Genomic DNA, 57,440 nt, shown 5'->3' on the forward strand with positions numbered 1-57,440 from the left:
CGGATTTATACAGTGGGCTGTTGGCGCGCAAGGCTAGCGCAATTCGGTGTTTTTGCCATAGATTGGGCAACAGGCGAGCCAATATATTGCCAGCCCATAGTTGCGTTTCCTGTTTGTCAGCAAGAAACAACCCGCGCATGCCTGATGTGCCCGAGGAAAGCCCAACAGTAACATCGACAACTTTCGAAGCGGCGAAGTTGCGTGACTGTTCTGCGTCGAGTGCTTGTTGCATTAGCTGTTCAGCATCTAAGCCTTTAGTATTCAACTCCGAGAGGTTCTCCATCATGGTTTGCTTATTCATGATAGGGAAATCACTAAGTGCTGCACCTTGAAGTGAGCGGTAATACGGTGAATGACAGCATACCCAATCCAGGTGCTGCGTTAAATGTTGTTGCTGCCACGCTTCGACTTGTTCCCTTGAACCGAAAGGGCGGTAGCGGGTTCGCCAGAATTCTGAGATAAGCGTTATCACTTCATCCACCCTTCTTTGATTAGCTGCTGGATAGTTTCCTGACAATGTGAAGGCACGAAGCGAACAAAGTGGTGGGTTTGTTGGTAGCAACTTCTCAACTCGGAGAGGGTGTTTTTATAGGCCTTTGTGTCATCGCAAAGCATGTTCGCCAGCCAATGCTGATCAATATTTTCACTCAAGCTCTCGATTAACCAGCATGCATCGGCGAGTAAGAATAGCCAACCTTGGTCTCTTTTAACCAGCAAGCCCACTTGGCCAGCTGCATGGCCTGGCAAGCTAACCATATAAATAAATCCATCGTCGAACATGTCTTTACAGAGCAAATTAACACCTTGGCACTGAGGAAGAATTTGGCTGATTGGTACAGAAAAATCACTATGAATGAATAGGTTAGATTCAAGTTGTGGAGGAAGTAGAGCTTTTAGGTATCCTTTTCTTACGCCTCCAATTCGACCACTTTTAGTAATTGCATCCACCCCTTTTTGTTGGCAATGCAATTGAGAGTGGGAAAACTCAGACACGGCAGCAATGTGATCAGCATGGAAGTGGGAGAGTACTAAGTGTTCAATATCATGAGGTTTGAGACTTTCTTTTGCTAACTGCGCAACAATTCCGTGTTCTTTTTTATAGCGACAAGGTGTTGTCCAAGCATAAAAACGTTCAGGGAAGGGGCGAGTCGCGCTAAAAAAATGCTCGTGATATCCCGTGTCAAACAGGATGTTGCCTTGTGTTGGGTGCTGAATTAACGCAACGGCTGCCGGAAATGCTCTAGGCTTGATACCAGAACCTGGTTTGACAACAAAGCCTGGGTGTACGCAGTGTCCAGCCTCAAAGATTTTTATTTTTAGACCAGTTTGCATACTGCTGTATTCCTTCTTGAATTGAAAAAAGCGGTTGGTAATTCAGTGTTTGTTTAGCCTTGCTGATATCCAGAGTTTGATGATAGTTAAACAATCCTGCGCTGTATGAGGTGAGCCTTGGTTCTGGCTGATGTGGTAAGTGCCTTCGTATTTGCTCACTGAGCTTTAATAATGGTGATACCACACCGTATGGTAATGATTGTAACGTTACTTTTAGGTTTAACCCCTCACATAAAGCTTGCAGAACAGTCTCAATTGGCATTGGTTCGTTGTTGGAAATGTTGAACACATCACCATGCTGAAGTCGGTCTGCCTGAGTGCAAGCGAGCATCGCTGCATGGGCAACGTTGTCGACATAGGTCAGATCAACCACAGGATTTCTACCCGATGGCAGAAGCAGAGTGTTGTTTTTTATCGCCTTAAGCACTCTTGGGATAATCGCGCGATCATTGGGTCCAAAAATGCCACGCGGTCTTAAAATGATCGCTTTACTTCGACCTTTTACGGCTTCAATTTCTGATAGATATTTTGTGTGTGCGTAATCATTACACCAGTATGAAGCTATGGCGTCGGTTTCTCGAATATTCCAACGGTCTTGATGGTCAAAGTAGACGCTGGTGGACGAAATATGGATAAAACGCGAGATTTGATGCGTATTAGCCGCATTGACGAGGTTTTTGGTGGCATCTACATTGGCTTGATAAAACGCCTGCCACTTTCCCCATGGGCTTGAGAAAGCGGCACAATGGATGATTGCATCCATACCTTGGCATACCGCATGAACTGCTGAGTGGTCTCTTAAATCGACTATATGGGGGATAACATCGAATTGCTCGGCGAGTTGTTTAGCGATGACTGTATTTCGTGCTGTAAAGTGCAGTTCATGCTGCTGGTGAAACATTCTCAGAATTGCACTACCCAACATCCCGCTGCCACCAGTGACCAATATCTTCATAGTTTTAGCACTCCCATCCCTAGTGACAACCCTGCGGCGGTGCCAGCTAATAACACATGTTTTCCTGCGGCTTCCGGCTGATTACGCAGCCAGTGTAAGTTAATTGGGAGTGAGGCGGCGACTTGGTTTCCCAAAGTCGAAAAGTGATTAACGGTTTTCTCTGTTGGTAGCCCGGTGAGTGAAGGCAGTTTTTTTAATCCATGCGCGCTGGCTTGATGAGGAAGAAAATAATCAATATCGCTGAATGTTACCGGAGAGGCGTCAAACCCTTTTTTTAGAAACGCTGGTAAGGCTTTACGCACATGTTTAAAGAGTGCTTTGCCCTCCATCTCAAACTGGCAACTTTTTAAATAGGCTTGATGCTCGGAGGTATGCGGATTGATATGACTACCTCCGCCCTTAATTTGACAAAATGAATACCCGGTATGATGCGTTTCAAAGTGACTGGTGAGCAATCCATCATCGTTGCGTTCTTCGAGCAAAAATGCGGCGGCACCGTCTGCGAATAGCGTTGCAACTTCTGGTTTGAGCGTAAAATTTCGATTCAGTGTGATGCCAGTGGCGAGTTCGCTGGTGACAATAAGAATCCGACGGTATCGTTTTGCTAAGAATAGACTCTGAGCAAGATCAAGCGCAGAGAGAAAGGATAAACAGGTGCTGTTCAAATCAAAGCTTTCTAGCCATGTTGGAGCGTCTAACGCGGCGAGAACCGCTGAGGCGTCGTAGGGTAGAGACTGGTGGTGTGTGCCGCTAGCGTAGATAAGAAGATCAACGGAGCTTAAGGTATGTGTGTTTCCTAAACACTGCTCTATTGCCTGCACTGCCATGTAAATAGCGGTCTCTTTTGTATTGGCTACATGACGATATTCAACGTCGAATTTATTTCGGCAGGTCCCTGGCGCTAATTTTAGGAAGCGATCCATCTCTCGAGCAGACCATTGATTCGTTGGCAGGTAGCTTCCACTGGAAACGATGTTAAAGCCCATTATTCTCTATACACTTATTAAAAACGTCGTTCAAAATAAACCACGTTGCATATTGAAGCTATGGCGAGCAAGATGAAAAATAAACAGAACAAAACAAATGGGAGTAAGAGCACGCTTTGGGTGCAATGCTGAGAATGAATTTTCAGGAATGAGCCAGGCTTTTATTTGCTGGCTCAATTTGAATAGAGTGAGGGTTACTTCTTAAATTTCGCCAAAATACGATCCAAATGGTTTGCAAATTCGCGTCGATCGGTTTGAGAAAGCGCGGCGGGCCCACCTGTCTGAATTCCGCTTGAACGCATGGTTTCCATAAAGTCGCGGATATTTAGGCGAGCTTTGATGGTGTCTTTTGTATAGAGCTCGCCACGAGAACTGAGGGCTTGAGCGCCTTTAGAGATAACCTCATCTGCAAGCGGAATATCTGACGTGATCACCAAATCGTTGGCTTCCACACGCTTGACGATTTCGTTGTCTGCGATGTCAAATCCCGCAGGGACTTGCAGCGAGTGGATGTTGTCTCTTTTCGGCACAGGGACAACGTGGTTAGCGACAAACGTACATTCAATCCCCGTACGCTCGGCGGCACGCACAATGGTTTCGCGAATAACTTTCGGACACGCGTCTGCATCTACCCATAACTTCATGATGATTTCTCACTGAGTTTCGCTTCTAACTCTTTAATACGAATGGCTAGCATTTTTACGGTGCGCTCTAGGGCTTCAAGACGATCATTATCGGTGTGGTGTTGTGCTGCGATTTCAACCTTGGGTACGCGTTGAGCACTCTTCCAACTTTTTATTGCGGTGATTAATGCTGGCATTGGAACTGGCGTTTTCAAGCGTGCTTTCACTAACGCTACGGTTGGCTCTTTTCCTTGTTGTTGCAACTGTTCCATTGCCGCTTCTAATTCTTTAGTAACGTCTTGAGTTAACATTTTTAATCCTTAACAACGATATATCTATCATCATACGTTGAGTGCGCTAATTTGGCGAATGGCATTTTGGAGAGTGTAGTGTGAGAGATCTCTTACATAGGTTGTGAGAGAAAACGATTTCGTAAGCGGAAAAAGAGAAGCTGAAGAGCTTAAGTTTCTGATAAATAATGATTTAACAACTTATTAACCAATGTGAGAGCCAAATATTTATCTTAGATAGATTGTCTATTTTTGGAAAAGGCGTAAATTGAGAGTTGTCAGCAGGAAGCAGACATGGAACAGGAAAGCACCAAGGATTTGGTTATCGTCAGGAAGACGATTTGGTTGGTCAGGATGATTAATCAAGCATGGAGCGTAGGACATTGTAAGGATACGATCATCAATAGGATGTTGATGACTAAGGATAGACAATGGACCCCTCTAGGATTGAGGTTACGGACAGCATCAGGAAGATGCAAGGGACACCGCTCAAGGAACAAGTGACGTGTGCTAACGAGGAATGTTAGCAGTCAGGATGATAAGGACACCGCTAGGACGGCGACGTAAGGAATAAGCTGACGGAATCAGCCACTATTATGGATGATGCATGGAGCACTTTTAGTAGCCGGACTGCTGCGAGTAAGACCATGACCCCGATACTTATGTGTCGGGGTCTTTCTTATATAAAAACGATATCCAGTGCTCTCATTGAATTAAGCATCTCGATGTTACTTGGGGATATCAATATCACAAAATATATAAATTCCTAATAACACTTAATAAAAAACAACTCAGATCAATATCCTTTCCAACCAGTTGGTTTAACTTTCGGCTTCTCTACAAGGTGTTATGCCCGCAATCATTGAGCATGTTCAGCTCATCGAGTTTGTGATCTGCGGATAGATTAAGTTTGTTGTAATCAAGGAACAGATGTGGCCATAGTAACCAGAAGAATGCTTCTTCTACCCTACAATGAGTCGTTGCAACTAGAATTCGTCATGCTGAATTGCTGTGCGAAAAACCGTGCTGAATTAAATGGTCCGTATACAGTTGCGTCTGCCAAACAGATGTTTGAGAAAATACTGGATGATGAGAACATTTATAGTATGGCAGTGCTAGAGAGCACCAGTCGTGACTATATGGGGCACGTGTTCATTGCTAATCTCGATTCCGAACCTGAATTAGGGTTTATTTTTGATAAATCATATTGGGGTAAAGGGTTAGCAACAGAAGCACTAAAAGCATTTTTCCCCAAAGCGTGCCGTGAATTGGGCTTGAATAAGGTGAAAGCTAACGTGAATAGCAATCATCAAGCTTCTATGGCAGTACTGAAAAAGCTAGGATTTGTTGAAACAAAAGAAAGTAAGGATATATATGGTCCTTACTTTGAAATGGAATTTACAAGCGATGCGGTGGTAGGTGAAAGTTCTGCGGCCTGAAACCGACCATGGTTAACTCTCCTTGGTAGCAATCGTCACCAAGAGATGAAAACTCAAATTGATACACCGTATGCCAACGCCAGACTCCGTCTGGCGTTTTTAGTTTATGGGCACCAAAGGCGATGCTGATTAATTGGAGATCCAATTGCTCACATTTACGCGTGATGGCCGCTTTTGCGAGTTCGGCTTGGCGACGCTGTTGCCAAAACAGGTAACAGAAAAAGCAGAGCCCTAAAATTGCTAAAAGATCACCAATCATTCCTGAACCTTTCTTAGCTTTTTGTTGTTTGTTGTAAGCTTACTAGCGCATTTGCTAGTTCCTCTGATGGGTTTGAATGCAGTAAAGGCAATAACACTATTCTTAACTCTGGCAGCATCACTAAATCGGCAAATAACTGATTAAATAGGGCTTGATTACCGGTTTGAGCTAAACGCAGCAAAAACTGTTCTGCTACCTTTTCATTGGCGAGTAAGTGCCAAGCGCGACCCGCCACACCAATCAATACCTCCTGATGGCTTAAACGAGGGCTATGCAATATCGCATCTAATACTGGAGAGGCGACTTCTGTTGGTGCACCAGCAAGGGCTCGGATAAGTGCTGAAAGTAGGAAGAGATCAGGTTCGCTACTTGCGATTTCTTGCTGTGCCTTTTCCGCGATACGTTCTGCTAAACGCTCTTGAAGCTCTACGTGCTCAAGCGCACCTAATAGGGCATAAAGTGGCTCATTTGGTAGGTGGTTCAACGCTTTGCGTATCATTACCCCGTTTTGCTCTTTGTCCAGGCGAGCGGCTATGTCTGTGATACCTTGCAGACCTACAGTTTGCCAATTATCCCAGCCTAAACCTCCAGATAAGTAATGCTGGGTATGCTCGTAATATTGGCTGGTAGGAAGATTGAGGTTTGCGCGGACCTGGCTATGAAACACGGCCATTTTATCTTCGGAAGGTTTGAAAGTGTATGGGTTGTTAGACAGCTTTTGCTGTTGCTCTTCAGTGATATCATCATTGAGGCGTGTTCCCATAGCCTCTACTACGTATTTAATGAAATTGCCGATATCCGCTTGCTTTAACAAACCGCGCTCGTCCAATTCAAACTTTAGAAACCAAATCCAAGGTTGCTTTTGTTCATTCCAGTACGCGATGGCAAGGTGTGCTTTACGTTGCATTGGAAATGGGTAAGGTGCTTGACCTTTTTCTACATCGGTAAACTCTTTCTTAGCGATGGTTTTGATACGGCGACCAAGATCGAAGATTTGATAATCACAGTGGCTGTTGTTCAACAGTTGAGTGAGGGTTTGAATGTTTTCCATTAAATACGACGTCCTAACGTTCTTTTCACAAGAAATGGTATCATTCTCGGCTAATTCAAGGTTCGAGATAGAATTAATGGTAACAAATACTCAATTGGTCGACTTACTTCACCAACTTGAAGCGCAGCTTAGAGAGCATAAATTGTGGCAATACACTATGCCTTCAGAGCAAGCCTTACAAAGTACGGAGCCATTTGCGATTGATACATTGCACCCTCATGAGTGGTTGCAGTGGATCTTTATAGCCAGAATGCACGCACTAGTGAAAAATAACCAACCATTGCCAAGAGGGTTTTCTCTCGAGCCCTATTTTTCAGAAGCGTGGAAGCAGGAACCGCAGTTCGCCGAGCTGCTTGTTACAATCCGAACCATTGACGAACTGTGTAAGTAAACGAATGCTAGAACAAGAACTAACGCGATCTTCAGAACCAGTTGAGCTGGAGATCGTTTATCAGGATGAATATTTTGTAGCGGTCAACAAGCCTGCAGGCATGTTAGTGCATCGCAGTTGGTTAGATAAACACGAAACTCAGTTTGTCATGCAAACTTTGCGTGACCAAATTGGTCAGCATGTGTTCCCATTGCATCGTCTGGATCGCCCAACATCTGGTGTGCTCGTGTTTGCGTTGTCGAGTGAAGTCGCATCACAAGTCATGCCGATGTTTGCTGAACATAAAATGGAAAAGACATACCACGCAATAGTACGCGGTTGGATTGAGGAAGAGGGCGTCTTGGATTACGCACTCAAAGTGGAGTTAGACAAGATTGCTGATAAGTTCGCTTCACAAGAAAAAGAAGCGCAAGAAGCGGTGACGGAATATAAGCCGTTGGCTAAAGTGGAGGTTCCCTATTCGACGGGTAAATTTCCTACAACGCGTTATTGCTTAGTTGAGATGAAACCTAAAACGGGGCGTAAGCACCAACTTCGTCGTCATATGGCACATCTACGCCATCCGATCGTGGGTGATACAACGCACGGGGATGGAAAGCACAACAAGCTGTATCGCACAGAGTTTGATTCTCATCGTTTGCTACTGCATGCTTCAGAGTTACGGTTTGTCCATCCATTTACCGATCAAGAGATTGTCATGACGGCCAATCTTGATGAAACTTGGCAGCAATTGTTTACTCGATTTGAGTGGGATGAACCGATAATCGGCGCAGTTAGATCTAGATAATGATTGGGTACAAATAAAAAGGGTTAGCATCAATGCTAACCCTTTTTAATATTTAAGACTTAACGTTTTACTTTAGTTTTTCAAGATCCGCTTCGATCTCTGCGATCTTGCTCGAAACGACTTTTTCTAAATGACGAAGGTCTGAAAGAATTTTCTCTTTTACATCAACCTCAGGTTGTTTCGTTGGCTTAGTGATTTTATTCAGTTCATCAATGACTAATGTGAGGTTACGGTTGATTTCCGTTACTTCTTTATATTTGTGACTGCCACTGTCCACAAGAACATTTTTGATTTGGCGCGGGTATTTGAATTTAACGCTTTTAGCGAACAGTTCGCCTTTTTGCTTGTGGAAATAGATCTTGAGTACGTCTTTGTGTGCTTCTTGGCGTAGGGAATAACGTTCAATCTGCTTAGGGTCGTGAATACCCAAACCAGTGAGGTGGGGATACATAGGCTACCTCTATTACATCGAATTGATATTGATATAACTGTAGCAGCCTATGTATGAGCTAGATAGCTGATATTTAGCCAAAATGCTTAACTTGTGGGCAAGATCGCTCTCGCCCTGAACCGAAAAGATTGGCAGGTTTGATCTAAGCTGCGACCTCATCAGATAACTTTTCGATCAATCTCTCTCTTAGCTCATCCTGTTGTTCTTCACTTAATCTTCCCCCTGCATCACTGGTTAAAATAAACAAGTCTTCTGCTCGCTCACCAATGGTGGTGATTTTGGCACCATGAAGGTTGATATTTAAATCAGCAAACGTACGGCCTACTTTGGCCAACAGCCCTGGTGTGTCTAGCGCGACAAACTCCATTAAAGTGTGTTTTTTACCTTTGGTTGGTAAGAAGTCGACTTTGGTTTTCACATTAAAGTGCTGAAGTTTGTTCGGAGTACGGCGCGTTTTAATCTTGGTTGGTCGGCCCGCCTCCAGTACATGGGTGAGGTGTTTAATCACCGCCGCGTGACGAGACTCATCGATCGCTTCGCCATGTTGATCGAGTACCATAAAGGTATCAATCACGTGCCCATCTTTGCTGGTCATGATTTGCGCGTCGTGTACATTAAAATTACGCCTATCTAACTCCGCCACGACCGTCGCAAATAAAGCAGGCTGGTCTTTCGTATATACAAACACCTCAGTGCCGCCACGAGTGGCTTTTTTACTGATCAACACCAAAGGCTTAGTCGGATCTTCCATGCGAAGTAAGTGTTCGCAGTGCCACGCGATTTGCGTATGGGTATGACGAAGGAAGTAGTCAGCTTTGAAGCGTTGCCACAATACTTCAATTTCGCGCGCGGCAAACCCCTCTTTGCGCAGCATTGCGGAGGCCATTTGTTGATTGTGGCGAATTCGCTCACGCACATCGACAGGGTTCTCTAGCCCTCTGCGTAAAGCACGTTGTGTGGAGTAATACAGCTCTGCAAGTAAAGTTCGTTTCCAAGCATTCCAAAGTTCTGGGTTGGTTGCACAAATATCTGCAACTGTCAGGCATACAAGATAATCGAGAGATTCTTCGTCTCTGACTTTTTTGGCAAACTCGGTAATGACATCGGGATCATAAATGTCTCGGCGCTGTGCGGTGACAGACATTAATAGATGATGTCTTACCAACCAAGCGACAAGTTTCGCTTCGGGCTTCGATAAGCCATGCTCAATACAGAAGTCGTACGCTTCTCCTCCACCGATAATCGAGTGATCGCCGCCACGACCTTTCCCGATATCATGGAAAATAGCGGCAATAATCAGCAGCTCTTTCTTTTGCATCCGTGGGTAGACGTCACAGCAAATAGGGTGCTTCGCATGATTTTCTGGGTCACTAAAAGTGTTGATGTGTTTAAGTAAGCGAATACTGTGCTCATCAACCGTGTAGGCGTGGAATAAGTCAAACTGCATTTGACCAACAATCTGACTCCATTGCGGTAAATAGGCCGCCATAACCCCTAATCGGTGCATGAGGCTGAATGCTTTGTGCAGAGCATTAGGGTGACGACATAACGCCATGAACTTTTCACGTGCAGCAGGAATAGTGTGCAAAAACTTGTTGAGCCGACGGCGAGCGGTGCGCAGTTGACGCAGCGTTGGTGGGCTCACCCCTTCAATAGTTGAGTCGTTAGCAATATGTAAGAACATATCCAGAATAGTTTCTGGGCGAGCTTGGAACAATGCGGGTTTCCGCGCTTCAATTAAAGAACCGCGACGTTGAAAGTCCGTATCGAGAATCTCGGCACTTTCTGTCGCCCCACCATTAATGATCGCTTGGTCAAAGAGTTTGAGTAGCATTTTATTGAGCTCTGCCACACGACGAAGCGTGCGGTAGAACTCTTTCATCATCATTTCTACGCCTCGGTTGCCTTCTCCGACGTAGCCTAGATTTTCCGCAACTTGTGCTTGATGAGCAAAGGTCAAGCGGTTGTCATAGCGGCGAAGCTCCATGTGCAGAGCGAAACGTACTCGCCAAAGGAAGTCCTGACATTCAACCAGTTCTCGGTATTCTGCGTCAGTTAAAAATCCGTATCGGCTCATTTCCAGCAATGAAGTCGCACCAAAGTGACGTCGAGCGACCCAGCTTAATGTATGAATATCGCGTAGCCCGCCAGGGGTTGATTTAATGTCCGGTTCTAAGTTGTAGGTCGTGTCGTGGTAACGCGCATGGCGTTCGCGCTGCTCTTGAATTTTAGCGCGGTAAAACGTCTCACTTGGCCAGAAGGAGTCTGATAACACGACTTTCTTCAGTGCCTGAAAGGTGTCCTCGCTTCCACACAGCAGTCGCGCTTCTTGCAGGTTTGTCGCGACCGTTAGATCGGTTTTACCAATTTCAGCACATTCAGTAACGGTGCGAACAGCGTGTCCGACCTCGAGTTTTAAATCCCACAACAGCGTAATGAATTCGCTGATTTTTGCTTCTAACGCGGTTGGCAGTTTATTGTTCGACAGAATCAAAATATCGATATCGGAGAGCGGATGCAGCTCGCCTCGTCCGTAGCCACCAACGGCAACTAGGGAAATGTTGTAAATATCCTTGAAACCAAAATGTTGCCACAAACGATTGAGAAGCAGATCCATATATTCAGCTCTGGCTAAAACCAAGCTTGTTACCGGATGATGATTGAGAAACTCTTGGTTTTGATTAGAGCTAAACTTCTCTAATTCTTGTTTGAGTTCACCGATATTGATTTGTTCATCGGAAAAGGTAAGAGGGGACTGAAGTGTCATATTTGCCATCCGTGCAAGCTAATCTAATAACAATCTAACAAATTTGCGGCAGATAAAAAATATCCCCGCCGAAGCAGGGATATAGTAAACAACGAGTGGTCGTCAGCTTTACGCGTTTTTCATTAGGCGAGGAATCGTATCGTCGCTACGAAGCGTCAGTACTTCACAACCTTCTTTTGTTACAACAATGGTATGTTCCCATTGCGCAGAGTTCTTGCCGTCGCCCGTGTAAACAGTCCAGTCATCTTGTGCATCAACAGAGCAACCAAATTTACCTGCGTTAATCATCGGCTCAATAGTAAAGCACATGCCTTCTTTTAATACGCGGCGGTCTTTGTTCTTGTAATGAACCACTTGTGGTTCTTCATGGAACTCATCGCCGATACCGTGACCACAGAAGTCTTTCACTATAGAAAACTTGTTGCGAGGATTGTTCTTGTTATTCTCTTTGATGTACTTCTCGATAGCTGTACCGATGTCGCCAACTGTTGAACCTGGCTTAACGGTACGCATACCAACATACAGTGCTTCTTGAGCTACCATGCATAGACGTTTGTTTGCAGGCGAAACATCACCGACTAGGAACATCTTAGAAGTGTCACCATGGTAACCCTGAGGACGCACGCTCAGATCGGCATTCTCATCATTTGGAACGATTACGGTAATATCAACGTTTAAGATGTCACCATCTTTTAGTACCGCTGGCTTCATTTGGCCGTTGCTACCGATTTCGTCTTTTTCCGCTGGAATACCGTGGCATACGATATGGTTGATTGAAGTACAGATCGACTTAGGGAAACCATGGTAATCAAGCGGAGCAGAGTATGCGCCTTTTTCTAGAGCGTACTCATGACAGATTTTGTTTAACTCTTCTGTCGTCACACCAACTTTGATGTGTGGTTCGATCATTTCTAGAATCTCTGCGGCTAGCTTGCCCGCAATGCGCATGCGTTCTATTTCTTCAGCAGTTTTAATCTTGATTGACATTGGCTTTCTCTACTTATTCCTAAGCACGTAAACGTGCGAATGGCCGCATTCTATCAGACATCGGGGCGTTAACCCAAGTTAGATAGGAATATGCATCATTCTTAATTCGATCATATGTTTAAAGTTTTGCTTATAAAATAAGAGAAAGTGGCACGGTGAAGAAATAATTTTTACTAGCCACAGTGAGCTAAAATATGGTATAAAGCGCGCCGGAATAGAGGACTGTTCTCTTCGCTTAGCAAAGTTAAGCGGCGAAGCAAGCTTCATCCGAATAACCTTTTATCTTTAAATCACACACATTCCGTCACATATTCCGGGGTGCTGAGCAGAAGCTTGGTCGGAGTTATGGGGAATGTGGAGGCCTAACCCCATAGAGGATTTTAAAATGGCAACTGTATCAATGCGCGATATGCTAAAAGCTGGTGTTCACTTCGGTCACCAGACTCGTTACTGGAACCCAAAAATGAAGCCATTCATCTTTGGCGCTCGTAACAAAGTTCATATCATCAACCTAGAAAAAACTGTACCAATGTTCAACGACGCTCTAGCTGAACTAGCTAAAGTTGGCGAGAAGAAAGGTAAGGTTCTATTCGTAGGTACTAAGCGCGCTGCATCTGAAGCTGTTAAAGAAGCTGCAATCGCAAGCAACCAGTTTTACGTAAACAACCGCTGGTTAGGCGGTATGCTTACAAACTACAAAACAGTTCGTCAGTCTATCAAGCGTCTAAAAGAACTAGAGACTCAATCTCAAGACGGTACTTTTGACAAACTAACTAAGAAAGAAGCTCTAATGCGTACTCGCGAAATGGAGAAGCTAGAGAAATCTCTTGGTGGTATCAAAGACATGGGCGGCCTACCAGACGCTCTATTCGTAATCGACGCTGATCACGAACACATTGCAATTAAAGAAGCTAACAACCTAGGTATTCCAGTATACGCTGTGGTAGATACTAACTCTAACCCAGACGGCGTTGACTACGTAATCCCAGGTAACGACGACGCGATCCGCGCTGTACAGCTATACCTGAACGCTGCTGCTTCAGCAGTATCTGAAGGTCGTAACAAAGACGTAGCTGCAGTTGCTGAAAAAGACGGTTTCGTAGAAGCTGAATAATAGCGGCTCTGTGTCACACTTGGTCTATGTGAAACCTTTGTGTAGCATAAACTAAGTTATAGTTAGCAATGGGGGCCGACAATGTTAGGCCCCTGTTTTTTACCTTATTTCGAATCAAACGAGGAAGACAGAATGGCAACTGTAACTGCTGCTCTAGTTAAAGAACTTCGCGAGCGTACTGGCGCTGGCATGATGGAATGTAAGAAAGCGCTTGTAGAAGCAAACGCTGACATCGAACTAGCAATTGAAAACATGCGTAAATCTGGCGCAGCGAAAGCAGCTAAGAAAGCTGGTAACGTTGCAGCTGAAGGCGCAATCATCATCAAAGAAGAAAACGGCGTTGCTGTTCTTCTTGAAGTTAACTGCCAAACTGACTTCGTTGCTAAAGACGGTAACTTCACTGCATTCGCAGAAGAAGTTGCAGCTGCAGCTCTAGCTTCAAAAGCTTCTGTTGAAGAACTACAAGCACAATTCGAAGACGCACGTGTAGCTCTAGTAGCTAAAATCGGTGAAAACATCACTATCCGTCGCGTAGAATACGTTCAAGGCACTGCAATCGCTTCTTACCGTCACGGTGAGAAAATCGGTGTTGTTGTTGCTGGTGAAGGCGACGCAGAAACTCTTAAGCACGTTGCAATGCACGTTGCTGCTTCTAAGCCAGAGTTCGTTAACCCAGAAGACGTACCAGCTGACGTAGTAGAAAAAGAGAAAGCGGTTCAAGTTGAAATCGCAATGAACGAAGGCAAGCCTGCTGAAATCGCTGAGAAGATGGTTGTTGGCCGCATGAAGAAATTCACTGGCGAGATCTCTCTAACAGGTCAAGCTTTCATCATGGAGCCTAAGAAAACTGTAGGCGAAATGCTGAAAGAAAAAGGCGCTTCAGTTTCTACGTTCGTTCGCCTAGAAGTAGGTGAAGGTATCGAGAAGAAAGAAGAAATGAGCTTCGCTGAAGAAGTTGCAGCAGCTCAAAAAGGTTAATCCTTAGAGACTGTATAAAGATTAGACCGTAGCCAAGGCTGCGGTCTTTTTATGAGCAGTGAACGATTAGCCGTGATGAATAGCCATAACTGAAGTTGTGTCTATTCATGACTGTTAATCAACAACTCTCTTTGGAAGGTAAACTCCATGACTACGAACCCTAAACCAGCGTATCAACGTATTCTATTAAAACTGAGTGGTGAAGCTCTTCAAGGTGAAGACGGTTTTGGTATTGATCCTGCGGTCCTTGATCGTATGGCACAAGAAGTTAAAGAACTGGTTGAACTGGGTGTTCAGGTTGGTGTAGTTATCGGTGGCGGTAACTTGTTCCGTGGTGCAGGCCTAGCTGAAGCTGGTATGAACCGCGTAGTTGGTGACCACATGGGTATGCTTGCTACAGTAATGAATGGCCTAGCGATGCGTGATGCTCTTCACCGTGCATACGTAAATGCGCGCGTTATGTCTGCAATCCCTCTAAAAGGCGTATGTGACGACTATAATTGGGCTGATGCGATCCGTGAGCTTCGCCAAGGCCGAGTTGTCATCTTCTCTGCTGGTACTGGTAACCCGTTCTTTACAACGGATTCTGCTGCTTGTTTACGTGGTATCGAAATTGAAGCGGATGTTGTACTAAAAGCGACGAAAGTTGATGGTGTATTTACTGCTGACCCTGTAGCAAACCCAGACGCAGAGCTGTATGATAAGCTATCTTATGCAGAAGTTCTGGATAAAGAGCTGAAAGTTATGGACTTGGCGGCGTTTACGCTAGCTCGTGACCACAAAATGCCAATCCGCGTATTTAATATGAACAAGCCAGGCGCACTACGTCGCGTGGTTATGGGCGAAGCAGAAGGCACGCTCATCAACGAATAAGCTTGGCTTAAGGTGCCACTCCAAAGTGTTAGGGTGGTGCTTGCTTTGCTCAACCGTTTTAGGCTTTCTTCAGGAAAGATGACATTTTTAAGGTGAAACTGTGATTAACGAAATCAAAAAAGACGCGCAAGAGCGCATGGATAAAAGCGTTGAAGCGCTTAAGAACAACCTTTCTAAAATTCGTACAGGTCGTGCACACCCAAGCCTACTATCTGGTATTTCTGTAGAATACTACGGTGCAGCAACACCTCTAAACCAAGTAGCAAACGTTATTGCTGAAGATGCACGTACACTTGCAATCACGGTTTTTGATAAAGAGCTGACGCCGAAAGTAGAAAAAGCGATCATGACGTCTGACCTTGGTCTAAACCCTATGTCAGCTGGCACTATCATCCGCGTTCCACTTCCACCGCTAACGGAAGAACGTCGTAAAGACCTAGTTAAGATCGTCCGTGGTGAAGCTGAAGGTGGTCGTGTTGCTGTTCGTAACATCCGTCGTGACGCAAACAACGATCTTAAAGCGCTTCTAAAAGATAAAGAAATCTCTGAAGATGAAGACCGTAAAGCACAAGACGAAATTCAAAAGCTAACTGACGTTGCAGTTAAGAAGATCGATGAAGTTCTTGCTGCAAAAGAAAAAGAGTTGATGGAAGTTTAATACTCCCACACACATCACTGTTGGAAAACGCTGTGCTCACAGCTCAGCGTTTTTTTATGTTAGTCTATCCAACTGATGGAACTCAATTAACTCCCTATGCAAAATTCTCAAGCCTTCTCTGATTCCCTTCCTAAGCATATTGCCATCATTATGGACGGTAATGGCCGTTGGGCTAAGTCCAAAGGAAAACCTCGCGTATTTGGTCATAAAAAAGGCGTTAGTGCCGTTCGTAAGACCGTGGCTGCTGCTTCAAAACTAGGCATTAGAGCCATGACGCTGTTTGCTTTTAGTAGTGAAAACTGGCGTCGTCCGGAGGAAGAAGTGGGTCTTTTGATGGAACTGTTTATCACGGTCCTGTCTAGTGAAGTAAAAAAACTACACAAAAATAACTTACGGTTGCGCGTGATCGGTGATACCAGTCGATTTAGTGAGCGTCTACAAAAGAAAATTGTAGAAGCAGAAAACCTAACGGCAGATAACACGGGTATGGTGATCAACATTGCAGCCAACTATGGCGGTAAATGGGACATCACAGAAGCTGCTAAAACGTTAGCGCTAAAAGCACGTAACGGTGAAATTCGTGTAGAGGATATCAATGAGCAGCTAATCACTGAGCATTTGACCATGGCAGACCTACCGGAAGTGGATCTTTTAATTCGCACCAGTGGAGAGTGCCGCATCAGCAACTTTATGTTGTGGCAAATGGCTTATGCAGAAATGTACTTTACAACAGAGTACTGGCCAGAATTCGATGAAGACAGTTTGGTAGAAGCTGTAACTTGGTTTATCAACCGAGAACGTCGTTTTGGCTGTACAGGTGAACAAATAAAGGCATTGATGGCAGCTCAATAAGGACTAGTTAGTTTGAAACAGAGAATAATAACAGCACTAATTTTAGCTCCCCTGGTTATTTTAGGCATTTTTAAATTACCGCTAATGGGCTTTATTGCCGCTTTAACTGCAATAACGCTATTAGGTTTTTGGGAGTGGACTCAGTTTACAGGAAGCAACTCTCGCATTGCTGCCCTTGTGCCGGCAATCATTATTACCGGACTTAGTTTTCTATACATCTCGCCTGATGCATATAGCCTCAATCACTTAACGACACCTCATTATGTCGTCTTGGGTATTGGTTTTGTTTGGTGGATTATTGCTAGCTTAATGGCGATTACTTACCCCAAAACGACGAAATCTTGGCAAAGTAATTTTGTTTTACGTCATGTATTTGGTTTTCTGACATTAATCCCATTCCTTTGGAGTGTGATTATTCTCAGAGCGTATGACATCACTGTAGATCCATACCACGGCGCAAAGCTTGTGTTGTACGTTTGTTTCTTGGTATGGGCTGCAGATAGCGGCGCCTACTTTGCAGGCAAAAGCTTAGGCAAACGTAAGATGGCTCCTCATGTAAGCCCCAATAAAACCATTGAAGGGCTAATTGGTGGCATTATCACGGCATTAATCGTAGCGTGGGCATTTGCTGATTGGTTCGATATCCAGTTCACTAGCCCTGTCCATATGGTGCTGATTACGCTGGTTACTGTCGTTATTTCAGTGCTTGGTGATCTGGTTGAAAGTATGTTCAAACGTGTCTCAGGCATTAAAGACAGCAGTAACATTATCCCAGGGCACGGTGGTGTGCTAGATCGTATCGACAGCCTAACCGCAGCATTCCCAGTTTTTGCTCTTCTTTACTACGTATTCTAATTTATCAGGAGCGGCGTCGTCGCTCCTGAGCTTTCTAACGGTCTTACAACATGCAAAAGTTAACGATTCTTGGTGCTACTGGATCAATTGGTGCAAGCACGCTTAAAGTGGTCGAACAAAACCCAGATCTGTTTTCTGTCGTTGCCTTAGCGGCAAGCACTAACGTTGAAAAGATGATCGGTCTATGTCGTCAGTGGCAACCTAAATATGCGGTCATGGCAGATAAAGCTGCGGCGTCTCAACTTCAAGCTGAGCTACACTCGGTTTCGCCAGGTACCGAAGTGCTAGGTGGTACTGATGCGCTATGTCATATAGCTTCGCTGGACGAGGTCGACAGTGTAATGGCTGCTATTGTAGGAGCCGCTGGCTTATTGCCTACCATGGCTGCCGTGAAAGCAGGTAAGCGAGTCTTGTTGGCAAATAAAGAAGCACTTGTAATGTCAGGCCAGCTATTTATTGATGCTGTAGAAGAATTTAGCGCAGAGCTACTTCCCGTCGACAGTGAACACAACGCCATTTTCCAATGTTTACCACAGCAAGTACAAACCAATCTAGGTCGTTGCAATTTACAAGAACATGGCATTTCTCATATTTTGTTGACTGGATCTGGTGGTCCTTTCCGTTACACTGACATCGCAGAACTGGAGCAGGTGACACCCGCTCAGGCGATCGCTCATCCAAACTGGTCGATGGGGCCAAAAATTTCTGTTGATTCTGCCACGATGATGAATAAAGGCCTTGAGTATATCGAAGCTAAGTGGCTATTTAATGCTGCTCGCGAACAACTGAAGGTGGTTATTCATCCTCAATCTGTGATTCATTCTATGGTTCAGTATCGTGATGGTTCGGTCTTGGCACAAATGGGAGAAGCGGATATGGCGACGCCAATTGCGCTCACCATGTCATACCCGTCAAGAGTAGAAGCTGGGGTTAAGCCGCTAGACTTCACGAAAGTTGGTGAGCTGACGTTTTTGCAGCCTGACTTTGCTCGTTACCCATGTTTAAAACTCGCAATTGATGCTTGTTATGAAGGTCAACACGCAACAACGGCATTGAATGCAGCTAATGAAGTCGCTGTTGATGCATTTTTAAATAACAGACTAGGTTTTACCGATATTGCTCGCATCAATGAGTCTGTGTTGAATAAAATCAACGCAAGCTGCAAAGCTGAGAATGCGAATAGCTTGGAAAGCTTGCTCGAGCTAGATAGAATGGCACGAACTATTGCCCTAGAAACCATACGCGAGCGTAGCTGATGACTGGTATATTGTGGAATCTCATTTCTTTTATCGTCGCACTGGGCATTCTTGTTGCTGTGCACGAATTTGGGCACTTTTGGGTTGCTCGCCGTTGCGGCGTTAAAGTTGAAAAGTTTTCAATCGGTTTCGGCAAGTCTATTTGGAGTAAAGTAGGCAAAGACGGAACGGAGTACAGCATCTCAATGATCCCTCTCGGCGGCTATGTGAAAATGGTTGATAGCCGTGTCGATGAGGTGCCAGAACATGAGAAGCACCTAGCGTTTGATAAGAAGCCGTTATGGAAGCGAACCTCTATTGTTGCGGCTGGCCCCATCTTTAATTTTCTTTTCGCAATTTTTGCCTATTGGCTGGTATTTCTAATTGGTATCCCGGCTGTTAAGCCTGTAATTGGTGAAGTTACGCCCAATTCGATTGTTGCGGAAGCTGGAATTGAATCTGGAATGGAACTTAAATCGATATCTGGTATCAAAACTCCGGATTGGGAATCAGTAAATATGGGATTGATTTCTCATATTGGCGATGATTTGATGACGGTAACACTAACGTCAGCGAATGAAGTTGGTTCAGAAGTAACGAAAACGCTCGATTTACGTGAGTGGAAGTTCGACCCAGAAACTCAGTCAGCGATGCAATCGTTAGGTTTTACTCCGTATACACCGGAGGTGTATCGAGTTATCGAGCAGGTCTCGCAAGGTGGAGCGGCGGAAAAAGCCGGTGTGCTTCCAGGTGATGAGGTTGTCGCAATTGGTCAACAACGCGTAACCGAATGGAAGCAAGTGGTTGAAGCGGTTCGTTCTAATCCTGATACACCGCTTGAATTGACGGTGTTACGTCAGGGTTATGAGCAAACATTGACGCTGACGCCCGGTAGCCGTGAGCTAGCTAACAAAGAAGTCGTTGGTTTTGCAGGTATTGCACCTAAAGTCGCAGAATGGCCAGAAAGTTATCGCTTCGATCTTCAGTTTGGTGTATTCGAGTCAATAGGTAAAGCAGTAGACAAAACTGGCCAAGTCATTGGTTTGACAATCAGCATGCTTAAGAAGCTGATTGTTGGAGACGTTGGTCTGAATAATCTGAGTGGACCAATATCAATAGCCAAAGGCGCAGGCGCGACAGCAGATTATGGTTTGGTCTACTTTTTAGGTTTTCTCGCTCTAATTAGTGTTAACCTAGGTATTATTAACCTCGTTCCTTTACCAATGTTGGATGGCGGTCATTTGTTGTTTTTTGCAATTGAAGCAGTCATTCGACGTCCTGTTCCTGAGAAAGTGCAGGAAATGGGCTTTAGAATTGGTGGTGCGATCATCTTCTCGCTCATGGCGTTAGCGCTATTTAATGATTTTACTCGTCTGTGATAGTTCAGAGACAAAAGCAGTAGCAAGGAATAATTAGAACAAGTATGGCGATTAAGCGAATTCTATTTGCAAGTTTACTGGCGACCAGTGTATCTGCAAATGGAGCAGAGAACTTCGTAGTTCAAGATATTGAAATCGATGGATTGCAGCGTGTAGCACTGGGTGCTGCATTGTTGAAAATGCCTGTACGTGTCGGTGATACCATTGGCCAAGGCGATGTTGCAGAAATTATCCGCGCCCTGTATGCATCTGGTAACTTTGAAGATGTGAAAGTGTTGCGTGACGGTGGTGTTCTGATGGTTCAAGTCAAAGAACGTCCTACCATTGCAAGCATCTCTTTTTCAGGTAACAAAGCAATCAAGGACGAGCAGCTACAAGAAAACCTGAACGCGTCTGGCGTTCGTGAAGGTGAAGCGCTTGACCGCACCACGCTAAGCAACATTGAAAAAGGCTTAGAAGACTTTTACTACAGCGTAGGTAAATACAACGCAACAGTAAAAGCGGTGGTTACTCCACTACCACGTAATCGTTCTGACCTTAAGTTTGTCTTTACTGAAGGTGTGTCGGCAAAAATTCAGCAAATCAACTTTATCGGTAATGAAGTGTTCAGTGATGAAGAGCTGCTTTCTCGCTTTAACTTAAATGTTGATGTGCCGTGGTGGAATTTCCTTTCTGATGAAAAGTATCAAAAGCAAGTCCTTGCAGGTGATATTGAAGCACTCAAATCATTCTACCTGGATCGTGGTTACTTAAAATTTAACGTTGATTCGACACAAGTTGCAATCTCTCCTGACAAGAAAGGGGTATACATTACTCTTGGTCTAGAAGAGGGCGAGGTTTACACCGTTAAGGACGTGAAGTTCCGTGGTGATTTGATTGGCGAGGAAGCGACGTTCGAAAGACTTGTGCCATTTGAAGACAATGAGACATACAACGGCTCGTTGGTTACTTCAATGGAAGAAGGGATTAAGCGTGTGCTTGGTGAGTCCGGTTATGCTTATCCTCAAGTGAATACCATTCCTGAGTTTGACGACGAGAATCAAGAAGTTTCTTTGGTCGTTAACGTAGATCCGGGTAACCGAATTTATGTTCGTGACATTCGCTTCACGGGTAATAACTCAACCAAAGATGAAGTCCTTCGTCGTGAAATGCGTCAGATGGAAGGCAGTTGGTTGAACTCGAAATCGATTGAAACGGGTAAAACTCGTCTAAATCGGTTGGGCTACTTTGAAAATGTTGAAGTACAGACGGTTCGAGTTCCTGGTAGTGATGATCAAGTTGACCTAGTTTACTCTGTCAAAGAAGCAAACTCTGGTAGCGTTAACTTCGGTGTTGGCTACGGCACAGAATCGGGTGTGAGCTTCCAGGTTGGCCTGCAACAAGATAACTTTATTGGTAGTGGTAACCGTGTTGGTATCAACGCGATGATGAATGACTACCAGAAAAACATCAGTCTTGATTACCGTGATCCGTACTGGAACTTAGACGGTGTAAGCTTGGGTGGTAAGGTTTTCTATAACGAATTTGAAGCGAAAGAAGCCAATATCGTTGACTATACCAACGAAAGCTATGGCGCGAGCTTAACGTGGGGCTTCCCATTCGATGAGTTGAACCGTTTTGAATTCGGTGTCGGTTATACGCACAACAAGATCGGTAACTTATCGCCTTACTTGCAGGTAGAGCAGTTCTTACGAGCACAAGCAGACAACATTGATTCTAGTGGAGCGTTGAACACAAACGACTTCGACTTCAATATCTCTTGGACACGTAATAACTTAAACCGTGGTTACTTCCCAACGGCAGGTAACCATCAGCGTGCATTCTATAAAATGACCGTACCTGGCTCTGACGTTCAATACTTCAAAATGCAGTACGATGTTCGCCAGTATGTGCCATTGACTAAAAAGCACGAGTTTACCCTCTTGTTCCGTGGCCGCTTAGGTTACGGTAATGGTTACGGTCAAACGGATGGTAACGATAACTTGTTCCCATTCTACGAAAACTACTACGCAGGTGGCTTTACATCGCTTCGTGGCTTTGGCTCAAACTCTGTTGGTCCTAAAGCGGTTTACCGTGATACATCTGGTTCAAACAATGGCGCAGATACAGCAACAGATGACTCTGTTGGTGGTAACGCCGTAGCGCTAGCAAGTGTTGAGTTGATTGTCCCAACACCATTTGCATCAGAAGAAGTACAAAACCAAATTCGTACCAGTATCTTCTTTGATATGGCAAGTGTTTGGGATACGGAGTTTGACTACCGCGATTCAGGTGCGGAATATGGTGACCGTTACTACTACGATTACTCAGATCCAACCAACTACCGCTCTTCTTACGGTGCGGCGTTGCAGTGGATGTCTCCAATGGGGCCACTAGTATTCTCACTAGCGAAACCAATTAAGAAATTTGATGGCGATGATGAAGAGTTCTTCACATTCACTATCGGTAGAACTTTCTAAAGAGGAAAATATTTTGAATAAAATGATCAAAGCGGCTGGGATTGGCCTTCTTGTACTGAGCTCTTCAATGTTTGCAAATGCGGCAGAAGCTGCACAGAAAATTGCTTACGTAAATACAGCTCAAGTTTTTCAAGCTCTTCCTCAACGTGAAGTTGTACTACAAAAAATGCAGAAAGACTTCAAAAGCAAAGCTGATGAACTAAAGTCAATCCAAGCACAAGCTAAAACAAAGATTGAGAAGCTACAACGTGACGGCGAGCTTTTGGGTCAAGACGAAGTTGAAAAGCTACGTATCGATATCGCGAAGCTCGACAGCGAGTACAAAGTGAAAGCACAAGCACTTGAAAAAGCAAGTGCGCGTCGTGAAGCTGAAGAAAAAGCGAAGCTTTTCAAAACGATTCAAGATGCAGTTAAGAAAGTCGCAGACAAAAATGGTTACGATCTTGTGATTGATATCTCTGCTTTGCAGTACGGCAAGCCAGAATACAATATCTCTGAAGACGTAATTAAAGCTCTAAAATAAGAAGTTATGAAGACATTAACATTAGCCGAATTGGCGACAATTACCGGGGGTGAGCTGTTTGGTGACGAGTCTCTCGTTGTAAGCCGTGTTGCTCCAATGGATAAAGCACAAGAAGGTGACGTAACCTTCTTGTCTAACCCAAAATACGCAAAACACCTTTCTGAGTGCCAAGCTACCGTTGTTATGGTAAAGGCTGAGCATAAAGATCAATGCGTTGGAAATGCGCTAGTGGTTTCAGACCCTTATGTCGCATTTGCTCGTGTGGTCCAAGCGATGGATACCACACCAACACCGGCAGACGATATTGCACCAAGTGCTGTGATTGCCGCTGACGTTAAGATGGGTGAGAACGTTACAATCGGCGCTAACGCTGTGATTGAAACGGGCGTGGAACTCGGCGACAACGTAAGTGTTGGTGCTGGTTGTTTTATCGGTAAGAACGCCAAGCTAGGGAATAACACCAAGCTTTGGGCTAATGTCACTATCTACCATGAAGTGTCATTGGGTGATGACTGTCTCGTTCAATCGGGTACCGTCATTGGCTCTGATGGCTTCGGTTACGCGAATGACAAAGGCGAGTGGATTAAAATTCCTCAGCTTGGTTCAGTGCGTATCGGTAACCGCGTTGAGATTGGTGCTTGTACTACGATTGACCGCGGTGCACTCGAAGATACTATCATTGAAGACAATGTCATTCTGGATAACCAACTTCAAATCGCGCACAACGTGCAGATCGGATATGGTACCGTGATGCCTGGTGGTACTATTGTCGCGGGCAGTACAAAAATTGGTAAGTACTGCCAGATTGGCGGCGCGTCTGTTCTGAATGGCCATATCACTATCGCAGATGGTGTGGCGATTACAGGTATGGGCATGGTAATGCGCAGTATCGAAGAAAAAGGCCTTTACTCATCAGGTATTCCACTACAAACGAACAGAGAGTGGCGTAAAACTGCAACTCGAGTTCACCGTATTGATGAGATGAATAAGCGCCTGAAAGCGGTTGAAAAACAGCTGGAACAGAAAGAAGAAATTTAGAACAAGTTATCTTTCGCTCTGTATTTAACGTGAAAGCTAACAGGCTCTAGTTCCATATTCTGTACGAAGACTCGCGAAATGCGGGTCTTTTTCTTCTATAATGACGCGCTCTAAGTAGATTTAACTCCAAGATGGTGCGTATTTTGCTAGTATATTGCAAAGCGATTCGGCTTTACGACCTGTTGCCACGTTTGCCATCTTGGCGGCAAAAAATTGATATAGGAAGACGACTTTGACTACTGAAAAGAAAACGATGAACATCTCTGAAATTCAAGAGCTACTACCTCATCGCTACCCATTCTTATTGATCGACCGAGTGATAGACTTCCAAGAAGAGAAGTACCTTCACGCGATTAAAAACGTGTCGGTTAACGAACCTCAGTTCACAGGTCACTTTCCTCAACTACCAGTATTCCCAGGTGTTTTGATTTTAGAAGCAATGGCTCAGGCAACAGGCTTACTTGCATTTAAATCATTTGGTGCACCAACAGAAAATGAACTGTACTACTTTGCAAGCGTAGACGGCGCGAAATTCCGTAAACCAGTGGTTCCGGGCGACCAATTGGTTATTGAGGTAGAATTTCTGAAAGAACGTCGCGGCATTGCTGCATTTAGCGGTGTAGCAAAAGTTGACGGCGAAGTGGTATGTTCTGCAGAACTGAAGTGTGCTCGTCGAGAGTTTTAATATGATTCATGAAACCGCTAAAATCCACCCGGCAGCGGTGGTAGAAGAGGGCGCCAAAATTGGTGCTAACGTAACAGTAGGTCCTTTTACGTACATCACCTCTACGGTTGAAATTGGTGAAGGCACAGAAGTGATGTCTCACGTTGTGATCAAAGGTCACACAACTATTGGCAAAGATAACCGTATTTTCCCACATGCTGTCATTGGTGAAGAAAACCAAGACAAAAAATACGGTGGTGAAGACACAACTGTGGTTATCGGTGACCGTAACGTCATTCGTGAAGCGGTCCAAGTTCACCGCGGCACAGTGCAAGACAAAGCAACCACGATCATTGGTGATGACAACTTATTGTGTGTGAATGCACACGTTGCGCATGATGTTGTTATTGGTAACCACACTCATATCGGTAATAACTCGATTCTTGGTGGTCACGTTACTGTTGATGACTATGCCGGTGTGATGGCACTGTCTGCGATTCATCCGTTTTGTACAGTGGGCGCTTACGCATACATTGGCGGCTGTTCAGCTGTGGTGCAAGATGTCCCAGCTTATGTACTCGCGCAAGGTAACCACGCTACTCCATTCGGCTTGAACCTTGTTGGCTTGAAGCGTAATGGCTTTGAGAAACCAGAGATTCGTGCGCTACAAAAAGCGTATAAAGAAATCTACCGTTCAGGTAAGACGCTAGAAGAAGTGAAGCCTATTCTGGCTGAAATGGCTCAAGAGTGGCCGGCTGTGAAGCGTTTCTCAGATATTCTGGAAACGACGGAACGTGGCATTATTCGTTAATTGGCGAATGAACCAATAAATAAAAAGATCGTGACCAAATTTGAGGTTACGATCTTTTTGTGTTTTATGGATAAGGCAAACCGTTATCCATAGCGCACAGGAAAAATAGCGAAGTAGATATGGAAAGACCATTACGTATTGGCATCATTGCCGGAGAATTGTCTGGCGATACGCTAGGTGAAGGCTTTATCAAAGCAGTAAAGCAACAATATCCAGACGCAGAGTTCGTAGGCATTGGTGGTCCGAAAATGATAGCCCAAGGTTGCGAGTCTCTGTTTGATATGGAAGAGCTTGCGGTGATGGGATTAGTCGAGGTTTTAGGCCGCTTACCGAGACTTCTTAAAGTGAAAGCTGAGCTCGTTCAGTATTTTACTCAGAATCCGCCTGATGTTTTCATCGGGATCGATGCTCCTGACTTCAACTTACGCCTGGAGCTTGACCTCAAGCAAGCGGGCATTAAAACCGTTCATTACGTGAGTCCGTCTGTTTGGGCTTGGCGTCAGAAGCGCATCTTTAAAATAGAAGCGGCAACGAACTTGGTGCTAGCATTTCTTCCGTTTGAGAAAGCGTTCTACGACAAATTTAATGTACCTTGCGAGTTCATTGGTCATACCTTGGCTGATGCCATCCCACTAGAATCAGAACAAGCGCCTGCACGTGAGTTGCTTGGTTTAGAACAAGATAAAAAGTGGCTTGCTGTCCTGCCAGGCAGTCGTGGTAGCGAGTTAAAAATGCTCTCAGAGCCATTTATTGAAACCTGCAAGTTACTCCATAAAAAATTTCCAGAACTGGGGTTTGTTGTCGCGCTTGTTAATCAAAAACGCCGTGAGCAGTTTGAACAAGCATGGAAAGAGCTAGCGCCAGAGTTGGACTTCAAGTTAGTTGATGACACCGCACGCAACGTCATCACCGCATCCGATGCCGTGATGTTGGCCTCCGGTACCGTAGCGTTGGAGTGTATGCTTCTCAAGCGTCCAATGGTGGTGGGTTATCGTGTGAATGCATTTACTGCTTTCTTAGCTAAACGTCTATTGAAAACGAAGTATGTGTCATTGCCGAATATCTTGGCGGATGATGAGCTCGTCAAAGAATATCTACAAGATGAGTGCACACCAGACAATTTGTTTACTGAGGTTTCTCGCTTATTGGAAAGCGACAATAAACCGATGTTAGATAAGTTTACGGAAATGCATCATTGGATCCGTAAAGATGCGGATCAACAAGCCGCAAACGCGGTTCTAAAACTGATTGAAAAATAGAGATTTATCATGGCTGTTAAACCAAAAGCGACCAAAACCAAAGTTGAACTCCCTCCGTTTGAATATCCGCAAGGTTACCAGCTTGTGGCCGGAGTCGACGAGGTAGGACGTGGCCCTTTGGTGGGAGACGTCGTCACCGCTGCGGTTATCCTTGATCCTCACAATCCTATTGAAGGGTTGAACGATTCGAAAAAATTGACCGAAAAGAAACGCATGGCGTTGCTTCCTGAAATCAAAGAAAAAGCATTGGCGTGGGCGGTCGGGCGTTGTTCTCCTGAAGAAATCGATCAACTGAATATTTTGCAGGCGACTATGGTTGCGATGCAGCGTGCAGTGGCGGGGTTACAGGTTCAACCTGATTTGGTGTTGATTGATGGTAACCGTTGTCCGGAGCTGCCAATGGATGCTCAAGCTGTAGTAAAAGGCGATCTACGTGTTGCCGAAATCAGTGCGGCGTCAATTATTGCCAAAGTCGTGCGTGACCAAGAGATGGAAGAGTTGGATAAACTTCATCCACAATTTGGCTTCGCGAAGCACAAAGGTTACCCAACTAAAGCGCACTTTGAAGCGATTGAGCAACACGGAGTGATCAGTGAACACCGCAAGAGTTTCAAGCCAGTAAAAAAAGCGTTAGGCATAGAATAATCAAACGATCTAATTGGTGTTATAAACCCAACCTCTTTAGGTTAGAATCCCCAACAAAATAGAGTTACACGGTACCTGTTAATGTCAGATCCCAAATTCATCCACCTGCGTGTTCATAGTGACTTCTCGATGGTGGATGGCCTCAACAAAGTTCCGCCAATCGTAAAGAAAGTTGCTGAGCTCGGTATGCCCGCAATGGCGTTGACCGACTTTACCAACCTATGTGGTTTGGTGAAGTTTTACGGTACGGCGCATGGCAGTGGTGTTAAACCGATCATTGGTGCTGACTTTAAAATGCAGTCGGACGAGTTTGGTGAAGAGCTGACACAAGTGACTTTGCTTGCGGCGGATAATGTAGGTTATAAGAACCTGACGTTATTGATATCAAAAGCGTACTTACGTGGACATGTTCAACACCACCCTGTGATTGATAAAGCCTGGTTGGCTGAAATGTCTGAAGGCTTGATTGTATTATCCGGCGGTAAAAGCGGGGAAATTGGTCGCGGCCTTTTGAAAGGCAACCGTCAAATAGTGCAGGGGTGTGTTGATTTTTATAAACAGCATTTTCCAGATCGCTTTTATCTTGAGCTACTTCGTACCGGTCGTCCAGATGAAGAAACTTATCTTCACTTTGCGGTTGAATTGGCAGAGCAGCAAGACTTGCCAGTAGTGGCGACCAATGAAGTTGTATTCCTGAGTCCAGACCTATTTGATGCTCATGAAATACGCGTAGCGATTCACGATGGTTACACATTAGAAGATCCGCGTAGGCCAAAAAACTACAGTCCGCAGCAATATCTTCGTACAGAAGAAGAAATGTGTGAGCTGTTTGCTGATATTCCTGAAGCGTTAGAAAACAGTGTCGAGATAGCGAAGCGTTGTAACGTGACTGTGCGCTTAGGTGAGTACTTCCTACCAGCTTTCCCAACCGAAGGGATGAAAGAGACTGAGTTCCTAGTCATGAAATCCCGAGAGGGGTTGGAAGAGCGTTTAGAGTTCCTATTTCCAGATGAGGAAGAGAGAAAACGTCGCCGCCCTGAATATGATGAACGTCTTCAGATAGAGCTAGATGTTATCAACCAAATGGGATTTCCTGGTTACTTCTTGATCGTAATGGAGTTCATCCAGTGGTCAAAAGATAATGGAATTCCTGTCGGTCCTGGACGTGGTTCCGGTGCTGGTTCTTTGGTGGCTTACGCACTAAAAATCACCGATCTGGATCCACTAGAATACGACTTGCTGTTCGAACGTTTCTTGAACCCAGAACGTGTTTCGATGCCCGATTTCGACGTCGATTTCTGTATGGATAAACGTGACCAGGTTATTGACCACGTTGCGGAAATGTACGGTCGTGACGCGGTGTCTCAGATCATCACGTTTGGTACCATGGCGGCAAAAGCGGTAATCCGTGACGTTGGCCGCGTATTGGGCCACCCATTTGGTTTTGTTGATCGTATTTCAAAGCTGATCCCGCCCGATCCAGGTATGACGCTAGATAAAGCGTTTAAAGCTGAACCTGCACTACCTGAATTGTATGAGGCCGATGAGGAAGTTAAAGAACTCATCGACATGTGTCATATTTTGGAAGGCTGTACGCGAAACGCCGGTAAACACGCTGGTGGTGTTGTAATTTCACCTACAACAATTACCGATTTTGCGCCAATTTATGCAGACGCTGAAGGTCACTTTCCGGTTACTCAATTTGATAAAAACGATGTTGAGACCGCTGGCCTAGTTAAGTTTGACTTCTTAGGTTTACGTACCTTAACCATTATTGACTGGGCGTTAGGGCTGATTAACCCACGCCTAGAGCGAGAAGGTAAAGAACCGGTTCAAATTGAATCCATACCGTTAGAAGACCCCGCCTCTTTCCGTTTGTTGCAAAACTCTGAAACGACAGCAGTATTCCAGCTTGAATCTCGAGGCATGAAAGAGCTGATCAAACGACTTCAGCCAGACTGTTTCGAAGACATCATCGCATTGGTAGCACTCTTCCGTCCGGGTCCTTTGCAATCGGGCATGGTAGATAACTTTATCGACCGTAAACATGGTCGAGAAGCGATCTCTTATCCAGATGAAAAGTGGCAACACGAGTCGCTAAAAGAGACGCTAGATCCAACCTACGGCATCATCCTGTACCAAGAGCAGGTAATGCAGATTGCGCAGATCTTAGCAGGTTACACGCTAGGTGGTGCGGACATGCTTCGTCGTGCAATGGGTAAGAAAAAGCCAGAAGAGATGGCAAAACAACGTGCTATCTTTGAAGAAGGTGCGATAAAGAACGGTATCGATGGCGAGTTGGCGATGAAAATCTTCGACTTGGTAGAGAAGTTCGCCGGTTATGGTTTTAACAAATCGCACTCTGCTGCTTATGCATTGGTTTCTTATCAGACTCTTTGGCTGAAAACACATTACCCTGCCGAATTTATGGCTGCGGTAATGACAGCCGATATGGATAACACGGAAAAAGTCGTTGGCTTGGTCGATGAGTGTTTCCGTATGAAGCTCACCGTGCTGCCACCAGACATCAACTCTGGCTTATATCGCTTTAATGTTGATGAAAATGGCGCAATTGTTTACGGTATTGGTGCGATAAAAGGGGTAGGTGAGGGTCCTATCGATGCGATTCTTGAGGCGAGAAATAAAGGTGGTCACTTTAAAGACCTATTTGATTTCTGTGCTCGAGTTGATCTAAAACGCGTCAATAAACGAGTGATAGAGAAGCTGATTTACGCGGGCGCGTTGGATCGACTAGGCCCACACCGCGCGGCGATGATGGCGTCACTCAATGATGCGGTAAAAGCAGCAAGTCAACATCACCAAGCTGAAGCGTTTGGTCAAACGGATATGTTTGGTGTGCTAACGGATGCACCTGAAGAAGTAGAGCATAAGTATACGCAGGTTCCGCCTTGGCCAGAAAAAGTGTGGTTAGAGGGCGAGCGTGATACCCTAGGTCTATATTTGACAGGGCACCCAATTAACGCCTACGTAAAGGAACTAAACAAATACACCAGTTGTCGACTAAAAGACGCAACGCCCACTCGCCGCGACCAATCTGTCACGGTGGCAGGTCTGGTTATTGCCGCTCGTGTAATGACGACTAAGCGTGGTACACGAATTGGCATTATGACACTGGATGACCGAAGTGGTCGCATGGAAGTGATGTTGTTCTCAGATGCACTGGATCGATACGCTGAACTTCTCGAAAAAGACAGAATTTTGGTCGTTTCTGGACAGGTCAGCTTTGATGACTTCAACGGTGGCCTTAAAATGTCGGCGCGTGAAGTTATGGATCTCGGCAGTGCGCGCGAGAAATACGCTCGTGGTTTGTCGGTATCGATAGATGCAAATCAGATCAACGATCAGTTTTTTGAGCAGTTCAGCCGTATTTTAGAACCGCACAAAGCCGGAACCGTACCCGTCAATGTATACTACCAGCGTGCCGACGCCAGAGCGCGGTTAACATTGGGCACCGAGTGGCGAGTTACGCCAAGTGATACATTACTCGACGATTTAAAACAGTTGCTTGGCAAAAGCCAGGTAGAACTCGAATTTAACTAAAAATTCAGCGCAATATGTTAGACGCTGAGTAAACAAGGATTCATAGATGAGCCTAAACTTTCTTGAATTTGAAAAGCCAATTGCAGAACTAGAAGCGAAAATTGAAGCATTACGTGATGTCTCTCGTCACGGTGGTGATTCTGCGATTGACCTGGATAAAGAAATCGAACAGCTTGAGAAGAAAAGCTTAGAGCTGAAGAAAAAAACCTTCAGTGACCTAGGTGCATGGGAAACAGCTCAACTGGCTCGTCACCCACTACGTCCTTACACGCTGGATTACATCCAACACGCTTTTGAGGAGTTTGATGAATTAGCGGGTGACCGCGCGTTTGCAGACGACAAAGCGATTGTGGGTGGCATGGCTCGCCTTGAAGGCCGCCCTGTGATGATCATTGGTCACCAAAAAGGTCGTGAGACCAAAGAAAAGGTGAAACGTAACTTTGGTATGCCGAAACCAGAAGGCTACCGTAAGGCTCTACGCTTGATGGAAATGGCAGAGCGTTTCAACATGCCGATCATCACATTTATTGACACGGCTGGCGCATACCCAGGTGTGGGCGCAGAAGAACGTGGTCAATCTGAAGCTATCGCGAAAAACCTAAAAGTGATGTCTGGTCTTAAAGTACCAGTAATCTGTAACGTTGTCGGTGAAGGCGGTTCTGGTGGTGCATTAGCAATCGGTGTAGGCGACTACGTGAACATGCTTCAGTACTCTACGTACTCAGTAATTTCTCCTGAGGGTTGTGCTTCAATCTTATGGCGTGATTCAGACAAAGCGCCACAAGCGGCAGAGGCAATGGGCCTAACTGCTCCGCGTCTTAAAGAGCTTGAACTGATCGACGAAATCATTGAAGAGCCACTAGGCGGCGCTCATCGCGATCATGTTCAAATGGCAGCGAATATGAAAGCGACACTACTTCGTCAGCTAGAAGATCTAGAACAATTGGATGAAGAGACGCTACGTGAGCGTCGTTACCAGCGTCTAATGAGCTACGGTTACTGTTAATTTCGGTGATTGCTATTAAGCGTTAGCTGATATCTCAAGTGATAACAGTTAAAATAGAAAGGGTTGGATGAGAGTCCAGCCCTTTTTTTGTACCTATCGGATCGCTTATGGAATCGCTTTACCCGCATTTTGCTCAAGTTCTCGGCCGCTACTATCAATTAGGCACTAAGGTTGTCTTGGCGTTTAGCGGAGGAGTGGATTCACGTCTTTTACTCGAATTACTCAGTCGCTACCAACAAGCGCACTCTGTAGAGTGTCACGCTGTGTATGTGCACCATGGTTTAAGCTCGAATGCCGATAATTGGGCCGATAAATGCTTACTTTGGGCACAACAAGTGGGGATATCGTGCTCGATCGAGCGAGTGAGCTTAGACATCAGCAATGGTGAAAGTATTGAACTTCTTGCTCGTGAAGCTCGCTACCAAGCCTTAACTAAGTACATTCAAGAAGGTGATATACTGTTGACTGGTCAACATGCCGACGATCAAATAGAGACTTTTCTCCTTGCGCTTAAGCGCGGCAGCGGGCCTAAAGGGTTATCTTCGATGGCGGAGAGTATGCCGTTTTCTTGCGGATCTCTAGTTCGACCATTGCTTACTATCAAGCGGAAGACCATCGAAGAAGCCGCTACTAAATTAGGCTTGGAGTGGGTGGAAGACGAAAGCAATCAAGATACCCGTTATGATCGTAACTTTCTTCGTCATTGTGTTATTCCTGAATTGTCTGGTCGCTGGCCGAGTATCCATCAAGCGGTTCAGCGCAGTGCAAGTTTATGTGCTCAACAAGAAGCGCTATTGGATGAACTATTGAGCGCGGTGTTTGAACGCGCTTTACAAACGGATCTAAGTTTGAGTATTGAAGAACTGGCTAAGCACAGTGGATTAGCGCGTGCGCGCTTGATTCGTATGTGGCTGTCTAAGCTTAATACTAGTATGCCGACTCAGGTACAACTCAATCTCATCTGGAATGAAGTGGCATTAGCTCAGCAAGATGCCAACCCCAAACTACAACTTAAACAAGGTGAAGTGCGCCGTTTTCGAAATTGTCTCTATTGGGTAACGGAAACGGCTGACGTCACTGAGTGGCAAAGTACGATTCAAGTTGATGCGACTTTGTCGCTGCCAGAGCGGCTAGGGGAGCTGACCTTAACGACGAGTTCTAGCAACGCAACGATTGCGCTACCGAGTCAGCCAGAATTGCTTCGCGTGACCTTTAATCCGGAAGGCTTATCAGCGCATCCAACCACGCGTAATCACAGTCGAAAACTGAAGAAGTTGTTCCAAGAATACAATGTGCCAAGCTGGCTGCGTCGTCAAATTCCGATTTTGATGTATCAAGACCGAGTCGTTGCTGTGGCAGATCTGTTCGTTGATCAGGCATTTAATGGTCAAGATTGTGAACTTATTTGGCGCAGGTAATGAAAATTCATGCCACAATGTCGATTATAAAATATAAAAATCCTTAAATAATAATTGATTAGGTGAAGCAATGAAGAAAACAATCATGGGTGCAATGGTGGCGTTAACCATGTTCAGTGGGCAAGCTCTAGCTGCGGGAGATGTCGCAGCAGGTCAAGCAAAGTCGGGAGTATGCGCGGCGTGTCATGGCGCTGATGGTATTGCTGTCATTCCGGGTTACCCAAATCTGAAAGGGCAAAATGAGCAATATATTATCAGTTCAATTAAAGCTTATAAAAATAAAGAGCGAACAGGTGGGCTTGCTGCTGTGATGCAAGCTCAAGCTTCATTGTTGTCTGATGAAGACATCGCTAACCTAGCGGCTTACTACGCAAGTTTGAAGTAAACGCGAGTCTGAAGTAAAGCTTGGACGATTGGGCATTGAGCAGTCCTCATTGGGTTTTATCAACTCACGATATTCGCTATGTTAATTTGCTCAGCCTGGATTTTCGCTGGTGGATCAGAGACAAACATTGAATGTTGCGAAACGCTAAACGATAATAAGCGCAATCGATTGAAGCTTAAGGGATGAACATGAAAAAAATTGAAGCGATTATCAAGCCATTTAAACTGGATGATGTTCGAGAAGCGCTAGCTGAAGTTGGCATTACAGGGATGACCGTCTCTGAAGTGAAAGGCTTTGGTCGCCAAAAAGGTCACACCGAGCTTTACCGTGGTGCAGAGTACATGGTGGACTTTCTACCTAAAGTGAAGCTCGAAATCGTTGTAACGGAAGATGTGGCTGATAAATGCGTAGAGACAATCATTGAAACCGCGCAAACTGGTAAGATTGGTGATGGTAAAATATTCGTCACTGATATTGAGCGTGTGGTTCGTATTCGTACTGGTGAAGAAGACGAAGACGCGATCTAAGGTTTCTTGTCACCTGTTTCGTATTTATTATGCTAAAAGGGAGCCAAGTGGCTCCTTTTTTGTTGTTTGCTTATTAGTGAAATCATTTAACCCGAGATTGGTTGTTCTAGATTTCGGGTGCCTACATTCAGGTTTGTCGTATGTTTAAGCGTTTTTTTCTGGCGTTAGCTTTTCTCGTAATAGCGGTATTGGTTGGCTTCCAGGTTATTTTCACCGTACCAGATCAGCCGCAAATTATTACTCAAACAGGTACCGAGCTGACACAAGATATCAGGTGCATCGAATTTAGCGATTCAAAAGCTCTGGATCAGGGCGGTGAAATCAATGTGCTTGTCTGGAATATCTACAAACAGAACCGGGCTAACTGGCAACGTGCACTCGATGAGTTTTCTGCTGATAAGCAGTTACTGTTATTGCAAGAAGCCAGCATGACACCATCATTTAAGCAGTGGTTGGTGGATGGTCGCTGGGTTAGTAATCAAGTGAGTGCTTTTAAGGCGCTGGGTAGCGGTGCCGGTGTAATTAGTATTGCTCAAGGGCAACCAGAAAAAGCCTGCGCTTACACCTCTAAAGAGCCGTGGCTTCGCTTACCTAAGTCTGCATTATATAGCCAGTATCACTTGAGTAATGGCGAGAAACTCGCAGTGGTGAATGTACATGCGATTAACTTCACCGTAGGTACAAAAGAGTATGTATCGCAGTTAACGGCGCTTGAAATGCTTTTAAAGCATCATGTGGGGCCAATTCTATTTGCTGGAGACTTCAATAGCTGGAGTGAATCTCGCGTTAATGCGATGAGGCAGGCCTTAAAGGCTGCGGACTTACAAGAGGTGACGTTCTTGCCGGATCATCGAGTCCAATTTATAACAGGGTTACCACTGGACCATGTGTTTTACCGAGGTCTGACGCTTAAGTACGCAAAAGCGCCGCAGAGCGACGCTTCCGATCATAACCCATTGTTATTGTCATTTACGTTAAATAACTAGCTTAGGTTACCACAATATAAAGTGCCCAAATAACGTAGAAGAATACCCATGGCAGGCTTGCTATCACCAAAGCTTGGCCACGTTCAAACTCCGTCCACGTCAGTACAACGCCGTAGCCGAGCACAATGTACCAAGGCAGAAGCAAAGGTAACGAGCTAGCGAAATGAGACCATTCGTTAGTAAGAGGCAGCTTTAATAGACCATTGAGGCTATTTAAATCGGCAGCGTAAGTCATTACCTGACCATGCTTGAGTAGCAAGCTCGCGTAGCTTGCTACATCGCCCAATACTGCTGGGAATAAGATAGCACACGATGCGGCAAACCATTTCCAGTAACCGTATTGTTGTTTGCTTGCCTTTGTTGCAAGAAAGAACCAAAGCGCGAGCAATAGTAAGGTGGCAAAGCGGTTGAATACATCATTGATGATCGCGCTTGCCATTAGCGTGTTTGGTTCTAATAGCTCAATCTGCTTCGGGTCGATTTGCTGAAATTGCGCAGCAAGTTGGTCACTGAGCCACGTGAAATCGACATTCGAAAAGTAAGCACCCCAGAATAAAAACGGACTAAGCATCAGGAAGATGAACGGTTGCCATCCCCATCCACCGCGTTGATAAAGCGCAAGAAAACAAGATGTTGGAGAACGAAAAATGTCCAACAGCATCACAAGTGGATTGCTTGATGGGTTCATACACTTACCTTCGTTACGTCAACGTACAACTTAAGCTTTTGACCTGGTTGTAAGTATTTTTTCTTGTGTAGCGAGTTCCATTTCACGATGTCGTTCGTTTTTACTTTGAACTTGCTTGCAATGCCGCTAATGGTGTCGCCAGAGCGAACGTTGTAGAAAACGGTACGGATCACAGAACCTTTGTCTGAGTCCTTCCAAATCACTAGCTTTTGACCCACACGCAATGGATCTTTAGGGCCCATACCATTCCATTTAGCTAACGATTTATACGACACTTTATTGTTACGTGCGATTGACCACAAACTTTCTCCAGACTGAACGACATGGGTGAGCTTGAGTTGACCACGAGCACGAGATTGAGTCTTGTTTAATCGGTTTTGTGCCGTTAATACATATTTTGCATCGTCTTTTGTTGATGTCGGAATCAATAGGTATTGACCAATACGAATGTTGTTATTCGATAGGCCGTTGGCACGTCGAATGACTTTCGTGGTTGTGCCGTATTTATTAGCTAGCACGCTTAAAGAGTCACCAGATTTCACCTTGTAGCGAGCGACCTTCATCCCTTTACCGCGATTTTTCTCCACCTTGGTGAGAAAAGTCTCTTTTTTCTCTACGGGAATCAAAAGTTGGTGCGGCCCCTCAGGCGCTGTCGACCACTGGTTGTATGCTGGGTTGTAACTCTGCAACTCTTTTACGCTAATGCCGGCATAATCTGCGGCAATAGCCAGATCTAACTGCTCTTCTGGATCAACAAGCGTTAGAACAGGCTTGTTTGGAATTGCAGGAATATTAAGTCCGTACTTGTCTTGGTTTGCGATAACGTCAGCCAAGGCCAATAGCTTAGGAACGTAACTGCTGGTCTCTTTTGGTAAGTCTAATGAGAAGAAATCGATAGGTTTACCGAGCTTTTTATTCTTACGAATTGCGCTAGAAACTCGGCCTCCACCGCTGTTATAAGCGGCGATTGCATGTTCCCAGTTACCATCAAAACGCTCGTTTAGTTGTACTAGGTAGTCCAGCGCTGCATCCGTTGCTGCTGCCACATCTCTGCGACCGTCATACCAGTAGTTTTGCTCTAATCCCATCATTTTTCCGGTGCCTGGGACAAATTGCCACAACCCAGCCGCGCTACCATGTGAGTAGGCAAAGGCATCGAATGAACTTTCCACTACAGGAAGTAATGCAAGCTCCATTGGGAGTCCGCGCTCTTCGATACGTTTTGTGATCATGTATAGAAAAGGAGTCGCACGCTTAGATACCGTGTAAAGGTGATTTGGGTGCTTTAAATACCACGTACGGTAGTAGTCCACTTTCTTGTGGTTTGGGATATCCATGTCCAGCTGCATGGCGATACGTTGCCACACATCTTCTTGTTCTTGGGGGGAGAGAACTTTAGGCGCGTCGTTAGCGGATTTTTTTGCTAGTGACGATTTATTGCCCGGTTGAGCTTTTACTGCATTTTGCTTTGCAGTCTGCTCAGATTTATTGGTTTCTGGTGTAGAAGACGTTGAATCTGACTGAGTCAATTGACAGCCAGATAATAACAACGCAAACGCCCAAGTATACTTCAAACGCATGGATTCAGCCTATTTAGGGCCTGTTTATCTTCACCTGCCTGTCGCGCAACGTAATGTGCGTGGCAGTCGCAAGATAATAGACATCTTTTAAACACTAACTAATTTATAGAGGCAAAGAGCTTCTAATTATGCAATGGGGAGAAATTCAAATAGATTTATATCAACCCCAAACGTAAGAGAAGCGCCAGTGGCGCTTCTCGAAAAATCAGTCCCTGATAATACTGGGGTCTTGCAAACTTACAAGCAGAAAATGGTTAAAATTCGTTCTTCCACTCGCGTAAAGCAGTAAAAACCGAGCATGGATCGCTATTTTTAATGCGACTAGCAACAGATTGAACCACGTCAGGGTTAGAGGTTCGCAAGAACGGATTAATCCACTTTTCTTTGCGTATTGTTGTTGGAAGTGTCGGAATGTTGAGTGCTCGCAGTCGGTTTACATCGTCGCGATATTGGCGAAGTTGCTCATTGTCAGGTTCAACCGCTAGAGCAAACGCCACGTTACTCGCCGTGTATTCATGTGCGCAGAAGACTTGAGTTTCTTCTGGTAGAGACGTTAGTTTACTCAGTGATTCAAACATTTGCTCAGGCGTACCTTCAAAAATACGACCACAGCCAGCGGAAAAGAGCACATCACCGCAAAACAGTTTTCCGTCTCCAACGTAACCGATATGGCCCAAAGTATGGCCTGGTAACCCAAGTACTAAGAAAATCTCACCAAACAACTCCAGTTTGTCGCCTTCTTCCATTGGTGTTGTTAGGGTTGGAATTGGCTCTGATTTTGGGCCCACAACGGCGACTTCGGGAAAGGCACGCACTAAGTCTGGAACGCCACCAATGTGATCGTTGTGGTGGTGCGTAATTAAAATCGCTTCTAAAGTTAATTCGTTAGCCTGCAGAAATTCTAATACTGGCTTCGCATCGCCCGGATCAACGACTGCGCAGCGCTTATCGTTATTTTGTATCAGCCAGATGTAATTATCATTAAATGCGGGTATGCTTTTGATCTCTAACACGATTCGTTCTCCGTCACCCATTTTAGTCAGGTGGTTAATGAAACCAGCACTCAGCAACAAAACTATACCACACCCGTCGACTTGGTCAGCAATGAACAACGGTCCGTGGGTGCTTGAGTCAATTCAGACCCGACTTGATGAATGGTGCCCGAAACTCTTCGGCTACCATATGCTCAAACTGGGCGGGTTGAGCTGTGAGCTAACCAGCTGTAATTGTAACATTCAACACCAAGTCAACGTAGATATCCAGAACCCGTTGCATAATGTGATTGCAGATGGTTACGAATTACCCTTTTTGGAAAAAAGCTTTGATGTTGTGATACTCGCTCATCAGCTCGACTATGCAAGCGATCCACACCGTTTGTTGCGTGAAGTCGATAGAGTGATGATGGATGATGGCTATGTAATTATTACTGGATTCAACCCATTAAGCTTGACTGGATTAGCGAGTTTGCTTCCATGGCGTAAACATAATTTGCCTTGGAGTGGACGAATGTTTACGTCGAACCGCATCAAAGATTGGTTAGGGTTACTTAATTATCAAGTGATTCATTGTGATCGTTATGCGCTGTTTCCGATGAAACGTTACCGTACGATGTGGACATGGTTGGAAAATAGTCTTGGTGATTGGGCATCACCCGCTGGGAGTTTGTATTACATCGTCGCGCGGAAACGGACATACCCTCTCAAGCCTATCAAACCGCATTGGCGCTTGAAGAAAAAGCTCACACCACTTGGGGTGATGAATCGAGAGGGTAACCCTATGAGGAAAGAATCTCGCTAAGAGGGTTGGTAACCTGTATCTTCCTCAGTTGGGTTTTCTGCAGCAGTCCGGGCTAGCTCATCACACATTTCGTTCTCACGATGGCCCGCGTGGCCTTTTACCCAATGCCATTCAACTTGATGGCGTGCGGTTTCTTTGTCTAGAGCTTGCCATAAATCGGCATTCTTCACGGGTTTTTTATCCGCTGTTTTCCAACCACGCTTCTTCCAGTTATGGATCCACTGAGTAATACCTTGGCGCACATATTGGCTGTCAGTCGTTAAAGTGACTTTACAAGGTTGTTTTAACGTCTGTAGCGCGACGACAGCCGCCAACATTTCCATGCGGTTGTTGGTAGTTAACGTATAGCCTTTGGAAAGTGTCTTTTCTACGTCTTTGTAACGCAATACTATGCCGTAACCACCTGGTCCTGGGTTACCTAAACAAGAACCGTCAGTGAAAATCTCAACGTGTTTGGTCATATTTTTTGGTACTATTAGCCGAAACATTTAATAAAGCATAGTCTGACATACATAACCTTATGAATACCAGCAGCAATTCTGAATATAACCGCATTGTCGTTCTCGATACCGAAACCACAGGTATGAACCGCGAGGGTGGTCCTCACTACATGGGACACCGCATTATTGAAATCGGTGCCGTGGAGATCATCAACCGTAAGCTGACTGGTCGTCACTTCCACGTTTATTTAAAACCCGATCGTGAAATCCAACCAGAAGCGGTTGAAGTTCACGGTATTACGGATGAATTCTTGGTTGATAAACCGGAATACGCGAGCGTGCACCAAGAGTTTCTTGAGTTTATTAAAGGCGCAGAACTTGTTGCCCACAACGCGCCCTTCGATACCGGCTTTATGGATTACGAGTTTGGCATGCTCGATCCTAACATCGGCAAAACGGACGACTACTGCAAGGTGACCGACACCCTTGCTATGGCGAAGAAAATCTTCCCTGGTAAGCGAAACAACCTTGATATCTTATGTGAACGTTACGGTATTGATAACTCGCACCGTACTCTCCACGGAGCTTTGCTCGATGCGGAGATTCTAGCCGACGTTTACCTCTTTATGACGGGTGGTCAAACGAGTCTAGAATTTAACGCGAATAAACAAGAGGGTGGAGTAGAAACCATTCGTCGTATTGAAGGAAGAAAAGCGCTAAAGGTTTTGCGCGCAAGTGCCGATGAACTAGAAGCTCACCAAAAAAGATTAGAGTTGGTGAACGACTGTATTTGGCATCAATAGGAGAAGCTATGTTGAGGGCTTTGTTGGTCGCGTTTTTAGCGATATGGAGTAGTCTCTCGAGTGCTGCGAGTGAATCTACAATGTCTTTGTTAGACAATCGCTTTCGAGTTGATCCAACCATCGAGCAGATCACGTTTTTGGTTTATCGTGAGCAAAGTTCTCAGCCAGTTGTTTTAGTCCGTCCTGACGGTAAAAAATACTATGCTTGGGGCTCTTACGACAATGTACGTTGGTATCAAGAAGCCTCTCTCGATATTATTTCCGTTGATAACCCTATGCCAGGTCCATGGCAGGCTGTGGGGAAAGTTACGCCTAAAAATAACATCCGCTTAATTTCTCACCTAAAGCTCAGTACGGATCTGTTCCCAAACCGATTATATAATGGGGAAGCGCTTAAGTTTACAGCTCGCCTGACCTCCGACGGCAAACCTCTTGTATTGCGCGACTTCCTTGATCGCGTGAATCTGCGCGTGACATTTACCAAGTTTGTCGAAAATGAAGATGAGCTGATCAAAGAAGCTCGTCCAGTGCCGATGGTTGTGGGTGAGTTTTCTGATGACGGCCGCGGCTTGGATGAAAAAGCAGGGGATGGTGTGTTTACGGTTCAGCTCCCGATAGACGTTGAGCCTGGTAAGTACCGCGCGCGCATCACGTCTGGCAATGGCGTATTCTTACGAGCGCAAGAACAAGTCATCTTGGTTTATCCGAACCCAATCTCTCGTACTTTTATTCAGGCTCGTAATTCCGATAAGCCACACCAATTAGTGGTGAGTGGCGAGCAAGGTATGATTGCACCAGGCTCTATAGCAGTCACAGTGAAAAAGGACGCACCCGATGGTTTCATTAGTTACAGCCAAGGACAGGTCTCTAAAGATGGAATGAGAGTTACGTTGAACCTCAATAACGATGCTGAGCTTGGTAAGTACGCATGGCGCGGCGAGATCTTTGCCACTGATTTTGCAACCCAGCGCTCGTTGGTGTTTCCTATCCCAGAGCAAACCTTCAGTGTTGTTGATGAAGTTGATCTAGAAGCTGCTCGAATTGCAAAAGAAGCTGAATTAGCCGAACAGCGCCGTATTGAAATGGAAAAGCAAATTATCGCTGAGCGAGAGGCTGAGCGTAAGCGCAGCATGATTATTATCGCGGTGGGTAACGTGATAATGCTGCTGATTGTGATCATTGCATGGATAGTCTGGCGCAAAATTAAAGCGAAGCGCGATGCCATGCCAGAGATGCAGTTAGAAGTGCCAAAGAAATAGTAGTAACACATAAAGCGAGAAACGGAGCCAATCGGCTCCGTTTTTTTTCAGTTTAAGTTTGAAACAGAATTTGATATTTCTCATGGTCATTAATCATTTTATTTTAAAGTAACACCATGATTTAACGTTGATTAATCATAATAAAGCTCGCATGATACTCTTTACGTTTCGACTTGATTTTAGTGCGTATAGACGGAGTGAGTTATGACAATTGGAGAGTTAGGACTAGAACATTTACCACGACAAAAGGCCTTGGTTGAGTCAGCTTATGATGCCTTTTATTCTGAAAAAGACGTTGTTGCCGCGGTATTGCTTGGCTCCTTGTCATCAGGACAAGGTGACCGTATTTCGGACGCTGATGTTGTTGTATTTACTCAAAACAACTTCCATAAAGCCTCAGAGCCTTGCTTTACCCAGTTTGAAGCTAATAAAGACATTTTTTATCGCCTTGAGGGAGAGCACAACGAAAATGCGTGTTTCAAAAAATACATTTTTAATGACCTAACCAGTGCAGAGATTCATTGTTTAGATCTCTGTGACCCCTTCAAAATTTCTAAGCCATTTAAGACTTTATTTGATAAAGCTGATGTGATTGCGGGCATGGTTACTGATGAACCTGCGCCAAAGCATGAAGATTTCCCAGTTTATACCAGTGGTGATCAAGGCCTGATCTGGGAACTCTTTGATTGTATTAAGTGGTTGAGCAGAGATAACCATGAGCTTGCTAAGTCCTACTTGAAAAAACTCTCTGAGAAACTCTAATTTGAGAGTCATCTCCGTTCCTCCCACTGAAGTTAGTTAGGCGGTTAGGTTATGAAATACAAAAAGCGTCAGAAGTATAAATACACTCTCCATTCTGAAGAAAAGATTGAGACTCACATTTCAGTGAGTAACGCGTATGACAGCCCTTTTCTTAGTTTGTCCAAACAAGGCGTGTTAACGATTAAAAAGGGCTATGCATGGGATGGAGCGAGTGGGCCAGCGTTAGACACAAAAAACATTATGAAAGCTTCTTTAGTGCATGATGCTCTTTACCAACTCATGAGGGAAGAGGTGTTGCCACAAAGTGCTCGAAAGCATGCGGATACGTTGTTGAGAGAAACATGTTTAGAAAAAGGAATGTCTAGCTTCAGAGCAACTTATATCTATTATGGCGTCAGAGTTGTCGGTGGCTTCTTTTCTAGACCTGATACTTTGTGTGCTTAATGGGAACATCTTTCCAACGTTTAACTGTTTATTTATACAGTTTAGTTATGTAAGCTCCAAGGTGATACAAAGGAGTAGTACATAATGACAATAAGATATGAAGAGCATGTGCCAAGCCCGAAAGAATACTGTGATATGCGTGTCAAAGCCGGGCTATCACCCAAATCGTTGAAAGCTGCTGAAATTGGTCTACCCAATTCGTTATATGGCGTATCTGTTCGGGATGAAGGAAAGCTCATTGCAATGGGTCGGGTTGTTGGTGACGGGGCGTGTAACTTCGAAATTGTCGACGTTGCCGTTGATTCTGATTATCAAGGCAACGGTTTAGGTAGAAAAGTCATGGAATACATCGACGGTTATCTTTCATCTGTTGCACTTGAAGGCTCTTACGTTTCTATGATTGCTGATGAACCGGTCTTTTACGAAAAGCTTGGTTATAGGCTGGTGGCTCCTAAAAGCCAAGGGATGACAAAAAAGTTTAAGCCAAAGGCGTAACACGTATTCAGCTGTGAAGATAAGCACTAGAAAACAGGAGTTTAATTTCCTGTTTTCTATATTAAATTTGTATTTAAGCCACTTCTGGAATTGGTTTGGGTGGCTGCTCTAAATCAGGCTCTTTTTGAACAGTAGGAATTTGTCCCTCACCCACAGCACTGATGTAACAGCCACTAAGTTTAATGGCAAGGTACATATCAGCTCGCAGTAAGATGCCTCCTTCACTGGTGCTGATACCAGTAAGCTCACACCATTGACGAAGACGTCGTTTCCTTCCAGCGAGGATTAAGCGTACGCCTCTCTTTTTCAAAGTATTGTGAATATCTGCCAGTGTTGCCATCACACTGAGATCCAAGTGAGTAAAGCTCGATACGGCGTCGATGACAACGCAACTTGCGTCTTTGTGATGCTCTGCCTGCTCTAACACTCTACGTTTAAAGTAAGGAGCATTGAAGTAAGTTAGCGGTGAGTTAAAGCGGTAAATCACCATTCCAGGAATAGGCGAAGCTTTTCCTGAGTCGTCGATGGTCCGAATGGTACCTTTTTCATCCAAGCCAAGTAGCTGATCACTCGGTCGCATGACAATCCGTAAAAATTGAAACAGCCCTAGCAATACCGCCAAAGTGATCCCCGGTATTACACCCACGATCAACACAGAAATAAAAGTAATGATGGCCAGATAAAATGCATCTTTGTCACGAGATTTTAATTTCCAAATTGCTTTAAGATCGAGCAGCGATAGGGACGCAATGATCAATACAACACCAAGTGAAGCGATAGGGATGAACTGTAAAGGCTCGTAAATAAATACCGCAATAATGGCAATGGTGATTGCAGCGACAATCGAAACTAATTGAGATTTACCACCATTTGCATCATTGACGGCTGTGCGTGAGTCAGCGCCGCTTATCGCGAAACCTTGCGAAAACGCTGAGGCAATGTTGGCAAAACCCAACGCCTGAAACTCTTTATTAGCATCAATATCATAACCGTTTTTAGCAGCGAAACTGCGGGCGGTGAGCATCATGCTAACAAAACTGACAATCGCAAGGTTGAGCGCCGGGACCACTAGTTCACGGACTTCACCTAGCTCAAACTCCGGTGTTTGAAACTGAGGGAAGCCACCTTGAGTGAGTCCGACAACCGATACGCCCATCTCTTGTAAATGGAAAAACCAAACTGACGCAGTAGTTACGAGGATCGCCAGCATGGCAGCAGGCCAAGTTGGTCGGTAGCGTTTGGTGAGCAAATAAACGACAACCGTCACGATACTCAGAGTTACAGTAGGCCAATGAAGCTCGGTTAGTCGTTGTGGAGCTTCCCATAAACGTTCCAGTAAATAACGTTGCTCGTATTTCAAACCGACTACTTTCGCAAACTGACCAACGATAATTGTGAGAGCAACACCGTTGAGTAGACCCAAAAGAATCGGACGAGAAAGGAAATCTGCAAACACCCCTAGCTTGAAACGACTTGCCAGTACACACCAAATCCCCGTCATCGCTGTCATGGTCATAACCAACTGCCAATGTTTTGTGGGGTCACCTGCGGCAAGTGGTGTCACAACAGCAGCGATCACTGCACAGGTTGCTGCATCGGGTCCGACAATGAGTTGCCGAGATGTGCCCATCATGGCGTAAACCAACATTGGCAGTACACACGAATACAGACCGACAATTGCGGATACACCAGTTAACTGTGCATAAGCTATGGCAACTGGCAGTGCAACCGCGACAACAGAAAAGGCGGCTCTAAAGTCGTTAACAAACCATTCTTTTTGATAATGCTTAAGCTGAACAAGCCCTGGGAACCACTGTGCGAGTAATATTTTAGCCAACGGATTTACCATATATGTGAGTGAATTACTTAAAGTATACACCGCTTAGTTGGAACGTCTGTGAGTTAGTTATCACTGAAAATCGGGGGAAAGAGCGGAATGCGAGGATTTTATTGCGCAGGGGGGGGCTTTGTAGTGTGAGGTGTTATGAATCCGATTCTGGAAGCAATAAAAAACGGGAGCTGATACTCCCGTTTGTGGTCTCAGATTCTAGAGTTACGCGACACTATCCATCTGAGGGTATAGCGGCTTTGCGGCAAGCAGTTCGGGCTCAAAATCGTCAACGTTGATTGTATCTAGACGATGCTGTTCCGCTTCTCTGAGTAGATCGGCTTCTTCTTGCGTGATAAAGCCTTGCTCTAGCCCTTCCTGAGCAATCATATCCAAACGTAAGAATGGGCGACGCTTACCTTGCGCTTTACATACTTTGTCAAACACAGGTTCAGCTTGAAGAATGACTGACAGCGCAAGCTCAATCTTACCTGCTGCGTTGTGCTCGGTTGGTTCAAGGTATTGACCGCGACCAATGCGTGAGCGCGTTGCACTTGGCGTTTGTAGAATGCGCGCCACTTTACTGTCTAGTTTATCGCTTGGCGCTTTGCGTACACGACCGAATGGCATGATTAACACGCGCAGTGCACGACCAATCACTTTGTTCGGGAAGTTTGCTAAGAATTCGTCTACCGCCACTTCCGCTTGTTTCAAACTGTCTTGTAGACCCCAGTGTACTAATGGTAAATCTTCGACTGGGCGGCCATCTTGCTCAAAACGTTTCAACGTCGCAGAGCTTAAATATAGCTGGCTTAGAATGTCACCAAGACGTGCTGATAGACGCTCTTTACGCTTCAAAGAGCCACCTAGCACTGCCATTGAGATATCCGATAGCAGAGCAAGGTTTGCACTGTAACGGTTCAATTGTTGGTAGTAACGCTTGGTTGCATCTTTGGTTGGTGATGAAGAGCCCAGACCGTCGCTCAAACCAAACCAGATACTGCGCACTAGGTTACTCATTGTAAAGCTCACGTGACCAGCAAGCGCTTTATCAAATTTCTCGACAGCATTACTTGCTTCAGAATACGCCGCGTTCATTTCTTCAAGAACGTACGGATGGCAACGAATTGCGCCTTGGCCAAAGATGATCATTGAGCGTGTTAGAATGTTAGCACCCTCAACCGTTACCGCGATTGGCGCACCTTGGTAACCACGAGCTAGGAAGTTAGAAGGTCCCATACAGATACCTTTACCGCCTACGATGTCCATTGCATCGATGATGCTTTGCTGGCCGCGGTGCGTACAGTGATACTTCACGATAGCTGAGATAACTGAAGGTTTTTCACCTAAGTCAATACCCGCAACGGTTAAGTTGCTTGCTGCATCCATCACGTAAGCATTACCACCCAAGCGTGCTAATGGTTCTTCAACTCCTTCCATATGGCCGATCGGCTGTTTGAACTGACGGCGAATACGTGAGTAAGCACCGGTTGCCATTGCCGCAGTTTTGATGCCACCTGTTGAGTTTGAAGGTAGCGTGATACCACGTCCAACCGACAGACACTCAACCAGCATACGCCAACCTTGGCCCGCCATTTTTTCACCACCGATAATGAAATCGATAGGAACAAAGATGTCTTTACCGCGCGTTGGACCATTTTGGAATGGTACATTGAGTGGGAAGTGTCGGTTACCAATCTCAACACCTTTGACATCAGTTGGAATAAGCGCACAAGTGATGCCAAGATCTTCTTTGTCGCCTAGCAAACCTTCAGGATCGCGAAGTTTAAATGCTAAGCCTAGTACCGTTGCGACTGGCGCTAGGGTGATGTAGCGCTTGTTCCAAGTCAGGCGCATACCCAGTACTTCTTTTCCTTCCCATTCGCCTTTGCAGACCACACCGTAATCTGGAATAGAGCCTGCGTCAGAGCCCGCTTCTGGGCTCGTTAAGGCGAAACAAGGGATTTCCTTACCTTCAGCTAAACGCGGTAAGTAATGATTTTTTTGATCTTCAGTACCGTAGTGTTGCAGTAGCTCACCAGGGCCTAAAGAGTTAGGAACACCAACGGTAGACGATAGAACGCCAGAAACACCCGTTAATTTTTGTAGCACCAAAGATTGCGCGTATGCTGAGAATTCCAGACCACCGTACTTTTTCTTAATGATCATGGCGAAGAACTTATGATCTTTCAGGTATTGCCAAACTTCTGGCGGTAAGTCCGCGAGTTCATGGGTCACTTGGAAATCACTCACCATGGCGCACACTTCATTCACAGGGCCGTCTAAAAAGGCTTGTTCTTCCGCACTTAACTTAGGTGCTTGAATCGCGTGTAGCTTTTGCCACTCTGGTTTGCCTTTAAACAGTTCGGCTTCCCACCAGACGGTACCTGCGTCTAACGCTTCTTTTTCGGTTTGAGACATAGCTGGCAGCACTTTCTTGAAAAGCACTAACGCTTTGCGGCTAATTAAAGACTGACGTACGCCAGGAACCGCGAGCACAGCTGCGGCGAGAACGTAAATAGCCCAACCAATAACGCCGACAGTTCCTGCTACTGTAAGAGCCAGCATGGCCGCGGTGAGTAAGCTAATAGATTTCACGAGAGACATGCGGTGGTAGAGCGTAATGCCTAGCACGATCGCCATCGTGATGATTGAGAGCAAGATGTCCATATATATTTTCCTTTTCAGACTTTATAAGTTTTGTACGTCTGCATGTTAGGTAAGAGGTCTAACCAGTTGGTTTAAGTGTAATCAAAATATTAAGGAAATGTAAAACATAAGATTGGATAAAAAGTGATCTAAGTAGAGTTAAAATTCTAAAGTTGAGATTTGAGTGATGGTTTCATGAGCAAGTTGACAAGTTTATTACCATCACTAATCTAAATCTGTTGGTTCACTATCGACACTAATTCTCGTTTGTGGGTAAACTCAGAGTAATCAAACCCGAGTTCAGGTTTATGAAATGTCCGATACCAAATTGGTATCAGAACAATTTGCTCAGTGAGTCAAGAGCTGACTGAAGCCGAAATAATAAAGAGAACGTCTTATGTACCATGATCTGATTAGAAGTGAATTAAACGAAGCTGCTGAAGTGCTCAACAAATTTTTAAGCGATGACCATAACATTGCGCAAATCGAAGCAGCGGCGAAAATGATTGCTGACTCATTCAAGCAAGATGGTAAAGTATTGTCGTGTGGTAACGGTGGTTCTCACTGTGATTCAATGCACTTTGCCGAAGAGCTAACAGGCCGTTACCGAGAAAATCGTCCTGGCTATGCTGGTATTGCTATTTCAGATCCAAGCCACCTTTCTTGTGTGAGTAATGACTTTGGTTATGACTTCGTGTTTTCACGCTATGTAGAAGCGGTTGGTCGAAAAGGTGACGTACTGTTTGGTCTGTCGACGTCAGGTAACTCAGGTAACATCCTGAAAGCGATTGAAGCAGCACAAGCGAAAGGCATGAAGACGATTGCGCTAACAGGTAAAGATGGCGGCAAAATGGCAGGCCTTGCAGATATTGAAATCCGCGTGCCACACTTTGGTTATGCAGACCGCATTCAGGAAATTCATATTAAGATTATTCATATCATCATTCAGTTGATCGAAAAAGAGATGGAATAATCGTTTACGGCCACCGTTTCGAGCTGTGTTGTTAGGGAGTTTTTTAAACCATGTGTGAATTGCTCGGTATGAGCGCTAATGTTCCAACGGATATTTGTTTCAGTTTTACTGGGCTCATGCAGCGTGGAGGTCGAACCGGCCCACACCGTGACGGATGGGGGATCACCTTCTACGAAGGGAAGGGCTTTCGAACCTTCAAAGATCCCAAGCCAAGTTGTGAGTCTAAAATAGCAGAGTTGGTACAAAATTATCCCATCAAAAGTCGTGCGGTCGTTAGTCATATCCGACAGGCGAATCGTGGTGGTGTTAATTTAGAAAATACTCATCCCTTTACACGTGAGCTGTGGGGTAGGTATTGGACGTTTGCGCATAACGGTCAGCTCTCTGGCTATCAAGACTTACATACAGGTCGACATCGACCTGTCGGTGAAACAGATAGTGAACTGGCATTTTGCTGGTTGTTGAAGCAAATGGAAGATCGATATCCTGAGCCGCCAAAGGATATGGAGTCGGTATTCTTATATGTTGCTAAATGTTGTGATGAGCTAAGAGAGAAGGGTGTATTTAACATGCTTCTGAGTGATGGTGAGTATGTAATGACGTATTGCACCAATCATTTGTATTGGATCACAAGACGCGCACCGTTTGGAAAAGCTGCTTTGCTTGATGAAGATGTGGAAATTAACTTCCAAGAAGAAACCACGCCACATGACATCGTTTCTGTGATCGCAACTCAACCTTTGACGGGCAACGAAGCTTGGCAGCGTATGAAACCTGGCGAATACGGCTTGTTTCACCTAGGTGAACTAGTCAAAAATAATGCCTCTGAACTGGTAAATGTGCCGTTTGCGGCGGCTAAGCCGGGCAATCAAGCGCCAACCGAACCGTTAGAGTGATGGTCTCTTACTCTGAATATAAAAATAAAGCTCGCTTAATCGCGAGCTTTATTTTTATGCGTTTTAAACCGAGGGCGGATACGGATGAGCATTCTTACTTTCTAGAGTGCTGGTAGTAGAGTCCTAGTCTCGCTAAGGCTTGCTGTAAAGACGTAACTGATAGAAATTTCTCATAAAACACCTCGTCAGTCTGAACGGTGAAGAACGAACCAGATGTAGAATCTACTTTCCGAGTGTTATGTTACTCAAGTGGTTATGGGATTTTTTAGAATGCTGGGTTTTAGGTTTCTAGTCTCACCATGGTTTTCTTGAATCAAGTTTATAAGTATTAAAACAACCAAGAGCAGCCCTCAGGCTGCTCTTTTGTGCTTAGAGTTTATTATTCAGGGCTACTCATCTGAGGCGTACCCATGTACGCCAAGCTCTGCGCCATCTAAATAGGCTTTACCATCCTTCATGATCAACCGCTCGTCTACCAGCCACTTAGCCACCATAGGGTAGATTCGGTGCTCCTGCGCCTGAACACGTGCCGCAAGTACACTAGCATCATCGTCTTCGAACACAGGAACTTTTGCTTGCAGTATGACAGGGCCACCATCAAGCTCTTCCGTTACAAAGTGCACACTCGTACCATGTTCTTTATCGCCAGCATCAATTGCTCTCTGGTGTGTGTGTAGCCCAGGATATTTTGGTAGAAGAGAAGGGTGGATATTGATCATCTTACCCATGTAATGAGAAACAAATGCGCTGCTCAGAATGCGCATGTAACCAGCAAGAATAATCACGTCTGGTTGGTATTCATCTATTTGACTCATTAGCTCTGCATCAAAGCTTTCACGCGAGCTGAATGCTTTAGGGTCGACAAAGTGACCGTCCACATCAAACTTTTTTGCACGTTCTAAACCAAAAGCATCTGCTTTGTTAGAGAACACGGCTGCCACTCGTGCGTTTGGCATGCTGTCTTCGCAAGCTTCCAAGATAGCTTGCAGGTTACTTCCGTTACCCGAGATGAGGACCACAATGTTTTTTAGGGTATGGTTTTTCATGATGTCGAGAGCGCCTTGGTATTGTAGGTTGGAGTTATGTAGCTTCTAAACTACCTACTAATAGAATGGTTTTTAGTGTTCTAGATAGCAAAATGAGGACCTAGTCATCTAGTGTCCTCATTCTTCTTATCTTTTGAGCTCGATTTGCAAATTATTGGATTTCAACTTGCTCTTCGTTCGCGTCTGCTTGTGCGATTTGACCAATCACCCACGCGTTTTCGCCTTCTTCTTTAAGAAGAGCAACTGCTGCATCTGCCTGGTCTTTCGGTAGTGCGACGATTAGACCTACACCACAGTTGAATGTGCGGTACATTTCGTGTGTGTCGACGTTGCCTTTCTCTTGTAGCCACTTGAAGATAACTGGCCATTCCCAACTGTTACCATCGATAACTGCTTTCGTGCCTTCAGGCAGTACGCGTGGGATGTTTTCCCAGAAACCACCACCAGTGATATGAGAAATCGCATGGATGTCGTGTTTCTCAATCATCTTAAGTGCTGACTTGATGTAAATTTTTGTTGGTTCTAGTAGGTGCTCACCAATAGTGCGGCCTGCTAGCTCTTCGCTCTTATCTGCACCAGATACTTCTAGGATCTTACGGATAAGGGAGTAACCGTTTGAGTGTGGGCCGCTTGAGCCAACAGCGATAAGTGCATCACCAGCAGCGACTTTCGTGCCGTCAATCACGTCTTCTTTTTCTACTACGCCAACACAGAAACCAGCTACGTCGTAGTCTTCGCCTTCATACATGCCCGGCATCTCCGCAGTTTCGCCACCAATTAGGGCACAACCTGCTTGAACACACCCTTCTGCGATACCTGAAACAACATCCGCTGCGGTATCAACGTCTAGTTTGCCTGTTGCATAGTAATCTAGGAAAAACAGTGGCTCTGCGCCTTGCACGATAAGATCATTTACACACATTGCCACTAGGTCGATGCCGATCGTGTCGTGCTTGTTCATATCCAGTGCTAGGCGAAGTTTTGTGCCAACGCCATCAGTACCGGAAACCAGTACAGGTTGTTTGTATTTAGTTGGCAATTCGCATAGCGCGCCAAAACCACCGATACCACCCATAACTTCAGGGCGACGAGTACGTTTTACCGCACCCTTAATACGATCCACAAGCGCGTTGCCTGCATCAATATCTACACCAGCGTCTTTATAGCTAAGAGAAGAGTTGTTACCACTCACAGGGAAGTCCTCGGTATTAAGTTGGATATGAAAACGGCGCTATTCTAACAGTGCTTAAACATAGATAGCAAACGTTTGCGTCTGTTTTTTTCTTTAGTGATTTATCCTGATATCCCTGTGAAAATCATGTATAATCTGAAGGTTTGTTTAAATATTGCCAACTATAGCCGGAGATGGACATGAAAGTTGTTGAAGTAAAGCACCCTCTAGTAAAACATAAAATTGGTCTAATGAGAGAAGGTGACATCAGCACAAAACGTTTTCGTGAGTTAGCGACTGAGGTCGGTAGCCTACTTACTTACGAAGCAACGTCAGACTTTGAAACAGAAAAAGTGACCATTGATGGTTGGAACGGTCCGGTAGAAGTAGACCAGATTAAAGGTAAAAAAGTAACCGTAGTGCCAATCCTACGTGCAGGTCTAGGCATGATGGATGGAGTTCTTGAGCACATGCCAAGCGCACGTATCAGTGTTGTGGGTATTTACCGTGATGAAGAAACGCTTGAGCCAGTTCCTTACTTCAACAAGCTTGCTTCAAACATCGAGGAGCGTATTGCGCTTGTTGTTGACCCAATGCTTGCAACAGGTGGTTCTATGATTGCTACGATCGATCTCCTAAAAGAGAAAGGTTGTAACCAAATCAAAGTGTTGGTACTTGTTGCTGCACCAGAAGGTATTGAAGCGCTAGAAAAAGCACACCCAGATGTTGAGCTATACACTGCGGCAATCGATGAGAAGCTTAATGACAAAGGCTACATCGTTCCGGGTCTAGGCGATGCAGGTGATAAGATCTTCGGTACTAAGTAATTCTTTGATGTATTACTATGACTGAACAGAAAAAGGCCTGGTGAAAACCAAGCCTTTTTTGTATCTACAAGAGGAGAAGAGTAAGACACGCCACCTAATAAAGCGGCGCAAACGAACTATTTCGCGCTTTCTTCTTCCATTTGTGCGTTATCCACAACGTGGTTTTCACCTAAATCGTTTGGTAGCACAAGGTTAAGAATAATTGCCACGATACCGCATAGGCTCACACCTTGTAGACTGAACTCACCAATACCGAAAGCCATACCACCAATGCCAAACACAAGGGTTACGGCAACAATCACTAGGTTACGAGACTTATGTAAATCAACGTTATTCTTGATCAGTGTGTTGAGGCCTACCGTTGCGATGGAGCCGAACAGCAGAATCATGATGCCGCCCATAACAGGAACTGGAATCGTTTGAAGAACCGCACCTAGCTTACCTACCAATGCAAGTACGATTGCGGTGATTGCTGCCCAAGTCATGATCACAGGGTTAAATGCTTTGGTTAGCATTACCGCTCCTGTTACTTCACTGTAAGTGGTGTTTGGTGGAGCACCCACCATCGAAGCTGCGATAGTTGCCACCCCGTCACCTGCGATTGTGCGGTGAAGGCCTGGTTTTTTCAGGTAGTTTTTACCTGTAACGTTTGAGATAGCAAGCATGTCACCTACGTGCTCAACCGCAGGTGCGATAGCGACAGGAATCATGAACAAAATTGCGTTGATATTGAACTCTGGCGCGGTGAAGTTTGGCATGGCTAGCCAAGCCGCTTGTTCTACGGGAGTGAAATCAACCACACCGTAGAATAGAGAAACAGAGTAACCAGCAAGAATACCACCAACAATAGGAACGAGCTTCAAAAAGCCTTTTGCAAAAACGCTGAGTACAATGGTTGTGAGCAGTGAGACCGCCGAGATAATGATCGCAGCATCACCATTAACTAGCTGTGCAGCTCCATCACCAGTTTTACCTACCGCCATGTTCACTGCCGTTGGGGCAAGGCCAAGGCCGATAACCATGATCACAGGGCCAACGACAACAGGCGGGAGAATTTTATGGATAAATCCAACACCGCGCACTTTGATCATCGCCCCTAGAGCCACATAAACTAAGCCCGCTGCCATCAAGCCGCCCATCGTTGCACCGATACCCCAAGTTTGGATACCGAACATAATAGGAGCAATAAACGCAAAAGAAGAGGCAAGGAAGATGGGAACAGAACGTTTAGTCATTAATTGGAAGAGGAGAGTACCGACACCGGCACCAAAGAGGGCTACGTTTGGATCAAGGCCAGTTAGGAGCGGCACAAGCACCAAAGCACCAAAAGCGACAAAGAGCATTTGAGCGCCTTGTAACGCGTTTTTCATAATAATTCCCTATTTTCAAGATACGCAGACAAATCCGGCGAATACTATCATCCTGCAATCGTTTGCAATGTTGCATAGATCAAACTTTCGATTGAATTTTTCCCATAAATAGCACTTTTGAGAGTTGCTTGCTTGCAAATTGTCCTCTTTTACGTGTCTTGCGTGAAGATGAAAAATGGACAGCCTAACTTGTTGAGATAGCTTAATAAGCAATGAGTTTATTATAAAAAATAGCACTGAAGTGCTGGTTGAGGCCCGAGTTAACAAAGCTGGTCATAATACAGACAATTTACTCAGTACTTGCCTTGCTCAAGATTTGATAGTTGCTTATTATTCGGGTTCTTGTTCAGAGGATTATAAAAACTATGCGCTATTTAGCTCTCTTACTGATAGGTTGGTTGTCCCTACCAGTATATGCATTAACTCAGGTGGATATCTATCGTGCCGAAGTGGTTATCGACAGTGAGCAGAACGACGGTGAGTCTTTGGCTCGTCAACAAGGTATGCAGGATGTGATTGTTCGAGCGACCGGTTCTCAATCCTCTTTAAGCAATCCAGTGATTAAAAAGGCACTTAGCTCAAGTGCGCGTTACATTTCTCAACTGAGCTATGGGCAGGTTGATGGAAAAGCGAGCTTAAAAATGTTGTTTAACAACGACCAAATCAGCTCTCTTTTAACACAAGCACAATTGCCATCTTGGTCGCCAAATCGTGCCAATATTTTAGTTTGGATGGTGGAAGAACAGGGTTACGATCGTAACATTGCGTGGGAACATTCTGAATCTTCAAATGTTGCAGCACTTCGTAGCGCCGCGAAATTAAGAGGCCTACCAATCACTATCCCGGTTGGGGATTTTGATGATGTAACCGGTGTTAATGTCTCTGATCTTTGGGGCGGCTTTATTGAGCCAATTGGTCAAGCCAGCCAGCGCTACCCAGCTGACGCCGTTTTGGTTGTACGAGCTCAAGGTGAACAAATTCGTTGGACACTCTACGACCAGTCGCCAACGAGAATTGTAGAAGCGCAACGTTCTCCGCGTAGCGGGTCTGCATCAGGTGCTAATGCTATTGCAGAAATGGTGGATGGCATCGCAGACTACTATGCAAGTAAGAGTGCAGTTGTGGTTTCAGGAAAGTCTTCAAAAGCGCTAGCAGTGAAAGTCCTTAATGTAACCTCTGCCACGGACTTCTTCCGTTTAGAGAATGCGTTAAAACAACTTAATTCGGTTGCGGGTACAGAGATTAAGCGTGTTCAAGGGGACGAGTTAACGCTCAACATCCACCTTTTGGCATCACAACAAGCTTTTGAGAAAGAAGCTTCTTCTATTTCTCAATTAATGGTTTTTGAAGATCCTTTAGGTGAAGTTGATGCCCCAGCTTCAACTCAAGAAGAAGAGCCATTGGTTCAGAGTAATGAAGCAAAAGACGCCGCGACGCCAAAAGAAGCGCAGCCTGAAGTACCAGTAGATATTGTGGCAGAAGCAAGTGACGAAACACAACCAACTCAGCCGATGATTGTGGAGCCTGTCCGAGAACAGTATGACTTGATCTACGAGTGGCGCTCGGCATCGTAATCGCCTTGGTAGCGTTCCAGGCGTGAAACGCAAGGATCAAACACCAATGTGGTAAGCATAAAAAAGAGTCGCAATAGCGACTCTTTTTGTTTTCTAAATTCGTATTCGAACCAATGATCAGTGGTTGACTGCAATTGGCGTTATTTGTTGAATTTCGCTTTTTCTTCTTTTTCTACTTGAGAGAGGCGTTTCAACTTAAGGCCTAGCTCTTTGCCTCTCGCTCTAGCAAACAAAATATTGCCAGCGAAACCGAGTGAAGTCAGTATCAGTTCCACTGCCGCAAGCCAGCGTTCACCCCCATCCACATAAAGGATGGTCAGCGCATGCAAGAAATACAGCATAAGAACAAAGTTAGCCCAAGCATGAGTGTAAGGCTTACCAGCTAAAATACCAGGCAACGGAAGTAGTAGCGGAATACACCAAGCAATAGCAAGTGTTGTGCTGCTGAGGTGGGGATGAGGGGATAACGCAAGCTGCCAAATAGCGACCCAGGCTAATAAGGCTAAGTTGCCAAATAAAGCCAGGTAACGATAGGTTTTAGCCTGTGTACCGAGTGGTGTTTGGTCTAAAGAGTCAGACATCGATTAACTATCCTTGATTTTACTAACAGACTTTTAGTTTTAACGCTGCAGTTGCCAGCCTTTTGCCTAATTGTTGTGCCAGGCGAATCTCTTCACTGCTTAGGGTTGCCTCATGGCCTACACTGCTGGCGCCATACGGAGTGCCTCCGGACTGCGTAGTGTGTAACTCTGGCTCGGCATAAGGAATGCCCAAAACCATCATCCCGTGATGCAATAAAGGGGTCATCATGCTTTGTAACGTTGTTTCTTGACCACCATGCATTGAGGACGAAGAGGTAAAGACACAAGCAGGCTTATCGATTAAGTCACCACTGACCCATAAAGATGTAGTCTGATCCCAGAAGTGCTTTAAAGGCGCAGCCATGTTGCCAAACCAGACGGGACTGCCAAACGCTAGACCGTCGCACGTTTTCAGTTCCTCTAGAGTAACAATTGGATCAGAAGGGGAGTGTGAGTGAGGTGACAATTCTTCAACTGTACGCAAAATTGCTTGGCATTGAGGAGTCGATTCGACTCCTCTTGCTATTTGTCTTGCCAGTTGTTTTGTCGAGCCATGACGGCTGAAATACAAAATAAGGATCTGGCAATCCATTTATAAAATATCCAACACTTGCTCTGGTGGGCGGCCAATTTTTGCTTTGCCGTTAGCAACGACTACCGGACGCTCAAACAACTTTGGATTTTTCGCCATTGCTTCGAATAATTGCTCATCG

At 45.1% G+C, this 57,440-nt stretch carries 57 protein-coding genes (2 of these 57 cut by a window edge); 34 read left to right on the plus strand and 23 right to left on the minus strand.

Going from position 1 to position 57,440, the window contains the following annotated elements:
* From R7O03_RS14995 to R7O03_RS15020, 6 genes are all read right to left on the minus strand, one after another.
* Positions 1-481 carry the start of a F390 synthetase-related protein gene (locus R7O03_RS14995; RefSeq protein ID WP_373921612.1) on the minus strand. Its footprint begins 788 nt before the window's first position, so 481 of the gene's 1,269 nt are visible here — the first part of the coding sequence; the start codon lies at positions 479-481; its stop codon lies off the left edge, out of view.
* Positions 469-1,332 (minus strand): MBL fold metallo-hydrolase, encoded by an 864-nt coding sequence (locus R7O03_RS15000; RefSeq protein ID WP_053306723.1) that lies wholly within the window; start codon positions 1,330-1,332, stop codon positions 469-471. Before R7O03_RS15000 ends, R7O03_RS14995 begins: the two co-directional genes overlap by 13 nt.
* Positions 1,301-2,287 (minus strand): NAD-dependent epimerase/dehydratase family protein, encoded by a 987-nt coding sequence (locus R7O03_RS15005; protein WP_258635301.1) that lies wholly within the window; start codon positions 2,285-2,287, stop codon positions 1,301-1,303. The genes R7O03_RS15000 and R7O03_RS15005 overlap by 32 nt, the downstream gene beginning before the upstream one ends.
* On the minus strand, positions 2,284-3,273 hold the full coding sequence (locus R7O03_RS15010) for a ketoacyl-ACP synthase III (protein WP_225466439.1): 990 nt from the start codon (positions 3,271-3,273) through the stop codon (positions 2,284-2,286). The genes R7O03_RS15005 and R7O03_RS15010 overlap by 4 nt, the downstream gene beginning before the upstream one ends.
* A 194-nt stretch (positions 3,274-3,467) precedes the next feature.
* The gene (locus R7O03_RS15015; RefSeq protein ID WP_005380310.1) at positions 3,468-3,917 is read right to left on the minus strand and encodes a YaiI/YqxD family protein; all 450 of its coding nucleotides are present in this window, start codon (positions 3,915-3,917) and stop codon (positions 3,468-3,470) included.
* On the minus strand, positions 3,914-4,207 hold the full coding sequence (locus R7O03_RS15020; protein WP_318131813.1) for a hypothetical protein: 294 nt from the start codon (positions 4,205-4,207) through the stop codon (positions 3,914-3,916). Before R7O03_RS15020 ends, R7O03_RS15015 begins: the two co-directional genes overlap by 4 nt.
* 932 nt (positions 4,208-5,139) lie before the next feature.
* On the opposite strand from R7O03_RS15020, the gene R7O03_RS15025 reads away from it, so the two are divergent.
* Positions 5,140-5,625, plus strand: a complete 486-nt coding sequence (locus R7O03_RS15025) for a GNAT family N-acetyltransferase (protein ID WP_005380314.1) — start codon at positions 5,140-5,142, stop codon at positions 5,623-5,625.
* Here the strand turns inward: R7O03_RS15025 and R7O03_RS15030 are convergent.
* Complete coding sequence (locus R7O03_RS15030) at positions 5,585-5,884, minus strand: DUF3301 domain-containing protein (protein WP_005380315.1); 300 nt, start codon at positions 5,882-5,884, stop codon at positions 5,585-5,587. The two genes, R7O03_RS15025 and R7O03_RS15030, sit on opposite strands and share 41 nt — an antisense overlap.
* A gap of 13 nt (positions 5,885-5,897) precedes the next feature.
* Positions 5,898-6,935 (minus strand): DUF3549 family protein, encoded by a 1,038-nt coding sequence (locus R7O03_RS15035; protein ID WP_318131814.1) that lies wholly within the window; start codon positions 6,933-6,935, stop codon positions 5,898-5,900.
* Between the two features lie 76 nt (positions 6,936-7,011).
* On the opposite strand from R7O03_RS15035, the gene R7O03_RS15040 reads away from it, so the two are divergent.
* Both R7O03_RS15040 and truC read left to right on the plus strand, forming a co-directional pair.
* A complete protein-coding gene (locus tag R7O03_RS15040; protein WP_086047155.1) occupies positions 7,012-7,326 on the plus strand; it encodes a YqcC family protein in 315 nt (104 codons plus the stop codon).
* Between the two features lie 4 nt (positions 7,327-7,330).
* Positions 7,331-8,113: a tRNA pseudouridine(65) synthase TruC gene (gene truC / locus R7O03_RS15045; RefSeq protein ID WP_033905516.1), complete on the plus strand. Its 783-nt coding sequence runs from the start codon at positions 7,331-7,333 to the stop codon at positions 8,111-8,113.
* Positions 8,114-8,180: 67 nt separating this feature from the next.
* Here the strand turns inward: truC and R7O03_RS15050 are convergent, their stop codons facing one another.
* The 3 genes from R7O03_RS15050 to map form a co-directional block, all read right to left on the minus strand.
* Positions 8,181-8,564, minus strand: coding sequence for a DUF3461 family protein (locus tag R7O03_RS15050; protein ID WP_005380322.1), 384 nt, complete (start codon positions 8,562-8,564; stop codon positions 8,181-8,183).
* A 142-nt stretch (positions 8,565-8,706) separates the two neighbouring features.
* Positions 8,707-11,331 carry a bifunctional uridylyltransferase/uridylyl-removing protein GlnD gene (glnD, locus tag R7O03_RS15055; RefSeq protein ID WP_318131815.1) on the minus strand — a complete coding sequence of 875 codons (2,625 nt, stop codon included), beginning with the start codon at positions 11,329-11,331 and terminating at the stop codon, positions 8,707-8,709.
* 108 nt (positions 11,332-11,439) lie between these two features.
* On the minus strand, positions 11,440-12,318 hold the full coding sequence (gene map, locus R7O03_RS15060; protein WP_005380326.1) for a type I methionyl aminopeptidase: 879 nt from the start codon (positions 12,316-12,318) through the stop codon (positions 11,440-11,442).
* A 385-nt stretch (positions 12,319-12,703) separates the two neighbouring features.
* Here map and rpsB point away from each other — a divergent pair, with 385 nt between their 5' ends.
* The 21 genes from rpsB (at position 12,704) to R7O03_RS15165 (ending at position 35,544) form a co-directional block, all read left to right on the plus strand.
* On the plus strand, positions 12,704-13,432 hold the full coding sequence (gene rpsB / locus R7O03_RS15065) for a 30S ribosomal protein S2 (protein ID WP_005380327.1): 729 nt from the start codon (positions 12,704-12,706) through the stop codon (positions 13,430-13,432).
* Positions 13,433-13,564: 132 nt separating this feature from the next.
* The gene (tsf, locus tag R7O03_RS15070) at positions 13,565-14,410 is read left to right on the plus strand and encodes a translation elongation factor Ts (protein WP_005380328.1); all 846 of its coding nucleotides are present in this window, start codon (positions 13,565-13,567) and stop codon (positions 14,408-14,410) included.
* 147 nt (positions 14,411-14,557) lie between these two features.
* Entirely contained in the window at positions 14,558-15,283 is a 726-nt protein-coding gene (gene pyrH / locus R7O03_RS15075) for a UMP kinase (RefSeq protein ID WP_005380329.1), read from the plus strand.
* A 100-nt stretch (positions 15,284-15,383) separates the two neighbouring features.
* On the plus strand, positions 15,384-15,941 hold the full coding sequence (frr, locus tag R7O03_RS15080) for a ribosome recycling factor (RefSeq protein WP_005380330.1): 558 nt from the start codon (positions 15,384-15,386) through the stop codon (positions 15,939-15,941).
* 96 nt (positions 15,942-16,037) lie between these two features.
* Positions 16,038-16,793, plus strand: a complete 756-nt coding sequence (locus tag R7O03_RS15085) for an isoprenyl transferase (RefSeq protein ID WP_318131816.1) — start codon at positions 16,038-16,040, stop codon at positions 16,791-16,793.
* Positions 16,794-16,805: 12 nt separating this feature from the next.
* Positions 16,806-17,648, plus strand: a complete 843-nt coding sequence (locus R7O03_RS15090) for a phosphatidate cytidylyltransferase (protein WP_005385351.1) — start codon at positions 16,806-16,808, stop codon at positions 17,646-17,648.
* Positions 17,649-17,698: 50 nt separating this feature from the next.
* Positions 17,699-18,904, plus strand: a complete 1,206-nt coding sequence (gene ispC, locus R7O03_RS15095; RefSeq protein ID WP_017820752.1) for a 1-deoxy-D-xylulose-5-phosphate reductoisomerase — start codon at positions 17,699-17,701, stop codon at positions 18,902-18,904.
* The gene (gene rseP / locus R7O03_RS15100; protein ID WP_017820751.1) at positions 18,904-20,262 is read left to right on the plus strand and encodes a sigma E protease regulator RseP; all 1,359 of its coding nucleotides are present in this window, start codon (positions 18,904-18,906) and stop codon (positions 20,260-20,262) included. Before ispC ends, rseP begins: the two co-directional genes overlap by 1 nt.
* Before the next feature lie 44 nt (positions 20,263-20,306).
* Positions 20,307-22,721: an outer membrane protein assembly factor BamA gene (bamA, locus tag R7O03_RS15105; RefSeq protein ID WP_005391802.1), complete on the plus strand. Its 2,415-nt coding sequence runs from the start codon at positions 20,307-20,309 to the stop codon at positions 22,719-22,721.
* Positions 22,722-22,734: 13 nt separating this feature from the next.
* Positions 22,735-23,244, plus strand: a complete 510-nt coding sequence (locus R7O03_RS15110; protein ID WP_005391804.1) for an OmpH family outer membrane protein — start codon at positions 22,735-22,737, stop codon at positions 23,242-23,244.
* 6 nt (positions 23,245-23,250) lie between these two features.
* On the plus strand, positions 23,251-24,282 hold the full coding sequence (gene lpxD / locus R7O03_RS15115; RefSeq protein ID WP_318131817.1) for a UDP-3-O-(3-hydroxymyristoyl)glucosamine N-acyltransferase: 1,032 nt from the start codon (positions 23,251-23,253) through the stop codon (positions 24,280-24,282).
* A 232-nt stretch (positions 24,283-24,514) separates the two neighbouring features.
* Positions 24,515-24,967, plus strand: a complete 453-nt coding sequence (gene fabZ, locus R7O03_RS15120; RefSeq protein ID WP_005380349.1) for a 3-hydroxyacyl-ACP dehydratase FabZ — start codon at positions 24,515-24,517, stop codon at positions 24,965-24,967.
* Between the two features lies 1 nt (position 24,968).
* Complete coding sequence (gene lpxA, locus R7O03_RS15125; protein WP_005380357.1) at positions 24,969-25,757, plus strand: acyl-ACP--UDP-N-acetylglucosamine O-acyltransferase; 789 nt, start codon at positions 24,969-24,971, stop codon at positions 25,755-25,757.
* Positions 25,758-25,876: 119 nt separating this feature from the next.
* Entirely contained in the window at positions 25,877-27,016 is a 1,140-nt protein-coding gene (gene lpxB / locus R7O03_RS15130) for a lipid-A-disaccharide synthase (protein WP_017636041.1), read from the plus strand.
* Between the two features lie 9 nt (positions 27,017-27,025).
* Positions 27,026-27,661, plus strand: a complete 636-nt coding sequence (gene rnhB / locus R7O03_RS15135) for a ribonuclease HII (protein ID WP_085570097.1) — start codon at positions 27,026-27,028, stop codon at positions 27,659-27,661.
* An 81-nt stretch (positions 27,662-27,742) separates the two neighbouring features.
* Positions 27,743-31,222 carry a DNA polymerase III subunit alpha gene (gene dnaE / locus R7O03_RS15140; RefSeq protein WP_005385364.1) on the plus strand — a complete coding sequence of 1,160 codons (3,480 nt, stop codon included), beginning with the start codon at positions 27,743-27,745 and terminating at the stop codon, positions 31,220-31,222.
* Between the two features lie 46 nt (positions 31,223-31,268).
* Positions 31,269-32,228 (plus strand): acetyl-CoA carboxylase carboxyl transferase subunit alpha, encoded by a 960-nt coding sequence (gene accA, locus R7O03_RS15145; RefSeq protein ID WP_005380365.1) that lies wholly within the window; start codon positions 31,269-31,271, stop codon positions 32,226-32,228.
* A 107-nt stretch (positions 32,229-32,335) separates the two neighbouring features.
* Complete coding sequence (gene tilS / locus R7O03_RS15150) at positions 32,336-33,646, plus strand: tRNA lysidine(34) synthetase TilS (RefSeq protein ID WP_053349817.1); 1,311 nt, start codon at positions 32,336-32,338, stop codon at positions 33,644-33,646.
* Positions 33,647-33,716: 70 nt separating this feature from the next.
* The gene (locus R7O03_RS15155) at positions 33,717-34,031 is read left to right on the plus strand and encodes a c-type cytochrome (protein WP_033905507.1); all 315 of its coding nucleotides are present in this window, start codon (positions 33,717-33,719) and stop codon (positions 34,029-34,031) included.
* 188 nt (positions 34,032-34,219) lie between these two features.
* On the plus strand, positions 34,220-34,558 hold the full coding sequence (gene glnB, locus R7O03_RS15160; protein ID WP_005380372.1) for a nitrogen regulatory protein P-II: 339 nt from the start codon (positions 34,220-34,222) through the stop codon (positions 34,556-34,558).
* A 140-nt stretch (positions 34,559-34,698) separates the two neighbouring features.
* Positions 34,699-35,544, plus strand: coding sequence for an endonuclease/exonuclease/phosphatase family protein (locus R7O03_RS15165; RefSeq protein ID WP_318131818.1), 846 nt, complete (start codon positions 34,699-34,701; stop codon positions 35,542-35,544).
* A gap of 1 nt (position 35,545) precedes the next feature.
* On the opposite strand, the gene R7O03_RS15170 is transcribed toward R7O03_RS15165, so the two are convergent.
* From R7O03_RS15170 to gloB, 3 genes are all read right to left on the minus strand, one after another.
* Positions 35,546-36,232, minus strand: coding sequence for a YIP1 family protein (locus tag R7O03_RS15170; RefSeq protein WP_005380375.1), 687 nt, complete (start codon positions 36,230-36,232; stop codon positions 35,546-35,548).
* The gene (locus R7O03_RS15175; protein ID WP_258483595.1) at positions 36,229-37,812 is read right to left on the minus strand and encodes a LysM peptidoglycan-binding domain-containing protein; all 1,584 of its coding nucleotides are present in this window, start codon (positions 37,810-37,812) and stop codon (positions 36,229-36,231) included. The genes R7O03_RS15170 and R7O03_RS15175 overlap by 4 nt, the downstream gene beginning before the upstream one ends.
* 254 nt (positions 37,813-38,066) lie before the next feature.
* A complete protein-coding gene (gene gloB / locus R7O03_RS15180) occupies positions 38,067-38,825 on the minus strand; it encodes a hydroxyacylglutathione hydrolase (protein ID WP_053304147.1) in 759 nt (252 codons plus the stop codon).
* 37 nt (positions 38,826-38,862) lie between these two features.
* Here gloB and R7O03_RS15185 point away from each other — a divergent pair, with 37 nt between their 5' ends.
* Positions 38,863-39,609, plus strand: coding sequence for a class I SAM-dependent methyltransferase (locus tag R7O03_RS15185; protein WP_318131819.1), 747 nt, complete (start codon positions 38,863-38,865; stop codon positions 39,607-39,609).
* On the opposite strand, the gene rnhA is transcribed toward R7O03_RS15185, so the two are convergent.
* Positions 39,606-40,070: a ribonuclease HI gene (rnhA, locus tag R7O03_RS15190; RefSeq protein WP_005380384.1), complete on the minus strand. Its 465-nt coding sequence runs from the start codon at positions 40,068-40,070 to the stop codon at positions 39,606-39,608. The genes R7O03_RS15185 and rnhA overlap by 4 nt on opposite strands.
* Positions 40,071-40,129: 59 nt before the next feature.
* On the opposite strand from rnhA, the gene dnaQ reads away from it, so the two are divergent.
* The 5 genes from dnaQ (at position 40,130) to R7O03_RS15215 (ending at position 43,812) form a co-directional block, all read left to right on the plus strand.
* Complete coding sequence (dnaQ, locus tag R7O03_RS15195) at positions 40,130-40,852, plus strand: DNA polymerase III subunit epsilon (protein WP_005380385.1); 723 nt, start codon at positions 40,130-40,132, stop codon at positions 40,850-40,852.
* Between the two features lie 8 nt (positions 40,853-40,860).
* A complete protein-coding gene (locus R7O03_RS15200) occupies positions 40,861-42,111 on the plus strand; it encodes a TIGR03503 family protein (RefSeq protein ID WP_213871627.1) in 1,251 nt (416 codons plus the stop codon).
* Between the two features lie 204 nt (positions 42,112-42,315).
* Positions 42,316-42,873 (plus strand): hypothetical protein, encoded by a 558-nt coding sequence (locus R7O03_RS15205; protein ID WP_258623495.1) that lies wholly within the window; start codon positions 42,316-42,318, stop codon positions 42,871-42,873.
* Between the two features lie 51 nt (positions 42,874-42,924).
* On the plus strand, positions 42,925-43,317 hold the full coding sequence (locus R7O03_RS15210) for a DUF1353 domain-containing protein (RefSeq protein WP_017633769.1): 393 nt from the start codon (positions 42,925-42,927) through the stop codon (positions 43,315-43,317).
* Positions 43,318-43,401: 84 nt separating this feature from the next.
* A complete protein-coding gene (locus R7O03_RS15215; RefSeq protein WP_017633770.1) occupies positions 43,402-43,812 on the plus strand; it encodes a GNAT family N-acetyltransferase in 411 nt (136 codons plus the stop codon).
* Between the two features lie 73 nt (positions 43,813-43,885).
* On the opposite strand, the gene R7O03_RS15220 is transcribed toward R7O03_RS15215, so the two are convergent.
* Together R7O03_RS15220 and fadE are read right to left on the minus strand one after the other, a co-directional pair.
* Positions 43,886-45,661: a SulP family inorganic anion transporter gene (locus tag R7O03_RS15220; protein ID WP_017820741.1), complete on the minus strand. Its 1,776-nt coding sequence runs from the start codon at positions 45,659-45,661 to the stop codon at positions 43,886-43,888.
* Positions 45,662-45,865: 204 nt separating this feature from the next.
* Complete coding sequence (fadE, locus tag R7O03_RS15225) at positions 45,866-48,310, minus strand: acyl-CoA dehydrogenase FadE (protein ID WP_005385392.1); 2,445 nt, start codon at positions 48,308-48,310, stop codon at positions 45,866-45,868.
* A 376-nt stretch (positions 48,311-48,686) separates the two neighbouring features.
* Here fadE and lpcA point away from each other — a divergent pair, with 376 nt between their 5' ends.
* Positions 48,687-49,262, plus strand: coding sequence for a D-sedoheptulose 7-phosphate isomerase (gene lpcA / locus R7O03_RS15230; RefSeq protein ID WP_005380392.1), 576 nt, complete (start codon positions 48,687-48,689; stop codon positions 49,260-49,262).
* Between the two features lie 50 nt (positions 49,263-49,312).
* Entirely contained in the window at positions 49,313-50,158 is an 846-nt protein-coding gene (locus R7O03_RS15235) for a class II glutamine amidotransferase (RefSeq protein ID WP_005380394.1), read from the plus strand.
* Between the two features lie 389 nt (positions 50,159-50,547).
* Here the strand turns inward: R7O03_RS15235 and purN are convergent, their stop codons facing one another.
* Together purN and purM are read right to left on the minus strand one after the other, a co-directional pair.
* A complete protein-coding gene (purN, locus tag R7O03_RS15240) occupies positions 50,548-51,204 on the minus strand; it encodes a phosphoribosylglycinamide formyltransferase (RefSeq protein WP_005394347.1) in 657 nt (218 codons plus the stop codon).
* Positions 51,205-51,355: 151 nt separating this feature from the next.
* Positions 51,356-52,396 carry a phosphoribosylformylglycinamidine cyclo-ligase gene (gene purM, locus R7O03_RS15245; RefSeq protein ID WP_005389861.1) on the minus strand — a complete coding sequence of 347 codons (1,041 nt, stop codon included), beginning with the start codon at positions 52,394-52,396 and terminating at the stop codon, positions 51,356-51,358.
* Positions 52,397-52,575: 179 nt separating this feature from the next.
* Between purM and upp the strand changes: the two genes are divergently transcribed.
* Positions 52,576-53,202 (plus strand): uracil phosphoribosyltransferase, encoded by a 627-nt coding sequence (gene upp / locus R7O03_RS15250; RefSeq protein ID WP_005380401.1) that lies wholly within the window; start codon positions 52,576-52,578, stop codon positions 53,200-53,202.
* Between the two features lie 116 nt (positions 53,203-53,318).
* On the opposite strand, the gene R7O03_RS15255 is transcribed toward upp, so the two are convergent.
* Positions 53,319-54,572, minus strand: coding sequence for a uracil-xanthine permease family protein (locus R7O03_RS15255; protein ID WP_005389855.1), 1,254 nt, complete (start codon positions 54,570-54,572; stop codon positions 53,319-53,321).
* Positions 54,573-54,937: 365 nt separating this feature from the next.
* Here R7O03_RS15255 and R7O03_RS15260 point away from each other — a divergent pair, with 365 nt between their 5' ends.
* A complete protein-coding gene (locus R7O03_RS15260) occupies positions 54,938-56,146 on the plus strand; it encodes a DUF2066 domain-containing protein (RefSeq protein WP_151515044.1) in 1,209 nt (402 codons plus the stop codon).
* A 140-nt stretch (positions 56,147-56,286) separates the two neighbouring features.
* Here R7O03_RS15260 and R7O03_RS15265 read toward each other — a convergent pair whose 3' ends face one another.
* The 3 genes in view from R7O03_RS15265 to arsC are tightly spaced (at most 22 nt apart) and all read right to left on the minus strand, a layout consistent with a single transcriptional unit that may run on beyond the window.
* Positions 56,287-56,727, minus strand: a complete 441-nt coding sequence (locus R7O03_RS15265) for a DUF2069 domain-containing protein (protein WP_005380407.1) — start codon at positions 56,725-56,727, stop codon at positions 56,287-56,289.
* 22 nt (positions 56,728-56,749) lie between these two features.
* Complete coding sequence (gene wrbA / locus R7O03_RS15270) at positions 56,750-57,319, minus strand: NAD(P)H:quinone oxidoreductase (RefSeq protein WP_012841512.1); 570 nt, start codon at positions 57,317-57,319, stop codon at positions 56,750-56,752.
* Positions 57,320-57,440, minus strand: the 3' end of a protein-coding gene (gene arsC, locus R7O03_RS15275; protein WP_318131820.1) for an arsenate reductase (glutaredoxin). 230 nt of this gene lie beyond the right edge of the window; the window shows 121 of its 351 coding nt (coding positions 231-351); the start codon falls outside the window, past its right edge; the stop codon is at positions 57,320-57,322.

It is taken from the genome of Vibrio sp. Vb2960 (genome assembly GCF_033337665.1).
GTDB classification, from domain to species: Bacteria; Pseudomonadota; Gammaproteobacteria; order Enterobacterales; family Vibrionaceae; genus Vibrio; species Vibrio alginolyticus.

What these genes read in the sequence shown, in the direction of transcription:
- bamA (WP_005391802.1), top strand. Translation starts at nt 20,307, where the DNA reads ATGGCGATTAAGCGAATTCTATTTGCAAGTTTACTGGCGACCAGTGTA.
- R7O03_RS15170 (WP_005380375.1), bottom strand. Translation starts at nt 36,232, where the DNA reads ATGAACCCATCAAGCAATCCACTTGTGATGCTGTTGGACATTTTTCGT.
- R7O03_RS15205 (WP_258623495.1), top strand. Translation starts at nt 42,316, where the DNA reads ATGACAATTGGAGAGTTAGGACTAGAACATTTACCACGACAAAAGGCC.
- truC (WP_033905516.1), top strand. Translation starts at nt 7,331, where the DNA reads ATGCTAGAACAAGAACTAACGCGATCTTCAGAACCAGTTGAGCTGGAG.
- R7O03_RS15035 (WP_318131814.1), bottom strand. Translation starts at nt 6,935, where the DNA reads ATGGAAAACATTCAAACCCTCACTCAACTGTTGAACAACAGCCACTGT.
- R7O03_RS15005 (WP_258635301.1), bottom strand. Translation starts at nt 2,287, where the DNA reads ATGAAGATATTGGTCACTGGTGGCAGCGGGATGTTGGGTAGTGCAATT.
- pyrH (WP_005380329.1), top strand. Translation starts at nt 14,558, where the DNA reads ATGACTACGAACCCTAAACCAGCGTATCAACGTATTCTATTAAAACTG.
- accA (WP_005380365.1), top strand. Translation starts at nt 31,269, where the DNA reads ATGAGCCTAAACTTTCTTGAATTTGAAAAGCCAATTGCAGAACTAGAA.
- R7O03_RS15200 (WP_213871627.1), top strand. Translation starts at nt 40,861, where the DNA reads ATGTTGAGGGCTTTGTTGGTCGCGTTTTTAGCGATATGGAGTAGTCTC.
- R7O03_RS15235 (WP_005380394.1), top strand. Translation starts at nt 49,313, where the DNA reads ATGTGTGAATTGCTCGGTATGAGCGCTAATGTTCCAACGGATATTTGT.
- R7O03_RS15015 (WP_005380310.1), bottom strand. Translation starts at nt 3,917, where the DNA reads ATGAAGTTATGGGTAGATGCAGACGCGTGTCCGAAAGTTATTCGCGAA.
- tsf (WP_005380328.1), top strand. Translation starts at nt 13,565, where the DNA reads ATGGCAACTGTAACTGCTGCTCTAGTTAAAGAACTTCGCGAGCGTACT.
- purN (WP_005394347.1), bottom strand. Translation starts at nt 51,204, where the DNA reads ATGAAAAACCATACCCTAAAAAACATTGTGGTCCTCATCTCGGGTAAC.
- lpxD (WP_318131817.1), top strand. Translation starts at nt 23,251, where the DNA reads ATGAAGACATTAACATTAGCCGAATTGGCGACAATTACCGGGGGTGAG.
- upp (WP_005380401.1), top strand. Translation starts at nt 52,576, where the DNA reads ATGAAAGTTGTTGAAGTAAAGCACCCTCTAGTAAAACATAAAATTGGT.
- R7O03_RS15000 (WP_053306723.1), bottom strand. Translation starts at nt 1,332, where the DNA reads ATGCAAACTGGTCTAAAAATAAAAATCTTTGAGGCTGGACACTGCGTA.
- dnaE (WP_005385364.1), top strand. Translation starts at nt 27,743, where the DNA reads ATGTCAGATCCCAAATTCATCCACCTGCGTGTTCATAGTGACTTCTCG.
- R7O03_RS15175 (WP_258483595.1), bottom strand. Translation starts at nt 37,812, where the DNA reads ATGCGTTTGAAGTATACTTGGGCGTTTGCGTTGTTATTATCTGGCTGT.
- R7O03_RS15040 (WP_086047155.1), top strand. Translation starts at nt 7,012, where the DNA reads ATGGTAACAAATACTCAATTGGTCGACTTACTTCACCAACTTGAAGCG.
- R7O03_RS15165 (WP_318131818.1), top strand. Translation starts at nt 34,699, where the DNA reads ATGTTTAAGCGTTTTTTTCTGGCGTTAGCTTTTCTCGTAATAGCGGTA.
- R7O03_RS15215 (WP_017633770.1), top strand. Translation starts at nt 43,402, where the DNA reads ATGACAATAAGATATGAAGAGCATGTGCCAAGCCCGAAAGAATACTGT.
- glnB (WP_005380372.1), top strand. Translation starts at nt 34,220, where the DNA reads ATGAAAAAAATTGAAGCGATTATCAAGCCATTTAAACTGGATGATGTT.
- R7O03_RS15155 (WP_033905507.1), top strand. Translation starts at nt 33,717, where the DNA reads ATGAAGAAAACAATCATGGGTGCAATGGTGGCGTTAACCATGTTCAGT.
- rseP (WP_017820751.1), top strand. Translation starts at nt 18,904, where the DNA reads ATGACTGGTATATTGTGGAATCTCATTTCTTTTATCGTCGCACTGGGC.
- R7O03_RS15260 (WP_151515044.1), top strand. Translation starts at nt 54,938, where the DNA reads ATGCGCTATTTAGCTCTCTTACTGATAGGTTGGTTGTCCCTACCAGTA.
- dnaQ (WP_005380385.1), top strand. Translation starts at nt 40,130, where the DNA reads ATGAATACCAGCAGCAATTCTGAATATAACCGCATTGTCGTTCTCGAT.
- glnD (WP_318131815.1), bottom strand. Translation starts at nt 11,331, where the DNA reads ATGACACTTCAGTCCCCTCTTACCTTTTCCGATGAACAAATCAATATC.
- R7O03_RS15025 (WP_005380314.1), top strand. Translation starts at nt 5,140, where the DNA reads ATGCTTCTTCTACCCTACAATGAGTCGTTGCAACTAGAATTCGTCATG.
- R7O03_RS15030 (WP_005380315.1), bottom strand. Translation starts at nt 5,884, where the DNA reads ATGATTGGTGATCTTTTAGCAATTTTAGGGCTCTGCTTTTTCTGTTAC.
- lpxB (WP_017636041.1), top strand. Translation starts at nt 25,877, where the DNA reads ATGGAAAGACCATTACGTATTGGCATCATTGCCGGAGAATTGTCTGGC.
- lpcA (WP_005380392.1), top strand. Translation starts at nt 48,687, where the DNA reads ATGTACCATGATCTGATTAGAAGTGAATTAAACGAAGCTGCTGAAGTG.
- fadE (WP_005385392.1), bottom strand. Translation starts at nt 48,310, where the DNA reads ATGGACATCTTGCTCTCAATCATCACGATGGCGATCGTGCTAGGCATT.
- rpsB (WP_005380327.1), top strand. Translation starts at nt 12,704, where the DNA reads ATGGCAACTGTATCAATGCGCGATATGCTAAAAGCTGGTGTTCACTTC.
- ispC (WP_017820752.1), top strand. Translation starts at nt 17,699, where the DNA reads ATGCAAAAGTTAACGATTCTTGGTGCTACTGGATCAATTGGTGCAAGC.
- R7O03_RS15020 (WP_318131813.1), bottom strand. Translation starts at nt 4,207, where the DNA reads ATGTTAACTCAAGACGTTACTAAAGAATTAGAAGCGGCAATGGAACAG.
- R7O03_RS15220 (WP_017820741.1), bottom strand. Translation starts at nt 45,661, where the DNA reads ATGGTAAATCCGTTGGCTAAAATATTACTCGCACAGTGGTTCCCAGGG.
- R7O03_RS15255 (WP_005389855.1), bottom strand. Translation starts at nt 54,572, where the DNA reads ATGAAAAACGCGTTACAAGGCGCTCAAATGCTCTTTGTCGCTTTTGGT.
- R7O03_RS15210 (WP_017633769.1), top strand. Translation starts at nt 42,925, where the DNA reads ATGAAATACAAAAAGCGTCAGAAGTATAAATACACTCTCCATTCTGAA.
- R7O03_RS15050 (WP_005380322.1), bottom strand. Translation starts at nt 8,564, where the DNA reads ATGTATCCCCACCTCACTGGTTTGGGTATTCACGACCCTAAGCAGATT.
- tilS (WP_053349817.1), top strand. Translation starts at nt 32,336, where the DNA reads ATGGAATCGCTTTACCCGCATTTTGCTCAAGTTCTCGGCCGCTACTAT.
- R7O03_RS15185 (WP_318131819.1), top strand. Translation starts at nt 38,863, where the DNA reads ATGAAACCAGCACTCAGCAACAAAACTATACCACACCCGTCGACTTGG.
- rnhA (WP_005380384.1), bottom strand. Translation starts at nt 40,070, where the DNA reads ATGACCAAACACGTTGAGATTTTCACTGACGGTTCTTGTTTAGGTAAC.
- R7O03_RS15085 (WP_318131816.1), top strand. Translation starts at nt 16,038, where the DNA reads ATGCAAAATTCTCAAGCCTTCTCTGATTCCCTTCCTAAGCATATTGCC.
- R7O03_RS15265 (WP_005380407.1), bottom strand. Translation starts at nt 56,727, where the DNA reads ATGTCTGACTCTTTAGACCAAACACCACTCGGTACACAGGCTAAAACC.
- lpxA (WP_005380357.1), top strand. Translation starts at nt 24,969, where the DNA reads ATGATTCATGAAACCGCTAAAATCCACCCGGCAGCGGTGGTAGAAGAG.
- R7O03_RS15010 (WP_225466439.1), bottom strand. Translation starts at nt 3,273, where the DNA reads ATGGGCTTTAACATCGTTTCCAGTGGAAGCTACCTGCCAACGAATCAA.
- wrbA (WP_012841512.1), bottom strand. Translation starts at nt 57,319, where the DNA reads ATGGATTGCCAGATCCTTATTTTGTATTTCAGCCGTCATGGCTCGACA.
- rnhB (WP_085570097.1), top strand. Translation starts at nt 27,026, where the DNA reads ATGGCTGTTAAACCAAAAGCGACCAAAACCAAAGTTGAACTCCCTCCG.
- map (WP_005380326.1), bottom strand. Translation starts at nt 12,318, where the DNA reads ATGTCAATCAAGATTAAAACTGCTGAAGAAATAGAACGCATGCGCATT.